Origin of the sequence: Actinomycetospora atypica, assembly GCF_042653685.1 — a bacterium.
Classification (GTDB): Bacteria; Actinomycetota; Actinomycetes; order Mycobacteriales; family Pseudonocardiaceae; genus Actinomycetospora; species Actinomycetospora atypica.
On record NZ_JBHSIV010000021.1, the window covers coordinates 1 to 57,184 of the forward strand.

General features: G+C 73.3%; 50 protein-coding genes and 1 pseudogene (1 of these 51 cut by a window edge). 41 read left to right on the plus strand and 10 right to left on the minus strand.

Annotation, left to right across the window (positions count from 1 at the left end):
* Positions 1-403: pseudogene (locus ACFPBZ_RS18425) on the plus strand (sacsin N-terminal ATP-binding-like domain-containing protein); the annotation flags it as partial.
* Here ACFPBZ_RS18425 and ACFPBZ_RS18430 read toward each other — a convergent pair.
* Complete coding sequence (locus ACFPBZ_RS18430) at positions 400-654, minus strand: DUF2530 domain-containing protein (RefSeq protein ID WP_378037555.1); 255 nt, start codon at positions 652-654, stop codon at positions 400-402. The pseudogene ACFPBZ_RS18425 and the gene ACFPBZ_RS18430 overlap by 4 nt on opposite strands.
* 32 nt (positions 655-686) lie before the next feature.
* Between ACFPBZ_RS18430 and ACFPBZ_RS18435 the strand changes: the two genes are divergently transcribed.
* Positions 687-2,120 (plus strand): NCS2 family permease, encoded by a 1,434-nt coding sequence (locus ACFPBZ_RS18435; protein WP_378037556.1) that lies wholly within the window; start codon positions 687-689, stop codon positions 2,118-2,120.
* A gap of 206 nt (positions 2,121-2,326) precedes the next feature.
* Complete coding sequence (gene sfnG / locus ACFPBZ_RS18440) at positions 2,327-3,445, plus strand: dimethylsulfone monooxygenase SfnG (protein WP_378037557.1); 1,119 nt, start codon at positions 2,327-2,329, stop codon at positions 3,443-3,445.
* A 23-nt stretch (positions 3,446-3,468) separates the two neighbouring features.
* On the opposite strand, the gene ACFPBZ_RS18445 is transcribed toward sfnG, so the two are convergent.
* A complete protein-coding gene (locus tag ACFPBZ_RS18445; RefSeq protein WP_378037558.1) occupies positions 3,469-3,969 on the minus strand; it encodes a hypothetical protein in 501 nt (166 codons plus the stop codon).
* Positions 3,969-5,348, minus strand: a complete 1,380-nt coding sequence (locus tag ACFPBZ_RS18450) for a molybdopterin-dependent oxidoreductase (protein ID WP_378037559.1) — start codon at positions 5,346-5,348, stop codon at positions 3,969-3,971. Before ACFPBZ_RS18450 ends, ACFPBZ_RS18445 begins: the two co-directional genes overlap by 1 nt.
* A 177-nt stretch (positions 5,349-5,525) precedes the next feature.
* On the opposite strand from ACFPBZ_RS18450, the gene ACFPBZ_RS18455 reads away from it, so the two are divergent.
* The 3 genes from ACFPBZ_RS18455 (at position 5,526) to ACFPBZ_RS18465 (ending at position 8,097) form a co-directional block, all read left to right on the plus strand.
* A complete protein-coding gene (locus tag ACFPBZ_RS18455) occupies positions 5,526-5,744 on the plus strand; it encodes a dodecin (protein ID WP_378037560.1) in 219 nt (72 codons plus the stop codon).
* A 42-nt stretch (positions 5,745-5,786) separates the two neighbouring features.
* Positions 5,787-7,040: an MFS transporter gene (locus tag ACFPBZ_RS18460; protein ID WP_378037561.1), complete on the plus strand. Its 1,254-nt coding sequence runs from the start codon at positions 5,787-5,789 to the stop codon at positions 7,038-7,040.
* Between the two features lie 193 nt (positions 7,041-7,233).
* Positions 7,234-8,097, plus strand: a complete 864-nt coding sequence (locus ACFPBZ_RS18465; protein WP_378037562.1) for a DUF559 domain-containing protein — start codon at positions 7,234-7,236, stop codon at positions 8,095-8,097.
* Here ACFPBZ_RS18465 and ACFPBZ_RS18470 read toward each other — a convergent pair.
* Both ACFPBZ_RS18470 and ACFPBZ_RS18475 read right to left on the minus strand, forming a co-directional pair.
* The gene (locus ACFPBZ_RS18470) at positions 8,094-9,572 is read right to left on the minus strand and encodes a glutamate-cysteine ligase family protein (RefSeq protein ID WP_378037563.1); all 1,479 of its coding nucleotides are present in this window, start codon (positions 9,570-9,572) and stop codon (positions 8,094-8,096) included. The genes ACFPBZ_RS18465 and ACFPBZ_RS18470 overlap by 4 nt on opposite strands.
* A 341-nt stretch (positions 9,573-9,913) precedes the next feature.
* Positions 9,914-10,450, minus strand: a complete 537-nt coding sequence (locus ACFPBZ_RS18475) for a bifunctional nuclease family protein (RefSeq protein ID WP_378037564.1) — start codon at positions 10,448-10,450, stop codon at positions 9,914-9,916.
* Positions 10,451-10,706: 256 nt separating this feature from the next.
* On the opposite strand from ACFPBZ_RS18475, the gene ACFPBZ_RS18480 reads away from it, so the two are divergent.
* Both ACFPBZ_RS18480 and ACFPBZ_RS18485 read left to right on the plus strand, forming a co-directional pair.
* Positions 10,707-11,513 carry a TrmH family RNA methyltransferase gene (locus tag ACFPBZ_RS18480; RefSeq protein ID WP_378037565.1) on the plus strand — a complete coding sequence of 269 codons (807 nt, stop codon included), beginning with the start codon at positions 10,707-10,709 and terminating at the stop codon, positions 11,511-11,513.
* Between the two features lie 43 nt (positions 11,514-11,556).
* Complete coding sequence (locus ACFPBZ_RS18485) at positions 11,557-12,246, plus strand: DUF2537 domain-containing protein (RefSeq protein ID WP_378037566.1); 690 nt, start codon at positions 11,557-11,559, stop codon at positions 12,244-12,246.
* Between the two features lie 14 nt (positions 12,247-12,260).
* Here the strand turns inward: ACFPBZ_RS18485 and sepH are convergent, their stop codons facing one another.
* Together sepH and serC are read right to left on the minus strand one after the other, a co-directional pair.
* Complete coding sequence (sepH, locus tag ACFPBZ_RS18490) at positions 12,261-13,199, minus strand: septation protein SepH (protein WP_378037567.1); 939 nt, start codon at positions 13,197-13,199, stop codon at positions 12,261-12,263.
* Positions 13,200-13,289: 90 nt separating this feature from the next.
* Positions 13,290-14,417, minus strand: coding sequence for a phosphoserine transaminase (gene serC, locus ACFPBZ_RS18495; protein ID WP_378037568.1), 1,128 nt, complete (start codon positions 14,415-14,417; stop codon positions 13,290-13,292).
* Positions 14,418-14,543: 126 nt separating this feature from the next.
* Here serC and pdxH point away from each other — a divergent pair, with 126 nt between their 5' ends.
* Both pdxH and ACFPBZ_RS18505 read left to right on the plus strand, forming a co-directional pair.
* The gene (gene pdxH / locus ACFPBZ_RS18500) at positions 14,544-15,194 is read left to right on the plus strand and encodes a pyridoxamine 5'-phosphate oxidase (protein ID WP_378037569.1); all 651 of its coding nucleotides are present in this window, start codon (positions 14,544-14,546) and stop codon (positions 15,192-15,194) included.
* Positions 15,195-15,213: 19 nt separating this feature from the next.
* Positions 15,214-16,518 (plus strand): MFS transporter, encoded by a 1,305-nt coding sequence (locus ACFPBZ_RS18505; RefSeq protein WP_378037570.1) that lies wholly within the window; start codon positions 15,214-15,216, stop codon positions 16,516-16,518.
* A 31-nt stretch (positions 16,519-16,549) separates the two neighbouring features.
* Here the strand turns inward: ACFPBZ_RS18505 and ACFPBZ_RS18510 are convergent, their stop codons facing one another.
* Complete coding sequence (locus ACFPBZ_RS18510; protein ID WP_378037571.1) at positions 16,550-17,407, minus strand: AfsR/SARP family transcriptional regulator; 858 nt, start codon at positions 17,405-17,407, stop codon at positions 16,550-16,552.
* Between the two features lie 232 nt (positions 17,408-17,639).
* Here ACFPBZ_RS18510 and ACFPBZ_RS18515 point away from each other — a divergent pair, with 232 nt between their 5' ends.
* From ACFPBZ_RS18515 to ACFPBZ_RS18530, 4 genes are read left to right on the plus strand one after another with little or no spacing between them, the layout of a single operon-like run.
* Entirely contained in the window at positions 17,640-17,777 is a 138-nt protein-coding gene (locus tag ACFPBZ_RS18515; RefSeq protein WP_378037572.1) for a hypothetical protein, read from the plus strand.
* The gene (locus ACFPBZ_RS18520) at positions 17,774-19,978 is read left to right on the plus strand and encodes a TOMM precursor leader peptide-binding protein (protein WP_378037573.1); all 2,205 of its coding nucleotides are present in this window, start codon (positions 17,774-17,776) and stop codon (positions 19,976-19,978) included. Before ACFPBZ_RS18515 ends, ACFPBZ_RS18520 begins: the two co-directional genes overlap by 4 nt.
* On the plus strand, positions 19,975-21,393 hold the full coding sequence (locus ACFPBZ_RS18525) for a hypothetical protein (RefSeq protein WP_378037574.1): 1,419 nt from the start codon (positions 19,975-19,977) through the stop codon (positions 21,391-21,393). Before ACFPBZ_RS18520 ends, ACFPBZ_RS18525 begins: the two co-directional genes overlap by 4 nt.
* A gap of 52 nt (positions 21,394-21,445) precedes the next feature.
* Positions 21,446-22,669 (plus strand): histidine kinase, encoded by a 1,224-nt coding sequence (locus tag ACFPBZ_RS18530; protein ID WP_378037575.1) that lies wholly within the window; start codon positions 21,446-21,448, stop codon positions 22,667-22,669.
* On the opposite strand, the gene ACFPBZ_RS18535 is transcribed toward ACFPBZ_RS18530, so the two are convergent.
* Positions 22,666-23,271 carry a response regulator transcription factor gene (locus tag ACFPBZ_RS18535; protein WP_378037576.1) on the minus strand — a complete coding sequence of 202 codons (606 nt, stop codon included), beginning with the start codon at positions 23,269-23,271 and terminating at the stop codon, positions 22,666-22,668. The genes ACFPBZ_RS18530 and ACFPBZ_RS18535 overlap by 4 nt on opposite strands.
* Positions 23,272-23,469: 198 nt before the next feature.
* Between ACFPBZ_RS18535 and ACFPBZ_RS18540 the strand changes: the two genes are divergently transcribed.
* The 25 genes from ACFPBZ_RS18540 to ACFPBZ_RS18660 all read left to right on the plus strand — a co-directional run bounded on the left by ACFPBZ_RS18540 (position 23,470) and on the right by ACFPBZ_RS18660 (position 53,725).
* A complete protein-coding gene (locus tag ACFPBZ_RS18540; RefSeq protein WP_378037577.1) occupies positions 23,470-24,279 on the plus strand; it encodes a helix-turn-helix transcriptional regulator in 810 nt (269 codons plus the stop codon).
* 8 nt (positions 24,280-24,287) lie between these two features.
* Positions 24,288-25,289: a DUF1702 family protein gene (locus ACFPBZ_RS18545; RefSeq protein ID WP_378037578.1), complete on the plus strand. Its 1,002-nt coding sequence runs from the start codon at positions 24,288-24,290 to the stop codon at positions 25,287-25,289.
* Between the two features lie 94 nt (positions 25,290-25,383).
* Positions 25,384-26,385: a DUF1702 family protein gene (locus tag ACFPBZ_RS18550; RefSeq protein WP_378037579.1), complete on the plus strand. Its 1,002-nt coding sequence runs from the start codon at positions 25,384-25,386 to the stop codon at positions 26,383-26,385.
* The gene (locus tag ACFPBZ_RS18555; protein ID WP_378037580.1) at positions 26,385-28,346 is read left to right on the plus strand and encodes a CRTAC1 family protein; all 1,962 of its coding nucleotides are present in this window, start codon (positions 26,385-26,387) and stop codon (positions 28,344-28,346) included. Before ACFPBZ_RS18550 ends, ACFPBZ_RS18555 begins: the two co-directional genes overlap by 1 nt.
* On the plus strand, positions 28,346-29,377 hold the full coding sequence (locus tag ACFPBZ_RS18560; protein WP_378037581.1) for an enediyne biosynthesis protein: 1,032 nt from the start codon (positions 28,346-28,348) through the stop codon (positions 29,375-29,377). The genes ACFPBZ_RS18555 and ACFPBZ_RS18560 overlap by 1 nt, the downstream gene beginning before the upstream one ends.
* Positions 29,374-30,675 (plus strand): cytochrome P450, encoded by a 1,302-nt coding sequence (locus tag ACFPBZ_RS18565; protein ID WP_378037582.1) that lies wholly within the window; start codon positions 29,374-29,376, stop codon positions 30,673-30,675. Before ACFPBZ_RS18560 ends, ACFPBZ_RS18565 begins: the two co-directional genes overlap by 4 nt.
* A 4-nt stretch (positions 30,676-30,679) precedes the next feature.
* Positions 30,680-31,237, plus strand: coding sequence for a DUF5987 family protein (locus ACFPBZ_RS18570; protein WP_378037583.1), 558 nt, complete (start codon positions 30,680-30,682; stop codon positions 31,235-31,237).
* The gene (locus ACFPBZ_RS18575; RefSeq protein ID WP_378037584.1) at positions 31,234-32,880 is read left to right on the plus strand and encodes a GMC family oxidoreductase N-terminal domain-containing protein; all 1,647 of its coding nucleotides are present in this window, start codon (positions 31,234-31,236) and stop codon (positions 32,878-32,880) included. The genes ACFPBZ_RS18570 and ACFPBZ_RS18575 overlap by 4 nt, the downstream gene beginning before the upstream one ends.
* Before the next feature lie 5 nt (positions 32,881-32,885).
* Positions 32,886-33,425, plus strand: coding sequence for a hypothetical protein (locus tag ACFPBZ_RS18580; RefSeq protein ID WP_378037585.1), 540 nt, complete (start codon positions 32,886-32,888; stop codon positions 33,423-33,425).
* Positions 33,426-33,438: 13 nt separating this feature from the next.
* The gene (locus ACFPBZ_RS18585) at positions 33,439-33,960 is read left to right on the plus strand and encodes a DUF6239 family natural product biosynthesis protein (protein WP_378037586.1); all 522 of its coding nucleotides are present in this window, start codon (positions 33,439-33,441) and stop codon (positions 33,958-33,960) included.
* A gap of 32 nt (positions 33,961-33,992) precedes the next feature.
* Positions 33,993-35,135: a glycosyltransferase gene (locus ACFPBZ_RS18590; RefSeq protein ID WP_378037587.1), complete on the plus strand. Its 1,143-nt coding sequence runs from the start codon at positions 33,993-33,995 to the stop codon at positions 35,133-35,135.
* Between the two features lie 136 nt (positions 35,136-35,271).
* On the plus strand, positions 35,272-36,456 hold the full coding sequence (locus ACFPBZ_RS18595; RefSeq protein ID WP_378037588.1) for an acyl-CoA dehydrogenase family protein: 1,185 nt from the start codon (positions 35,272-35,274) through the stop codon (positions 36,454-36,456).
* A 15-nt stretch (positions 36,457-36,471) separates the two neighbouring features.
* Complete coding sequence (locus ACFPBZ_RS18600) at positions 36,472-37,272, plus strand: SAM-dependent methyltransferase (RefSeq protein WP_378037589.1); 801 nt, start codon at positions 36,472-36,474, stop codon at positions 37,270-37,272.
* A 76-nt stretch (positions 37,273-37,348) separates the two neighbouring features.
* Positions 37,349-37,843, plus strand: coding sequence for an SgcJ/EcaC family oxidoreductase (locus ACFPBZ_RS18605; protein WP_378037590.1), 495 nt, complete (start codon positions 37,349-37,351; stop codon positions 37,841-37,843).
* 107 nt (positions 37,844-37,950) lie between these two features.
* Positions 37,951-38,415, plus strand: coding sequence for an SgcJ/EcaC family oxidoreductase (locus tag ACFPBZ_RS18610; RefSeq protein WP_378037591.1), 465 nt, complete (start codon positions 37,951-37,953; stop codon positions 38,413-38,415).
* A 30-nt stretch (positions 38,416-38,445) separates the two neighbouring features.
* Complete coding sequence (locus ACFPBZ_RS18615) at positions 38,446-38,898, plus strand: SgcJ/EcaC family oxidoreductase (protein WP_378037592.1); 453 nt, start codon at positions 38,446-38,448, stop codon at positions 38,896-38,898.
* A 129-nt stretch (positions 38,899-39,027) separates the two neighbouring features.
* Positions 39,028-44,877, plus strand: coding sequence for a type I polyketide synthase (locus tag ACFPBZ_RS18620; protein WP_378037593.1), 5,850 nt, complete (start codon positions 39,028-39,030; stop codon positions 44,875-44,877).
* The gene (locus ACFPBZ_RS18625; RefSeq protein ID WP_378037594.1) at positions 44,877-45,317 is read left to right on the plus strand and encodes an acyl-CoA thioesterase; all 441 of its coding nucleotides are present in this window, start codon (positions 44,877-44,879) and stop codon (positions 45,315-45,317) included. The genes ACFPBZ_RS18620 and ACFPBZ_RS18625 overlap by 1 nt, the downstream gene beginning before the upstream one ends.
* 67 nt (positions 45,318-45,384) lie before the next feature.
* Positions 45,385-46,497, plus strand: a complete 1,113-nt coding sequence (locus ACFPBZ_RS18630) for a TIGR03084 family metal-binding protein (protein WP_378037595.1) — start codon at positions 45,385-45,387, stop codon at positions 46,495-46,497.
* Between the two features lie 128 nt (positions 46,498-46,625).
* Positions 46,626-47,336, plus strand: a complete 711-nt coding sequence (locus tag ACFPBZ_RS18635; protein ID WP_378037596.1) for a DUF899 domain-containing protein — start codon at positions 46,626-46,628, stop codon at positions 47,334-47,336.
* A gap of 30 nt (positions 47,337-47,366) precedes the next feature.
* Positions 47,367-48,605, plus strand: coding sequence for a class I SAM-dependent methyltransferase (locus ACFPBZ_RS18640; RefSeq protein ID WP_378037597.1), 1,239 nt, complete (start codon positions 47,367-47,369; stop codon positions 48,603-48,605).
* A gap of 73 nt (positions 48,606-48,678) precedes the next feature.
* Complete coding sequence (locus tag ACFPBZ_RS18645) at positions 48,679-50,265, plus strand: MFS transporter (RefSeq protein WP_378037598.1); 1,587 nt, start codon at positions 48,679-48,681, stop codon at positions 50,263-50,265.
* Positions 50,266-50,384: 119 nt separating this feature from the next.
* A complete protein-coding gene (locus ACFPBZ_RS18650) occupies positions 50,385-51,743 on the plus strand; it encodes a nucleotide disphospho-sugar-binding domain-containing protein (protein ID WP_378037599.1) in 1,359 nt (452 codons plus the stop codon).
* A 60-nt stretch (positions 51,744-51,803) separates the two neighbouring features.
* Positions 51,804-52,967, plus strand: a complete 1,164-nt coding sequence (locus tag ACFPBZ_RS18655; RefSeq protein WP_378037600.1) for an epoxide hydrolase family protein — start codon at positions 51,804-51,806, stop codon at positions 52,965-52,967.
* Positions 52,964-53,725, plus strand: a complete 762-nt coding sequence (locus ACFPBZ_RS18660; RefSeq protein WP_378037601.1) for a DUF2306 domain-containing protein — start codon at positions 52,964-52,966, stop codon at positions 53,723-53,725. The genes ACFPBZ_RS18655 and ACFPBZ_RS18660 overlap by 4 nt, the downstream gene beginning before the upstream one ends.
* A 561-nt stretch (positions 53,726-54,286) precedes the next feature.
* Here the strand turns inward: ACFPBZ_RS18660 and ACFPBZ_RS18665 are convergent.
* On the minus strand, positions 54,287-55,402 hold the full coding sequence (locus tag ACFPBZ_RS18665) for an acyltransferase family protein (protein WP_378037602.1): 1,116 nt from the start codon (positions 55,400-55,402) through the stop codon (positions 54,287-54,289).
* A gap of 408 nt (positions 55,403-55,810) precedes the next feature.
* Here ACFPBZ_RS18665 and ACFPBZ_RS18670 point away from each other — a divergent pair, with 408 nt between their 5' ends.
* The gene (locus ACFPBZ_RS18670) at positions 55,811-57,109 is read left to right on the plus strand and encodes a cytochrome P450 (protein ID WP_378037603.1); all 1,299 of its coding nucleotides are present in this window, start codon (positions 55,811-55,813) and stop codon (positions 57,107-57,109) included.
* Positions 57,106-57,184 carry the beginning of an ABC transporter substrate-binding protein gene (locus ACFPBZ_RS18675; protein WP_378037604.1) on the plus strand. Its footprint extends 1,154 nt past the window's final position, so the window shows 79 of its 1,233 coding nt (coding positions 1-79); the start codon lies at positions 57,106-57,108; its stop codon lies off the right edge, out of view. The genes ACFPBZ_RS18670 and ACFPBZ_RS18675 overlap by 4 nt, the downstream gene beginning before the upstream one ends.

A 57,184-nucleotide genomic window follows, 5' to 3' on the forward strand; every position in this document is an offset into this window, starting at 1 on the left:
CGTCGTCGCGGCCGACCCCGACCGCGGGCCCGCCCCCGCGGTCCTCGACCGGCCCTGGCTCGTCGCCGCCCTCGACCCGGCGACGCTCGTGCCGGTCGCCCCCGGCGGGGCCGCCGTGCTGGCCGATCTGCTCGACCTGCCCCTGGCGAGCGAGCGGGTGCACGGCGAGGTGCGCTCGCCCGGCACGCCGACGCCGTGGGCCGCGCTCACGGCCGCCGTGACGTGGGCGGCCGCCGCGGGTCGCGAGCTGCCGGGCGGCGAGGTCGTGGTGCACGAGCGGCTGCGCGTGGCGGTCGCGGGCGACGGCGACACCCGGGAGGTCTTCCCCGGGGTGTGGGTGCAGGACGACGCCGTGCACACCGACGACCCGGTGCGGGCGCTGCTCGCGGCCTGGGCCCGCTAGAGCTTCTGGGCTCCCCGGGAGCCGCGCGCGTTGGCGCGACGCTGCAGCCAGAGGACCGACAGCCCGATCCCGCCGAGCCCGACCCCCACGACGGACGCCCACAGCCACGGGCCCGGACCACCGGTCAGCGCGAGCACGATCAGCGCGACCACCCACAGGGCCGCCCCGACGAGCACCGGGCGGACCGGGTCGGTCAGGCGCCGCGGCAGGGGTGGCGGTTGCCACTCGGGAGCGGTGTCGATCTCGGCCACACACGCAGCGTACGTGCGGCTATCCTCCCGCCGTGCTCCAGCGACTGTTCCACCTGGACGAGCGGCAGACCTCCGTCGGCGCCGAGGTCCGCGGCGGCCTCGTCACCTTCGTGACGATGGCCTACATCGTCGTGCTGAACCCGCTCATCCTCGGCAGCCTCGACCCGGCCGCCCCGTCGGCGAAGCGCGACGTGCTGGGCGCGACGCTCTCGGTCCCGCAAGTCGCGGCCGTCACCGCGCTCGTCGCCGGGGTCATGACGATCCTGTTCGGGCTCGTCGCGAACTTCCCGTTCGCGCTGGCCACGGGCCTGGGGATCAACACCCTCGTCGCGGTCACGATCGCCCCGCAGATGACGTGGCCCGAGGCGATGGGCCTCGTCGTGGTCGAGGGGATCATCATCGTGATCCTCGGGCTCACCGGCTTCCGGACCGCGGTGTTCGCGGCGATCCCCGACGCGCTCAAGATCGCCATCGCCGCCGGCATCGGCGCCTTCATCGCGCTGATCGGTCTCGTCGACGCCGGGTTCGTCCGCCGGCTCCCCGACGCCGCGAACACGACGGTGCCCGTCGGGCTCGGCATCGAGGGCTCCATCGCGAGCTGGCCGACGGCCGTGTTCTGCATCGGCCTGCTCCTGACGTCGGTCCTGGTCGCCCGCGGCACCCGCGCCGGGATCCTCATCGGCGTCGTCGTGACCACCCTCCTCGCGGTGGTCGTCGAGGCGATCGCGCAGGTCGGCCCCTCGAACGGCACCAACCCCAAGGGCTGGAACCTCGGCTACCCGGGCGTGCCCTCGTCGGTGGTCGGGCTGCCCGACCTCTCGCTCGTCGGCGACGTCTCCCTCGGCGCCTTCACGCGGCTGCCGATCATCGCCGTGACGCTGCTGGTGTTCACGCTGGTGCTCGCCAACTTCTTCGACGCCATGGGCACCATGACCGGCCTCGGCCGCCAGGCGGGCCTGCTCGACGACCGCGGCCAGCTCCCGAACGTCGGGCGGGCGCTCGTCGTCGAGGGCGCGGGCGCGGTGGCCGGCGGCGCGGCGTCGTCGAGCTCGAACACCGTCTTCGTCGAGTCGGCCTCCGGGATCGCCTCCGGGGCGCGGACGGGCCTCGCGAACGTCGTCACCGGCGTGCTCTTCCTCGCCGCGATGTTCTTCACCCCGCTCTACGAGGTGGTGCCGGTCGAGGCGGCCGCGCCCGCGCTCGTCGTGGTCGGCGCGCTGATGATGGCCGGGGTGCGTGAGATCGAGTGGGCCGAGTTCCGCGTCGCGCTGCCGGTGTTCCTGACGATCGTCGTCATGCCGTTCACGTACTCGATCGCCAACGGCATCGGGGTCGGGTTCATCAGCTGGGTGGTCCTGCACGCCGCCACCGGTCGGGCCCGGACGATCCACCCGCTGATGTGGGTCGTCGCGGTCGCCTTCGTCGCCTACTTCGCGGTGGGGCCGATCAGCGCCGCGCTCGCCTGAGGTGTGAGCAGGTCCCCGTCCGGTTGACACTGGTACGGACGCCGGGAACGGTTGTGTCCGATGGGTGACGCAGGAGTGCCGCTGACACGCCGCAGGCACGTCGACTTCGGTCTCCTCGCGACCCAGGCGTGTCGGCCCTGACCGGTCCGCGCCCCTTTCCCTCCGCCCCGCGTCCGGGGCACCCCCACGCCTCCAGGAGGCCACCCGTGTCCGTCGGCATCCCGTCCGACCCCCTGCAGTTCGCCTACTGGGTCCCCAACGTCTCCGGGGGCCTCGTCACCAGCGGCATCGAGCAGCGCACCGACTGGAACTGGGACTACAACCGCGAGACCGCCATCGCGGCCGAGAACAACGGCTTCGAGTACGCGCTCTCCCAGGTCCGCTACATGGCCAGCTACTCCGCGGAGTACCAGCACGAGTCGACCTCGCTGTCGCTCGCGATCATGATGGCCACCGAGCGCCTCAAGGTCATGGCGGCCGTGCACCCCGGCATGTGGCACCCCGGCGTGTTCGCCAACTTCGGCGCCACCGCCGACCACCTGACCAACGGCCGCTTCGCGACGAACGTCGTCTCCGGCTGGTTCAAGGGCGAGTTCACCTCGTTCGGCGAGCCGTGGCTCGAGCACGACGAGCGCTACCGGCGCACCGAGGAGTTCATCCGCTGCCTCAAGGGGATCTGGGAGGAGGACCACTTCGAGTTCCGGGGCGACTTCTACCGGTTCCACGACTACTCGCTGAAGCCCAAGCCCCTGAACACCCCGGAGCGCCCCCACCCGACGATCTTCCAGGGCGGCAACTCGACGGCCGCGCAGAAGATGGCCGGCCGGGTGTCGGACTACTACTTCTCCAACGGCAAGGACTTCGACGGCGTCACCGAGCAGCTCGAGGTCATCAACGCGACCGCGGCCGAGCACGACCGCACCGTCAAGTTCGGGCTCAACGGCTTCATGATCGTCCGGGACACCGAGAAGGAGGCCCGGGACACCCTGCGCGAGATCGTCGAGAAGGCGAACGTCGAGCAGGTCGAGGGCTTCCGGCAGGCCGTGCAGCAGGCCGGCGCGTCGGCGTCGGACAAGAAGGGCATGTGGGCGGACTCCTCGTTCGAGGACCTCGTCCAGTACAACGACGGCTTCAAGAGCCAGCTCATCGGCACCGCCGAGCAGGTCGCCGAGCGGCTGGTCGAGTACAAGAAGCTCGGCGTCGACCTCTCCCTGCTGTGCTTCCTGCACGTCAAGGAGGAGATCGAGCAGTTCGGCGAGAAGGTCCTCCCGCTCGTGCGCGAGATGGAGTCGGCGCTCCCCGAGCGCCAGCTCGCCCAGGCCTGACGGCACGTGCGCGGGACGTGGGGCTACGACCCCACGTTCCGCGCACGGGCGGCGATGCCGAGCCGGATCGCGTAGATCACCGCGCTGCCGAGGAACAGCACGCCGGTGATCAGCAGCCAGTTCCCGTAGATGGGCGCCGTGCTGATGCCGGCGGTGAAGCGCAGGGCGTCCTCGCCGCGCCCGGCGATCGTCGGGAAGTAGATCAGGCCGAGGACCGCGGAGCCGAGGACCGGCGCCCGGACGTGGTTGATGGCCGGGACCAGCGGCGGGCGCCGCGGGCCGTAGCGCCGCCGCGCCCACCGGCTGATCGTCAGCGGCTGGTCGGCGAGCGCGTAGAGCGGGTAGAGCACGAGGTCGTGCGCGAGGACGGCGCCGACGAACCAGATCGCCAGCGCGACGATGCTCGGGTCCTCGTAGACGAACGACACGGCGTAGCCGACCAGCGCGAAGCACCCGACCATCGCCAGCAGGTGCAGCGGGTTCGCGCCGTAGAGGTAGCGCCAGAAGCGCAGGACCGCCCGCATCAGGCCCTCCGGAAGTCGATGGACGCGACCCACTTGGTGTTGTGCACCCCGGGCAGCGCCGGGACGATCACGCGGGCCGGGAAGCCGTGGTCGGGCGCGAGGTCGGCCATCGGGCCCCCGTCGTCGTCGCCGACCCGCAGGGCGAGCAGGGCGTCGGGGTGCAGCACCTGGGTGCGCTGCAGGGTCGCGCGGGCGAAGGCGCCGGAGGTCTCGACCGACTGGACGAAGGCGTTCGCGGGCTCGGGCACCCCGGCGAGGGCGGCGAGGTCGCGCAGCCGCACCCCGGACCACGTCCGGGTCACCGACCAGCCCTCGACGCAGGCGATCGGCAGGGTCGCGGTGTGCTGCGGCATCCCGAGGAGGTCCTGGCGGCTCAGCGACACCTCGCCCGACCCGCCGGTCATCCGCAGCCGCCACCCGTCGCCGAGCGCGACCGGGTCGATCCCGGAGCCCCCGAGCGTGCGGTTGATCTGGAAGTCGTTCGGCCCGTCGCCGTAGGACTGCCCGCGCGGGGAGAGCATCGCGAGGGGGCGCAGCGGGTCCCAGGTCTGCCCGATGGAGAGCACCCCCACCAGCAGCGACCCGCCACCGACCATCCCGAGCAGCCCGCGCCGCGACAGCGTCGGCCGGTTCGGGGCCAGGGCCGCGAGGCCGTGGGAGTCCATCGGCTCGGGCTCGGTCGTCGCGGGGGAGTCGTGGAGCCAGCGGTCGAACGCGCCGGTGCCGTGCGGCCCGCGCCGCAGCGAGCGCAGCATCGTCGGGAACTTCAGGGCGACGTGGGAGACGAAGCCCGCGATGAAGACCCAGGCGCCGTAGTAGTGGGCGGTGTAGAAGCCGAAGCCCCAGGAGTAGTCGTACTGCGAGTTCATCAGGCCGGTGACGAACTCGAAGAGGATGCCGCCGACGAGGGCGAGCAGCGAGATCCGCTCGAGCAGCTGGGCGATGCTCGTGACCGGGGGCCAGGCGAAGAGCTTCGGCACCACCGACCACAGCTTCGCGAGCACGATCGGCGTGAGGACCATCCCGCCGACCACGTGCAGGCCCTGCGTGAGGCGGTAGAACCACGACGGGTTCGTGGGCCAGTCGAAGAACGGCAGGTGCAGGTAGCCGACGTCGCCGGGGATCGCCTGCCCGAACTGCGGGCCGTACGCGATGAACGACATCAGCCCGGTGAGGATGACGATCGGCAGCCCGACGAGCAGCACGGCGCCGAACACCGACGTGAGCCACGTGCCCCGCAGGGGGCTGCGCCACGTCCTCGGGTGCGCGGGCGGGGGCACGGGGATGCGGCCGATCCCGCGCCACAGGGCCCGGGGGAAGCCGTACTCGGGTTCGGGTGCGACGCGTGCCTCGTCGCGCGACTCCTGCGAGGTCGTCATGCCCGGTACCGCCGATCGTCCACGTGCGTCGGGTCCCCTCTCGTCGGAGCTCCTCGTGGTGAGGGTGCCCACCGACGAACCGTCCGTCCGTGGGTGTCCGCCCCAGAACGGGTACCGGTTCAGAAGTGCGGCACCGGACCACCCGCCGGTGCCGGAACCCCCGGACGAAGGAGCCCAGTGGCGGACAACATCTACTCGAAGAGCGAGATCGTCGGCACCTCGGAGATCGGCGTCGACGACGCCATCAAGGGTGCCATCAAGCGCGCCTCCCAGAGCGTGCGCGAGATCGGCTGGTTCGAGGTGGCCGAGATCCGCGGCCACGTCGAGAACGGCGAGGTCCAGCACTTCCAGGTGACCCTGAAGATCGGGTTCGCCCTGGAGGACACCAAGTCGTGACACCCCGGCCGGGGGCGAGATAGTTAGGTAGGCTCAACGGTTGTGACGGCCGAAGCGGCGACGGCGCCGACCATGTTCGCCTCGCTGCGGGTCCGCAACTACCGACTGTTCGCCTCCGGCCAGGTGGTCTCGCTGGTCGGGACCTGGATGCAGCGGGTCGCCCAGGACTGGCTGGTCCTCGACCTCTCCGGCGGCAGCCCCGTCGCCCTCGGTGTGGCGGCCGCCCTGCAGTTCGGCCCGACCCTCCTGCTCTCCCTCTCGGCGGGGGCGGTCGCCGACCGCTACGACAAGCGCCGGGTCCTCATGGCCCTGCAGGTCGGCATGGGTGCCTGCGCCCTCGCGCTCGGCCTCCTCGACGTCACCGGCGCCGCCACCCTCGGCCTCGTCTACGTGCTCTGCGCCCTGCTCGGCTGCTTCTCCGCGGTCGACGCGCCGATCCGGCAGTCGTTCGCCGGCGAGATGGTCGGCCCCGACACCCTGACGAACGCCGTCGCGCTCAACTCGATGACGTTCAACACCGCGCGGATCGTCGGGCCCGCGATCGCCGGGCTGATGATCGCGGCGGTCGGCACCGGGTGGGTGTTCCTGGTCAACACGGCGACCTTCGCGGCCGTGCTCACCGGGCTCGCGATGATGCGCCCGGCCGAGATGTTCGTCTACGAGCGCGCCTCCCGGGCCCGCGGCTCGGTGCTCCGGGGCCTGCAGGAGGTCCGGCGGCGCCCCGACCTCGTCGTGCTCCTGACCGTCGTCTTCTTCGTGTCGACGTTCGGCATCAACTTCTTCATGACCCTCGCCATCACCGCCCGGCTCGTCTTCGGGCGCGGCGCGGAGTCCTACGGCCTGCTCACCTCGGCGCTCGCGGTCGGCTGCCTGGTGGGCGCCTTCGTCGCGGCCCGGCGGGTCGGGCGCCCCCGCATCCGGACCGTGCTCCTGGCGGGGCTGTTCTTCGGCGTCGCCGAGCTCGTCACCGGGGTGATGCCGACCTACGCGCTCACCGCGCTCGTCCTGATCCCCACCGGCCTGGCGCAGCTCGTGTTCACCACGGCCGCCAACGCCGCGGTGCAGCTCGGCGTCTCGGAGTCGATGCGCGGCCGCGTGATGGGGCTCTACGTGCTGGTGCTCCTCGGCGGCACCCCGCTCGGCGGGCCCGTCCTGGGCTGGATGGCCGAGGTGTGGGGCGGCCGGGCGCCGCTGGTGGTGGGCGGGGTGCTCACCGTCGCCACGGTGGTGGTGGCCGCGGGGCTGCTGGCCCTGCAGGCGCGCCGGGCCCGCGCCGCCGTGGCCGCCCCGGCCTGACGCGGTCCCGTTCGGCGGTCTCCCGCCGGCATGATCCACTTCTTCGTGGCGACACGCCCAACGGGCATGAAGACACGCCCCACGCCATAAGATCTTGCCCAGGACCGGGAGCCGATCGAGGCCTGGCCACGTCCGAGCCCACATGAATGACGAGGCAGCTCGGTTCCGGGCGGAGATCCGTGGTCAGGACGGGATGTTCACCGTCGCCCAGGCCCGGACGGCGGGGTTCAGCCGTGCCCTCATCGCCGCGAAGGTGCGGCGCGGTGAGTGGATTCGGGTCCACGCGAGGGTGCTCCGGTCCGCGGAGCACCCGGAGACACCTCGCTCACGCATCCGCGCCGCCGTGCTCTCGGTGGGCCCCGACGCGACCCTCGTCGGCCGTTCGGCCGCCTACTGGTGGCGGATGATCGACGTGGCTCCGGCAGAGGTCGAGATCGCGGTCCCGCCAGAGAGCCAGCCGCGTCCCCGTCGCGGGGTGCGCATCCTCCGGCGTCCGGTCCTCCCGTCGGAGCGGGTCACGGTCGACGGCGTGGCGGTCACGAAGAAGGCGACGACCGTCCTCGCGGCCGCGGCGATGCTGGGTCTGGTGGCCGGAGCACGACTGATGGACCAGGTGCTGCAGAGGGGTGTGGTCGGGCTCGAGGCACTGCGCAGCGTCCACCTCCGGACGTCGGGCCGCCGGGGCGCCGGCCCGTGCGCCGAGCTCCTCCGGCTCGCCGGGGGCGGTGCGCGGTCGGAGGCCGAACGGGTCGCGCACCGGGCCCTCGGGGCGGCGGGGATCGTCGGATGGGTGGCCGACCACGAGGTCCGTCTCCCGGGGTACGGGAACGCGGTGCTCGATCTGGCGTTCCTCGGACCCCGGGTGCTGGTCGAGATCGACGGGTGGGCCTACCACCGCGATCTCCGGGAGTTCCTCCGGGACGCCGCCCGCCAGAACGCTCTCGTCCTGGGGGGCTGGGTCGTCATCCGGACCAACTGGTTCGAGCTGACCGAGCAGCCCGCGACCTTCGTCGGGAACGTCGCGGCCGCTCTCTCCGCCCGGTCGGTCGGGACCTAGGTGACCGGCCAGGAGTGGACCGGGATGTTGTCGCTCATGTGCGCCACGTAGCGCTCGAGCATCCGCCGCATCGCCTCCGGCCGCGTGCACCCGTCCTTCTCGAGCGCCGCCACCATCTGGGTCTGCCACGAGGCCCCCGTGCACCCGGTCCGGCAGCGCGCCTCGATCACCGCGAGGTAGCGCTGCGCGACCGCGGCGTCGACGCCCCAGGCGTCCAGGCCGGAGCGGGCGAGCGGCAGGAGCTTGTCGAGCACCAGCCGGTCGACCGGCACCGTCCCGAGGCCCGGCCAGAAGAGCTCGGCGTCGAGGCCGTGGCGGGCGCCCTCGGTGAAGTTCGCGTGCGCCGCGGAGAAGCTCATCGACGCCCACGGCGGGTGCTCGAGCACGACGAGCGCCCGGACGAGGCCGTAGAAGAACATCGCGTTGGCGACGGCGTCGATCGCGGTGGGCCCGGCCGGCAGCACCCGGTTCTCGAGGCGCAGGTGGGCCACGCCGTCGGCGACGTCGTAGACGGGGCGGTTCCAGCGCCAGACCGTGCCCGAGTGCAGGCGCAGCTCGTGGAGCTGCGGGGCGCCGCCGTCGTCGAGCACGGCGAGGGGGTCCTCGTCGTCGACGAGGGGGAGCAGGCCCGGGAAGTAGCGGACGTTCTCCTCGAACAGGTCGGTCACCGAGGACGCCCAGCGGTCGCCGAACCACACCCGCGGGCGCACGCCCTGGTTGCGCAGCTCGACGGTGCGCACGTCGACGGCCTGCTCGAACAGCGGCACCCGGGTCTCGGCCCAGAGCCGGTGGCCCAGCAGGAAGGGGGAGTTCGCGGCCAGGGCCACCTGGACCCCGGCGATGGCCTGCGCGGCGTTCCAGTGCGCGGGGAACGTCTGCGGGGTGAGCTGCAGGTGCAGCTGCAGCGAGGTGCAGGCGGCCTCGGGGGCGATCGAGTCGACGTCGAGGACGAGGTGCTCGGAGTCGCCCGGCGCGGCGATGTCGAGGTGGAACGGCTCCCCGCGGGCGCCGACCATCTGGCGGTTGAGCAGGTCGTAGCGCGGGTCGTCGGTGAGCTGGTCGGAGTCGAGGTGCTCCGCGGCGAGCGTGGGGAGGATGCCGATCGTCACGGGCGTGGCCCCGACGACGGCCGCCGAGCGCCGGGCCGCGCCGATGTGGGAGACGACGTCGTCCTCGAGCTCGCACGCGGAGGCGCCGGGCAGCGTGCGCGGCGGCAGGTTGATCTCGAGGTTCCAGCGGCCGAGCTCGGTGGTGAGCAGGTCGGAGGCCGACCGGTCGAGCACGGCGTGGTTGAGCATCGCCGGCTCCATGGCCTCGTCGACCAGGGCCAGCTCGAGCTCCACGCCCGTGCGCAGCTCGTCGGGGGCGAACCGGCCCTCGTGCACCATGCGGCGCAGCGCGTCGAGGCAGCGGTGGACCTTCACCCGGTACCGCTCGCGGTCGGACAGGACGGTGCGGGACACGACCCGGCCCATCAGGCGTCGACCCTGGCTCCCGTCACCGGGCGGCGGTGCGGTGGGCTGCCCACCACGACGCCGGACCCGGACCGGTCGTCGCCGGGAATGTGCGCCGGGATGGACGGTACGGCGGTCGGCCCCATCTTGTGACCCGGCTCCTTCTCTCGGCCCGGGCTCCCGGTGCGGCGGAACCGCGGGGAGCCGGGACCCGTTCGATCCCCGACGACCGGATTGACGGTGGCACACGTCCGGGACCCGCACCAGGCCCGGTGGCCGTTCGCCTCGTCATAGCGTCCGTTCAGCGGAGGCGGGAGTGGATCACCGACCGTTGGGCGCACATGCAGACGCGGTGGGCGTCCTCAGCCGCCGCGGCCGAAGTCCTCCGGCGACACATTGTCGAGGAAGGCCCGGAAGCGGTCGACCTCCTCCTCGTCGGGGACGCCGTCGGACCCCTCCGCGGCCTCCTCGCCCTCGTCGTCGTCGACCAGCACCCCGGCCTCGACCAGCACGGCCTCGGTCGCGTGGATCGGCACGTCGGCGTGCAGGGCGATCGCGATGGAGTCGCTGGGCCGGGCCGACACGCGCAGCCCACGGTCGAACACGAGGTCGGCGTAGAAGGTCCCGCCGCGCACCTCGGTGATCTCGATGCGCTCCAGCGTGCGCCCGAGCGCGGTCACCACGTCGGCGATCAGCACGTGCGTCAGCGGCCGCTCCGGGAGCCGGCCCTGCTGCTCGAGCGCGATGGCCTCGGCCTCGGCGAGCCCGATCCAGATCTGCAGGCAGCGCTTCCCCGCCGCCTCCTGCAGGAGCACCACCGGGTGCCGGTTGGACTCCGACGCCGCCTGCTGCGCCGCGTCGTCGACGGCCAGGACGCCGACCACCCGCATCTCGCTCACGACTCGCCTCCCGTGGCCCGGGGACCTGCGGCCCCGATGATCGGGTTCCGCTGTGCTTCGTCTCCGCCGGACACCGAGCCCCATCCTGTCAGCCGCGACCGGATGGCGTCAGGCTCGAGCGGTCCGGGCCCCCGCGACCGGCATGCCCCCTGCCCGGGCCCGGCACACCCCCGCGTGCCGGTCCGGCTCCCCGACCCCGGTCGGGGCGGGCGGAGCGACGGGGGGAAGCATCGATCACATCTGGAACGATGCCCGTGTGGCGCGGATCGTGGACCTGGCGGGCGGTGGGGCCCCGCCGGAGCTGGACGACTTCCGCGACCTCGCCCGCGCCGACCGCCGCCCCGACCGTCCCGGTGGGCGTGGCCTGGTGCTCGCCGAGGGCACCGTGGTGGTGCGCCGGCTGCTGGGGTCGCCCTACCCGCCGCGGGCGCTGCTGGGCGTGTCGCGCCGCATCGACGAGCTCGCCCCGGAGCTCGCGGGCCTCGACGTGCCCGCCCTGGTCGCCGACGCCGAGACCATGGCGGCCGTCGTCGGGTTCCACCTCAACCGCGGCGTGCTCGCGAGCGCCGACCGCGCGCCGGTCCCCGACCTCACCACGCTGCTCGCCACCGCCGGGCGTGTCGCGGTGCTCGAGGGCGTCAACGACCACGAGAACCTCGGGTCCCTCTTCCGCAACGCCGCCGCGCTCGGCGTCGACGCGGTGCTGCTGGCGCCCGGGTGCGCCGACCCGCTCTACCGGCGCAGCGTCCGCGTCTCGATGGGCCACGTGCTCCGGGTGCCCTTCGTGGCGGGGACCTGGGACGAGCTGGCGGGGGCCCTGCGGGCCGCCGGCTTCGTCCTGGGCGCCCTCACGCCCTCCGGCGACACCCCGCCCGCCGCTCTCGCGGCAGCCGACCGGGTGGCGCTGCTGCTGGGCGCGGAGGGTCCGGGCCTGTCCGACGAGGCCCTCGACCTCGCCGACCACCGGGTGCGGATCCCGATGGCCGCCGGCGTCGACTCGCTCAACGTCGCGACGGCGGGCGCGGTCGCCTTCGCCGCGGTCGGTGCGGCGGGGGTCCGGTGAGCCCGGTCCTCCCGACGACGGCCTTCCCGACGACGGGCCGCGCGTGACCGTTCTCGAGGTGGCGGCCCGGCGCGGGCGCGCCCTGGTCGGCGGCCACCCGGTCGGCGCCCACGGCGGTCCCGACGACGAGGGCTGGGGGCTCTACGCGCCCGGGACCGACCTGTCCGGGCCCCTCGTGGAGCTGCTGGACGAGTGGGCGCGGGCGGCGGACTCGCTCTCCCGGTCGGCGGAGCCGCCCGGGTCGCCGGCGGCGGTGCGGGTGAGCCGCACCGGGCGGCACCTCGCCGCCCGGGTGTCGGTGGCCCTGGGCCGCCCGGTCGACTACTGCGACCCCGTCACCGGGCTGCGCATCCCGCTGCGCGCCGTGACCACCCGGCCGCGCGTGCCCGCGGTGCCGCTACCGACCCCCTATCGGCGTGCTCTCCGGTCTGGGCGGCGCCAGTCCGGCGGGACGGTCTCGACGGTGTTCACCGAACCCACGCCGTGGGCGACCGGGCTGACGCTGAGCGCGCTCGTGGCGGGCCTCGTGCTGCTGGTGAACCTGTCGCTGGCGCTGCCGATGGTGGCCGGGCTCGGCTGGGTCGGCGTGCTCATCGACCTCGTCGTGGTGGCGGGCCTCGTGCCGGCGCTGTGGCTCAACCGCACCGCCCTCACCTGGCGCTGGGCGGTGTGGGGGGCCTTCGTCGGGATGGGGCTCGCGGTGCTGCCGCTGATGGTGGCCGCGGCGGGCTGAGCGGCCCGGGAGGGTCAGCTGCCGTCGCGGGGGGAGCGGACCCCGAGCAGGACGTCCTCCCAGGACGGGACGATCGGGTGCGAGCGCTGGCGCCGCCTGCCCTCGTCCCCGCCGCCGTCGTCGCGCGCCGGGTCGGTGCGCGGCTCGCTCCGGCGCCCGCCCGAGCGGGGCGCCCGGCGCTGCTCCGGGGCCCGCTGGTCGGGCACCGCACGGGAGGACCGTCCCCGGCCCTTGGTGGGGGCGACGGGGGCGACCCCGCCACCGACCGCCAGCGCCCCCTGGGCGGGCTCCTCGGCCCGGGCGGGCTCCTCCGGGGCGGCCTCGGCCGGCGGCCGGGCCGAGGTCCCGTCGGCGCGCCGCGGCCCGTCGACCGGGGCGAGGCCCATGACGTCGCGGGCGGGCTCGTCGCGGGGCGCGACGACCCCGCCGTTGGCGCCCGGGGCGTAGGTCCAGTGCGCGACGTGGTCGGAGTGCCCGGCGCGCCACGACATCGCGACGACCCACACGTTGTCCTCGCCCTTCCAGGCGTCCCACGTCGCCTCGGACGGGTCCTGCCCGCGCCCGCCGAGCGTCGTCGTGATGATCTCGGACAGGCTGCGCGGGTCGGGCGTGCCCGCCGCGGTGCTCGGGTGCCCGCGCCCGGCGATCTCGGCGACCCGCGAGCGCTCGAGCAGCACCGGGTAGGCGAACCGCTCGACGCTCGCGGCCGGGACGCCCGCGCCGGCCGCGACCTCGGCGACCGACTCGCCGGCGCGGATCCGCGCCTGGATGTCGCGGGGCCGTAGCGGTGAGGTGGTCTCGATCTCCATCTGCCCGAGCCTCCGGATGTCGCCGCGGGCCGCCGCGCGCAGCCGTTCGTCGGACGGGATCGTGAAGCGCTCGTGCCGGATGGGGTCCTCGAGGATCACGGTCGACGTGTCGTCGCCGAGGCCGACGACCCGGAGTTCTCGCATGTCAGGGCCTCCCCGTCGGCGGTGTGCATGCTCCGCACGACGCTAGGCGAGCGTCCACCCCGTCCGAGGGAGGCGCGCCGGGCCCGCGATTCACGCGCCCGTGAGCGCGCCCACCACGTGATCGATGCACTGGGTCAGCTTCGTGACGTCGTCCGGGTCCACCGCCGGGAACATGCCGACCCGCAGCTGGTTGCGGCCGAGCTTGCGGTACGGCTCGGTGTCGACCACCCCGTGCGCCCGGAGGATCTTCGCGACGGCCGCCGCGTCGACGTCGTCGGCGAAGTCGATCGTGCCCACGACCTGCGAGCGGTGCGCGGGCTCGGCGACGAACGGCGTCGTGTACGAGGTCTTCTCCGCCCAGGCGTAGAGCCGGTCGCTCGAGTCCTTCGTCCGCCCCGTGGTGAACGACATGCCGCCGTTCGAGTTCATCCAGTCGATCTGGTCGGCCAGCATGATCAGCGTCGCGACCGCCGGCGTGTTGTAGGTCTGGTCCTTGCGCGAGTTCTCGACGGCCGTCGTCAGCGCCAGGAACTCGGGGATCCAGCGGTCGGTCGCGGCGATCTCCTCGACGCGCTGCAGCGCGTCGGGAGACATCAGCGCGATCCAGAGCCCGCCGTCGGAGGCGAACCCCTTCTGCGGGGCGAAGTAGTAGACGTCGCTCTGCGAGACGTCGACCGGGAGCCCGCCGGCGCCCGAGGTCGCGTCGATCGCGACGAGCTTGCCCTCGCTGCCCGCCGGCCGGGCCACCGGCACGGCGACGCCCGTCGAGGTCTCGTTGTGCGCCCAGCCGATGAGGTCGACCGAGGGGTCGGAGACCGGCTCGGGCGCGGACCCCGGATCGCTCGGGACGATGATCGGGTCGGCGAGGAACGGCGCGCCCGTGGCCACCCCGGCGAACTTCGAGGAGAACTCGCCGTAGGTCAGGTGCAGCGAGCGCTCGCGGATCAGCCCGACGGCCGCCGCGTCCCAGAACGCCGTCGACCCGCCGTTGCCGAGCACCACCTCGTAGCCCGCGGGCAGGGTGAACAGCTCCGAGAGGCCGTTGCGCACCCGCGCGACGAGGTCCTTGACCGGCTTCTGCCGGTGCGAGGTGCCCATCAGGTCGGCCGCGTCGGCCACCGCGCGCAGCTGCTCGGGCCGCACCTTGGAGGGGCCGCAGCCGAAGCGTCCGTCGGCGGGCAGCAGGTCGGCCGGGATCGTCACTGATTCAGCGGTCACGGCCGCATCCTCCCAAGCCCGCGGTGCCCGTGCTGTGTCCTGTGCCACGTCGCCGGTTGGCGTCGGCGATTTGTCCCATCTCTCACCGCCTTCCCGACGAGGGGTCGGGCTGCCTACCGTGGCCGGGTGAACGCACCGATCGCTGACCTGCGTGTCGACTATCGAGCCGGTGAACTCGACGTGAACGACCTGGCGTCGACCTGGCACGAGCAGCTCGTGGGCTGGCTGGAGGAGGCGCGCGAGGCCGGCGTGCCCGACCCGAACGCGATGGTGCTCGCCACCTCCGACGAGGATCACCGGGTCACCACCCGCACCGTGCTCGCGAAGGACGTCGACGCCGCCGGGGTCACGTTCTTCACCAACTACACCTCGGAGAAGTCCCACCAGCTGCGCCAGACGCGGCAGGCCTCGGTGACCTTCCCCTGGTACGCCCAGCAGCGGCAGGCCACCGTGATCGGCACCGTCGAGCTGCTGGGCAAGGAGGAGACCGCCGAGTACTGGCGTGGCCGTCCCCGCACCTCGCAGCTCGGGGCGTGGGCCTCGCCCCAGTCGGCCGTCGTCCGCGACCGCACGGCCCTCGAGGGCCTGTTCGCCAACGTCGAGGCCCGCTTCCCCGAGGGCGAGGAGATCCCGCCGCCGCCGCACTGGGGCGGGTGGCGGCTGATGCCCACCCACGTCGAGTTCTGGCAGGGCCGCACCTCCCGGCTGCACGACCGGCTGCGCTTCCGGTTCGACGAGCGCAGCGGCGGCTGGGTGGTCGAGCGCCTGGCCCCCTAGGGGCGCTTAGGATCGTTCGGTGAGCGAACGACCACGGCGGGGCCTCCTCGCCGACACGACGCCGCTGAGGACCCCGGCCTTCCGCCGGCTCTGGACGGCCGGGATCGTCACCGTGGTCGGCGCGCAGCTGACCGTCGTCGCCGTGCCCTTCCAGCTCTACGAGATGACGGGCTCGTCGTCGTGGGTCGGGCTCACCGGGCTGTTCGGGCTGGTCCCGCTCGTGGTGTTCGGGCTCTGGGGCGGCGCGATCGCGGACGCGGTCGACCGCCGGATGCTGCTCGTGGTCTCCGGCGTCGGGATCGCGATCTCCTCCGCGCTCCTCGGGGTGAGCGCGCTGACGCACATCGGCGGGCCGTGGACGGTCCTCGGGATCTTCGCGGTGCAGACCGCGTGCCTCGCGGTGAACCAGCCGACCCGCTCGGCGGTGCTGCCGCGCATCCTGCCGCTCGACCAGCTGCCGGCGGCCAACACGCTGTGGTTCACCGTCCAGCAGCTCGGGGCCTTCGCGGGCCCGCTGGTCGGCGGCGTGGCGCTGGCGTTCATCGACGTCGGGGTCCTCTACCTCGTCGACACCGTCTGCCTCACCGTGTCGATCTACGCGGCCTACCGGCTGCCGCGCCTCCCGGTCGCCGACGGCGCCGAGACCGGGGTCCGCGGCGTCCTGCACGCGATCCGGACGAGCGCCGGGCTCCGCTCGGTGATCGACGGCTTCCGCTACGCCGCGATGTCGAAGGTGCTGCTGGTCAGCTTCCTCGCCGACCTCGTCGCGATGGCCTTCGGCATGCCCCGCGCGGTGTTCCCCGAGGCGGCCGTGGAGGTCTACGGCGGCGGGCCGGCCTACGGGCTGCTCTCCGCGTCGATCGCGGGCGGTGCCGCGCTCGGCGGCCTGCTCTCCGGGCGACTGCAGGGCGTCGCCCGCCAGGGCGTCGCGGTGACGATCGCGGTGTGCCTCTGGGGCGTCGGGGTCGCGCTGGCCGGGCTCACCTCGATCCTGTGGCTCGCCGTCCTGCTGCTCGCGGCGGCCGGCGCGGCCGACCTGGTCAGCTCGGTGTTCCGCTCGACGATGCTGCAGACCGTCGCCACCGACGAGATGCGCGGGCGGATGCAGGGCGTGTTCGTGGTGGTCGTCGCGGGTGGCCCGCGGGTGGCCGACCTCTGGCACGGCTGGGTGGCCGACAGCATCGGCACCGGCGCGGCGACGACGATCGGCGGCGTGGCGGTCGTCGTCGGGATGCTCGCCGTGGTGCTCGCCTTCCCGGCGTTCTGGCGCTACCGGGCACCGACCGCGGGCTCGACGGAGGACGTCCCGGCGAGCCAGGCCTAGCGAGCGGGCCCGTCGTCGCCCCGGAGCGGGTTCAACCCGCCTGCCGGACCCTGATGAGTTCCGCGTAGGCCTCCTCGACCTCCGCGCTCGGCGACACGCCGAGGTCGGCGTCGAGGGCGTCCCGCAGCCGGCGGTAGACCGTCATCGCGTCCGCCCGGCGCCCGCAGCGTCCGAGGACCCGGACCAGCTGCGCGTGGACGACCTCGTCGAGCGGGTGGGCCAGACAGAGCGACTGCAGCTCACCCACGAGGTCGCGGTCCCGGCCGCACATCATGTCGGCGTCGATCCGGGCGCTCCGGACGGCCCGTCGGCGTTCCAGCAGCTCGACCGCCTCGCCGGAGAGCACCGGCCCGCGCGCGACGTTGGCGAGCGGCGGTCCGGCCCAGAGCGCCTCGGCCTCGCGGAAGCAGCGTGCCGCCTCGGCGGGGCGCTTCTCGTCCAGGGCGTGCAGACCGTCCCGCCGGCGGAGGACGAACTCGTGCAGATCGGTGCGGCGCGGGTCGACCTCGAGCCGGTACCCGGGTGCCCGGGTGACCAGGACGCGGTCGGGGTCTGTGGTCAGACCGAGTCGGACGAGACACTGACGCAGTTGGTGGACGTGGGTCTGTACCGACGAGCGCGCCCGCCGCGGCGGGCGGTCCCCCCACAGCTCCTGGGCGATCGCGTCGGCCGGGACCACGTGCCGCCACCCCAACAGCAGGAGTGCGAGCAGCTGCAACGTCCGGGGAGCGGTCGGGGCGACGTCCCGGCCGTCGACGACCACCTCGAGCCGTCCGAGCAGCCGGAAGCGCACGTGCGGGTCGAGGTGGTCCTCGAAGGACCCGGCGTCGAGGGGGTGGGTGAGCCGCCGGCGCTCCGGGGCGGGGGGATCGAGTGGGTGCGGGGCCACGGGTGGTCTCCTGTCGACGGGCGGTCCACCTGCTGCCGTGAACGGTGTCGACGGTGCCCCGACCAGGACGATCGCGGTCAGTGCACGAGGCACGGGGGTGCGATGGAGGCGTCATCCACGGGTGTGAAGACCTCACACCCGCCTCGGTGAGCGGTCCACTGCCTCGGGCCGCCGCCCGTGGGCAGAGTGATCCGGGTCGCCATCGACCTCCGAAACCCGCTTGGGAGCCGACATGAACCAGAGCGTCACGACCCCCTTCCCCGAGGCCGTGCACGGCGTCGTCGAGCTCGAGTCCTTCGACGGCTGGACTCCGGCCGCCGACCAGGTCCTCACCTGCTGGTGCATGGCCGTCGACCCGTCCTCCTCGTGACCGTCGACGTCGCCCGGGCCGGGGGCCTGCGGCTGCGGGGTCATCTGCGGCTGGAGCGCGACGGCGACGCGGTACTGGTCGTCGGGGAGGACGGGATCACCGTCCTCCGCGGTCGCGCGGCTGCCGTCGTCGGCGCGCTGGTCGACGGCGACCGGACCGTCCCGGCTCTCGACGCCGACCCCGAGGAGGTCGCCGTCCTCGAACGGCTGCGCTCCTGCGGCCTCGTCGAGGTCCGGTCCGACGCCCCGGCGGAGCGCCCCCGTGCCGAGCTGAGCACGTTCCACGGCGCCACGTCGGGAGCCCGGGTCGACGCGGCTCCGTCCCCCGTCGTCGAGGTCCTGGATCTCGGCGACCCGGAGACGGCGCCGGCGGTCTCGGCCGCTCTCGACGGGATCGGCGCGCGACCGGCGACGGCGTCGGAACGGGTCGACGTCACCGTCGTCACCGTCTCCGATCTCCTCGATCCCGGGCTGGCCGAGCTCGACGCGCAGTTCCGTGCCGAGGGCCGCCCGTGGCTCCCGGTGCGGGCACGGGGTGTCCGGCAGTGGATCGGGCCGTTCTTCGGGACGACCCCCGACGGGCCGTGCTGGACCTGCCTGGCGGACCGGCTGCGGATGCACCGGCGCGCCGAGCAGGCCGTGCTCGACCGGCGCGGCGAGTCGAGGCCGTTGGCGCGGGCCCTGCCCGCCCACCCGGCGACGCTGGGCTACACGGCCCACGCGGTGGCCTTCGAGGTCGACGCCTGGGCCCACGGGCTCGACCGGCCGGTCCGTCGCGCGGTGGTCGTGCACGACAGCCGGACGATGACCTCCGAGCGCCACGAGCTGCGTCGCCGACCCCAGTGCCCGACCTGCGGCGACACCGGGATCGTCACGCGGCGGGCGAACCGTCAGGTCCGGCTCGGCCCGACGCCCGGCGACGCCCCGCCCGGGCGGGGTCTCCCCGCGGCGCTCGGGCACCTCGTCAGCCCCGTCACGGGCGTCGTACCCGCTCTCGAGGTCACTCCCGGTCCGGTCGCGGAGACCTTCATCGCCAGGACCGGTCCGCTGCCCTCTCCCCGTCGGATCTCGATGGACGCGGTCCGCCGCCGTGCGCGGCTGGGGTGCGGCGGCGCCGGCTCCTCGCCGGAGGCGGCCCGTACCTCCGGGCTCGGCGAGGCGCTCGAGCGGTGGTGCGGGCAGTGGTTCGGCGACGAGCAGCACGTCCGCGCCCGACGGAACGACCTCGGTGACGCTGCGGTCGACCCCCGCGACTGCCTCCTCCTCGACCCGCGCCAGATCGGCGACCGGGACCGCTGGAACGCCGAGCACGGGGTGTTCAACCAGGTCGCGCCGGCGGTGGACGACGAGGAGGTGACCTCCTGGACCCCGATGTGGTCGCTGCGCGACGGTCGTCGGCGCCTGCTCCCGACCGGCATGCTCCACCACGGCGCCCCCGGACCGCTCTGGGCGCCCGCCGACTCCAACGGCTGCGCCGCGGGGCCCACCCGGGACGAGGCGATCCGACGCGGCCTGCTGGAGCTCGTCGAACGGGACGCGGTGGCCCTCTGGTGGTACAACCGCACGCCGATGCGTGGCCTCGACCTCGACGGGGACGCCGGGACGCGCGCCGTCCGCGAGCGGCACCGGTCCCTGGGCCGGGACCTCTGGGCGCTCGACCTGACCTCCGACCTCGGGATCCCGGTCGTGGTCGCGCTCTCGGGTCGACGCCGCCCCGACGGCGCCGCCGATCGCGTGATGCTCGGGTTCGGGGCCGATCCCGACCCGGCCGTCGCCCTGCGTCGGGCGCTCGGCGAGCTGGCCTCCTCGATCCCGTTGGTCCTCGACGGGGCCGTGGTGTCACAGGACCTCGACGTCCGCCGCTGGATCGACGAGGTCGACACGGCCGGTGAACCCTGGTTGCGCCCGTCGCCCGGGCCGGCCGTCCCGGTCACCGACCTCCTCGGGGGCGGGACCGTCGACCCCGCCGGGGGCGTGTCGGCCGTCGTCGCCCGGCTGTGCGCCCACGGTCTCGACCCGCTGGTGCTCGACCAGACCCGACCGGACGTCGGACTGCCGGTGGTGCGCACCGTGGTCCCAACCCTGCGGCCGATGTGGGCGCGTTTCGCGCCCGGACGGCTCTTCGACGTCCCGGTTGAGCTCGGCCGTCGTGCGGAACCCCTCCCGTACGAGTCGCTCAACCCCCGGGTGGTGTTCCTGTGAGAGCGCTGGAGGTGCGCACCCTGCGGCGGCTGTGGTCGCTGCGGGAGACGGTCGCGCTCGAGTCCGGGGACGACCGACTGACGATGATCGCCCCGTGGGGCGAGATCGACCTCGGCCGGAGGGCGACCCGGGTGGAACCCGACCTACGTCGGCTCGCCCTCGGTCCGGTCGATCTCGACAACGCGGAGCCGGACCGGCGCGCCGAGCTCGCCGAGGTCCTCGACGGGGTCACGGGCGCGGTCGCCCACTCCCTCGAGCAGGCCGGGCTCGGGCAGGCCCGCCTGTCCGTGGTCCCGATCGCGGCGGAGGCCCCGTTCCGCCCCGTCCCGGCCGATCCCCGCTCCGTCGTCCGGCTCTCGCGGCTGACCGTCATCCGGCCGTCGGCCGGGAGCCTCGTCGTGAGCGCTCCCGGAGCGCGCCACGAGGTCGTGTGCGAGGGGCCGGTGCTCGGGGCCCTGCTGTCGAAGATCGCGTCGAGCGTCCGGGTGGCCGCCCTGAGCGGCCGGGCGACGGACGGCGGCCCGGACGGCGATCCGTGTCTCGACGGTGCGACCTGCCAGGACGTCGAGGACGTCCTCGGATGGTTGATCGCGACCGGGGTCGTCCAGGTGGGTCGCGAGGACGGGACCTACGACGAGGACGTCGACCCCGACCTCGTCGGGTGGACCCCGCTCGAGCTCGAGTTCGAGGCGCGGACCCGCCGGCCCGGCCAGGTCGCCACGGAACGCCTCCAGCTCCGGGACCGGGTCGCGACGATGGGGGCGGTGCGCGAGCCGTATCCCGGCACGTCGGTGCCGCTCCCGACCGTCGGCGGACGGAACTCCCGGATGGACCAGGTGCTCGCCCCGGCGTACGAGCTCCCGACCTTCACCGGCGGGGTCCTGACGGCCGCCCGGCTCGGTGCCCTGCTCTCCCGCGGGCTCCGTATGCGGGCCCCCGACGACCGGCGCGCCCCGGAGGTCGGCCCTCCCCAGCGCCCCTACCTGAGCGTCGGGCGGCTCTGCGAGCTCGAGATCTACGTCGCACTCGACCGTGCCGAGCTCGACACCGACGTCTACCACTACGACCCGGCGGAGCACGCCCTGACGTCCCTCGGGCTGCCGCGGCCGACGGTCACCGACATCGTGGCCGCGTGCTCCTCCGAGATCGGGGAGCAGGAGTTCGCCCCCGCGGCCGTCCTGCTGGCGACGTCCCGGCGAGCGGGGAGCGCCGGGACGCCGGGGACGGCCACCCATGCCACGGCTCTCGTCCAGGCGGGAGCGCTCCAGCAGATCCTCCTCCTCGTCGGCCGGGAGAACGAGGTGACCGTGTACCCGGCACCCCTCGTCGCCACGGAGGGTTGGCAGGCCGTGATCGATCGGGTGTGGCCGGCGGAGGTCCCGGTGGCCGTGTGCGCCCTAGATCCGGCAAGGTGAACTCTCCGTGACGAGGGTTCGGGGTGATCTTCGCTTCGGTTACGTTTACCCCATGGACGCGGTGGGTGGCCGTCAGCCGTCGGACCAGGACGAAGCGGACGGTCGGCCCGGGAACGCCGCGGATGCCCGGGCGTCGTCACTGTCGGTCAGCCGGGAGGCCGACCGGTTCTCCACGGCGCTGGTCGCGATCGTCAGCCTCGGGTACGCGGCGATCACCTACGTCGGGATCCTCCAGAACGTCGGCGGGACGGAGGCGGTCCTCAGCACCGTCTACGCCGTGGCACTCGTGGCGCTCCAGCTCGGCTACTTCAGCCGTCCCGGTGCCCGGCTCACGCCGGTGCGCTCGGCCGTCGCGCTCACGGCCTTCGCCGCGCTGACCTACCTGCCCCTGGTGCAGCTCGGGTCGTACTGGAGCGCGTTCAACGGCTTCCTCGCCGGGTGCCTGCTGATCGCGCTGCCGCTGCGGTGGGGGCTCGGCGGCTACCTGCTGGTGGTCCTGGGCAGCAGTCTCGTCGAACGCCGGTTCGGCGCGGACGACCTGGAGCCGACCTTCGCGGTCACCTACGCCGTGATCGCGACCGCCGTGACCGGGCTCGTCATCTTCGGGCTCACCCGGCTCGCCAGGGTCGTCCGTGAGCTGCACGAGGCACGGGAGGAACTGACGCGCATGGCGGTGGCGGAGGAGCGGGTGCGCTTCTCCCGGGACGCCCACGACCTGTTGGGGATGAGCCTGTCCACGATCACGCTGAAGGCCGAGCTGGCCAACGGCCTGGTCCTCTCCGAACCGCACCGGGCGCACGCCGAGATCGCCGAGGTGATCACGACGGCCCGCCGCGCACTCGGCGAGGTGCGGATGGTCGCGGCCGGGTACACGACGCTCTCCCTGCCCGAGGAGCTCTGGGGCGCACAGTCGGTCCTGCAGGCCGCGGAGATCGACACGTCGGTGCACGGTGCCGACGTCGTCCTCCCCGCGGAGGTCGGGTCCCTCTTCGGGACACTCGTCCGCGAGGCCGCGACGAACGTGCTCCGGCACTCCAAGGCCGAGGTCTGCCACATGGCCGTCACGCGGGAGGGGCCGTCGGTGCGCATGGCCATCAGCAACGATCGGGCGGGGGAGGGGGACGAGTCGTCGGCGGAGCGGCCGCCGTGCACCCGGCGGGGCATCGCCAACCTGCGGCAGCGCTTCGCGGAGCAGGGCGGGACCCTGACCGTGCGCCACGAGGACGACGAGTTCATCGTCGTCGGGGTCCTCCCGAACAGCGGCGGGGCGGACTAGAGCCAGCCGGCCTCGACCGCGATCCGGATCGCGTCGACCCGGTTGCGGGCGTTCAGCTTCGAGACGATCGACGTGAGGTAGTTCCGCACCGTCCCGGGGGAGAGGAACAGGGACGTGGCGACGTCGTTCACGGTGTGGCCGTTCGAGGTGAGCCGGAGGACCTCGATCTCCCGTCCCGCGAGCGGACAGTCCTCCGTGTCCCACGCCGCGAGAGCCAGGTCGCCGTCGACGACACGCCGTCCCACCGCCACCTGTCGGATCGCATTGGCGAGCCGCTCGGAGGGCGCGTCCTTGAGCATGTACCCGTTCACCCGCGCGTCCAGGGCGCGGCGGACGGTCCCCGGACGGCCGAGACTGGTGAGGATCAGGGTCCGACAGCTCGGCAGCGCCTCGTGCAGCTCGCCGGCCGCGGTGATCCCGTCCCTGCCGGGGAGGTCGATGTCGATCACGGCGACGTCCGGGCCGGACGACATCGCCAGGGGGACGATCTCGTCCCCCGACGCGGTCTCGGCGACGACCTCGATGTCGAGCTCCTGGGTGAGGAGCGCGACGAGTGCGCCCCGGACGAGGTGCTGATCCTCCGCCAGGAGCACTCTGATCACCCGAACAGCCCCCTGGTCTCCGCCCCGCGCCGGGATCGATCCGTCCTCGTGTCACTGTGCCACTCGCCCCGGCTCGCACCCTCCACTTCCGTGTGAATTTCTCCCACCCGCCGCTGCTCCGCTCGTGACCGGGAGCGAAGGGCTCCGGCGGAGCGTGGTCCTCGTCGAATTCCGAGGGCCACGAGCCGGAGGCACCCCATGAAGGCCGCTGTCGAGCACGCCGTCTCGTCCATGCGTCACCGCTACGACGAGCCCATCACTCTGCACGACCTCGCCGCCGAGGTCTTCGTGAGTCCGTTCCACTTCTCCCGGGTCTTCGCGAGCACCGTCGGGATCACGCCCGGCCGGTTCCTCACGGCGGTACGGCTCTTCGAGGCCAAACGCCGACTGCTCGATACCGACGACACGGTCGCGGACATCGTCTGTTCGGTGGGGTACTCCAGCGTGGGGACCTTCACCAGCCGCTTCACCCGCGCGGTCGGCCTCACCCCGGGGCAGTACCGCGACCCGATCATCGCCGAGGGGCTCCTCGCGATCTCCTCGGAGTACTCCCGGATCCCGTCGGTCGAGGTGCTCGAGCACGCCGCCGGTCCGGGTCCGGGAGCGGCGTCGCTGTCCGTCGGGGTGGTCGGGGCCGGAGACGCCGGTCGCGTCGCCGTCGGGGTCTTCGGCGGCCCCGTCCCCCAGGGCGCCCCGGTCGCCCTGGCGCCGGTCCCCGCCGGGGGGACCGGCGCCGTCCTGGAGGGCCTCCCGCCCGGACGATGGGTCGTGCTCGCCGTGGCGGGGGACGGCACCGACGGTGCCGTGACGTCCTTCGCGTCCTGCCGGGTCGAGGTGCGGGCGCACGAGGACGTCGTCCCGCCGGTCGAGCTGCACCTCGGGATGCCGCAGCCGATCCACGCGCCGCTGGCGGTGTCCCTCCTCGATCCGGCCCGCGGCATGCCCGGCCCGGTGCCGATGGGGTCGCTCGCGGTCGCCGGTCGCCGCCACCTGCGCGCCGTCGCCTGACGCCCGCCGTGACCACCGTCATCGGTCGCCTCCGCCGGAGGCTGCTCGCGCCCACCGAGGCCGACGTCCGGTTCGCCTCCCGGGGCTTCCCCGTCGTCGGGACGCCCGCGGTCCGTGCCCTCGAACGTGTCCCGGCGGCCGTCGTCCGCGGGTTCCGCAGCGGGATCGACGGGTCGCCGCTCGAGGAGGTCGCCACCCGTGCGACCGCCGAGGCCCCGGACCTGCGCGGCTTCCACCACGAGGGAGCCGTCATGGCGGCCTGCGTGGTCGACGCGATGGACCCGAGGGGTCGCGGGCGGGCGCGGGCCCTGCTCACGGGTCCGGCCCGGGCCCACGTCCTGCTCGGCTGGATCGGGGTGGGGTTCGCCCTCGCCAAGCTCCCGCGCCCGGTGTGGTCCCGGGCGGTCCCCGACCTCGACGACCTCGACCACCAGGCCGTCATGAGCTGGCTCGCCGTCGACGGGTACGCCTTCGACCTGGCGTTCTTCGACCACCGGCGATGGCTCGACCGGGCCGGGCGGGTGCCGGCGTTCGCCTGGCGCGGTGACTCCGCGGGCGTTCCGCACGTGATCGACCAGGGGTTCGGGCGCGCCCTGTGGTTCGTGCACGGCGCCGACGTCGACGCGGTCGGGATCGCCGTGAACCGCTTCGGGGCCCACCGCCGGGCCGACCTGTGGGCGGGGGTCGGGCTCGCGGCGACCCTCGCCGGCGGCGCCGGGGCCGAGGACCTCCGACGCCTGGCCCGTACCGGCGACGCCGGCGAGCTCGGGCTCGGTGCGGTGTTCGCAGCGACGGCGGCGACCGCGGCCGCCACCGACACCGGCATGGTCCCCGATCACGTCGCGACCGGCGTGCACGCCCTCAGCGGCCTTCCGGTGGCCGACGCCGTGGCGGTCGGCGAGGCCACGGCACCGCGTCCGGACGAGACCGACCCGGGCGAGTACCTGCGCTGGCGGGCCCGCATCCGTCGACGTCTCGCGGTGACTTCTCCGGTCCTGCGCAGCGCCTGACGTACCCCTGCCGGCCGCAAGGAGCGAGACGTCCCCCGACCCGCGCCGACCGCACGCTCGACCCCGACCAGAACGACGACCGGAGGACAGCACCGTGTCCGTCTCCCATGCCCTCGGCGCCCTGCGGCGTCGCGTCATGACCCCGAACATCTCCGAGACCCGCGTCGCGACCCGCGGCTTCCACGTCAAGAGCCCGGAGGCGGTGTCGACCCTCGAGACCGTCGGCGCGAGCTTCCTCGACGGCTTCGGTGAGGCCGTCGGCTCGATGTCGGTCCCCGACGTCGAGGTCTTCCTCGAGACCGTGCCGCCACGGTTCCGGGGCTTCGCGGCCGAGGGCGCCGGCATGGGCCTCGCCGTGCTCGACGCCCTCCCGATGACGCGTCCGGACCGGGTCGACGAGTTCCTCGCCCGGCGCGGCGGCGACCACGTCTACATGGTGCTCGTCGGGGTCGGCTGGGCCATGGCGCGCCTGCCGCGGATGCTGTGGCCGAGGGCCGACCGCTTCGACCCGATGCTGCGCTGGCTGGTGCTCGACGGGTACGGCTTCCACCAGGCCTACTTCCACACCGACTCCTACGTGCACGGCGCCCGCCCCGAGGTCCACCTGGGCTGGGAGCCGGTCGATCCGCACGGCTACGAGCGCCGGGCGGCCGACCAGGGCATCGGGCGGGCCCTGTGGTTCGTCGCCGGCACCGACCCGGCCCGGGCGGTCGAGCTGCTCCGCGCCTACCCCGGGCACCGGCACGCCGACCTCTGGGCCGGGATCGGGCTCGCCGCCACCTACGCCGGCGGGTCGGACGCCTCCGAGCTCGGGGTCCTCGTCGAGGCCGCCGGCCCCTACCGGACCGACCTCGCCCAGGGCTCGGCCTTCGCGGCGGAGGCCCGGCTGCGCGCCGGCCTGCTCGTGCCGCACGTGTCGACCGCCACCGAGGTCCTCGCCGGGACCGACCCCCGGTCGGCGTCGGAGGTCTGCCTCCGGACACGCCCGTCCACGGCCGCGGCAGGCGCCGACGGCGAGCCCGCCTACGAGACCTGGCGCCGCGCGATCGGCGCGGCCCTGCCGACCGCCACGTCCCGCGCCGCCGGAGGGTTCTGATGAGGTATCTCCGTCCCAGTGCCGTCGGGGGCTTCCTCCGGCGCAACGTCGCCGGGGTGATCGCCCTGGCGCTGATCGCGGCGCTGTTCTTCGCAGCGCGCATCCCCCAGGTGTCCGACGCCGAGAAGGTCGACGTGGCCGGGAGCTACGGCTTCGAGTCCCGGTCGATCGGCCTGCCGCAGGGGTACCCCGAGAAGCAGATCCGTCCGGTCAACCAGGCCTACTCGAACATCGACGCCTGGATCTCGTCCGTCGGGGCGGCCATCGCGATGAACGACCTCGACGGGGACGGACTGCCCAACGACCTGTGCGTGGTCGACCCACGGACCGACCAGGTCTCGGTCACCCCGGCTCCCGTCCCCGGGTCGGAGCGTCGCTATGCGCCATACGCCCTCACCTCCGGCGCCCTCCCGATGGGCACCGCCATGGCGCCGATGGGGTGCACCCCCGCCGACGTCGACGGCAATGGGCGCATGGACCTCGTCGTCTACTACTGGGGCCGGACCCCGATCGTGCACCTCGCCCGGCCGGGGGTGCCGCAGGGACCGGACGCCTGGACGGCCACCGAGCTGGTGCCCAACACCGGCGGCGCGACGTACACCGGTCCGCAGTGGAACAGCAACGCCATGGCCGTGGCCGACTTCGACGGCGACGGCACGCTGGACCTCTACGTCGGCAACTACTTCCCCGACGGTCCCGTGCTCGACCCGACCCGTTCGGACGGGGTCGCGATGAACGCCTCGCTCTCCGCGGCCACCAACGGCGGTAAGGACGCGATCTTCCGCGGCCTCCCGGAGCGCCCGGGCACCTTCGCCGAGGTCCCCGGGGTGCTGGCCGACGACGTGTCGGGGGGCTGGGTCCTCGGCTCGGCCGCCTCGGACATCGACGGCGACCTGCGTCCGGAGCTGTACATCGCGCAGGACCACGGCAAGGACGCGATGCTGCACAACGTCTCGGCCCCGGGACGGATCGCGTTCGAGCCCGTGTACGGCGACCGCGACCCGATGGTCCCGAAGTCCAAGCGGATCGGCGCCGACTCCTTCAAGGGGATGTCCGCCGACTTCGCGGACCTCGACCGCGACGGGGTGAAGGACCTCTTCGTCTCGAACATCACGCAGCCGTACGGCATCCAGGAGTCCAACTTCCAGTGGATGGCCACGGAGGCCACGCCGCAGGCCATGGGCGCGGCGATGGCCCAGGGCCGCGCGCCCTGGGTGGACGAGTCGACCGGCAACGGGATCGCCTGGTCGGGCTGGGGCTGGGACGTGAAGTCCGGGGACTTCGACAACTCCGGGAACCTCGCGGTCGTCCAGGCGACGGGCTTCGTGAAGGGGGAGACCAACCGCTGGCCGCAGCTCCAGGAGCTCGCGACCGCGAACGACACCCTCGTGTCGGACCCGGCCATGTGGCCCCGGGTCTCGCGCGGCGACGACCTCTCGGGCAACCAGGCCGTCCGGTTCTGGGCACCCCGGCCCGGCGGCGGCTACGCCGACCTCTCCCACGTCCTGGGACTCGACGCCGCCATCCCCACCCGCGGCATCGCGACCGGCGACGCCGACGGGGACGGTCGCCTCGACGTCGCGGTGGCCCGGCAGTGGGACGTGCCGGCGTTCTACCGCAACGTCGCGCCGGACGCCGGCAACGCGATGACCCTCGACCTCGTCCACGCCGGCTCGCGGACGTTCGGCCCCGGATCGCCCGTGGTCGGCGCGGAGGCCCGCCTCGCGAGGCCCGACGGCCGGACGCTCGTCGAGACCGTCGACGGCGGCGGTGGGCACTCCGGCAAGCGCTCGAGCGAGCTCCACCTCGGGCTCGGCGCGGCCGACGGCCCGGTGCCCGTGGCGCTCACGTGGCGCGACGCCACCGGTGTCCCGCACTCGGAGACCGTGACCCTCACCCCCGGCCGGCACACCGTCGAGCTGGGTCAGTCCGCGACCGTCATCGATCAGGTGGTGCAGTGATGAGCACGACGACACCGGTCCCGCCGCCCCCGGGCGCGCCCGCGGCCGACGATCGCCAGGCGAGGACCGACGCGCTGAAGAAGGAACCGAAGCACATCACGGCGCTGCGCCGGTTCGCGATGTCCATCACGGCCCTGAACATCGTCGGCTACGCGTTCCTGGGCTTCGAGCAGCCGTGGACCTGGCCGATCATCGCGGTGCTCACGGCCTACGTGATCGAGATCGGCCTGGAGCGCGTCGGGGCGTGGCAGGAGGGCCGCGATCCTCGATACGCGGGCGGCGGGGCCAAGGGCCTGATGGAGTTCCTCTTCCCGGCACACATCACCGCCCTCGCGATCAACATGCTCTCCTACCCGCTCGACCACCTCGGGACGATGATCTTCGCGGTCGCCATCGGCGTGGGCGCGAAGTGGGTCCTCCGGGCGCCGGTGAAGGGCCGGCTGCGGCACTTCATGAATCCGTCGAACCTCGGGATCGCGACGATCCTGGTGCTCTTCCCCTGGGCCTCGATCGCGCCGCCCTACCAGTTCACCGAGGCGCTCTCCGGGTGGGCCGACTGGATCCTGCCGGTCGCGATCCTGACCCTGGGCACGATGCTGAACGCCAAGCTGACCGGCCGGACCTGGCTCATCGTCGGGTGGCTGTCGTTCTTCGTGATCCAGTCCGTCGCCCGGTGGCTCATCGTCGGCAACGCGCTGCCGGGCGCTCTGGCCACCATGACCGGGACGGCGTTCATCCTCTTCACCAACTACATGATCTCCGACCCCGGGACGACGCCGTCGAAGCCGTTCCCGCAGTTCGCGTTCGGGGCGGGCGTGGCCGTGGTCTACGGCTTCTACACCGGGTCGAACCTCCCCTACGGCCTGTTCTTCGCCACCGCCACGGTGTGCGCCATCCGCGGGGCGTTCCTGTGGGGCCTGTACCTGCGTGACAAGTACGGGGCCGGTTTGCACGCGGAGCCCCTGTCGACCGTCACGAGCCTGCCGACGCCCGGGCCGGACCGGACGGAGCGGGCGGCGAGGGCAGCATGACCGCGCCTCCCGCGCCGGGCCCGTCGCTGCTCGCCACCCCGGTGCTCCTGCGCGAGCTGTTCGTCGACCGGCTGGGCCTGCTCACGCGGGCCCGCCGCCACGGCGACGTCGCGCGGCTGCGGATCGGCCCGAAGACGATGGTCGTGGCCAACCATCCGGACGCGGTGGCCCACGTCCTCGTCGGGAACGCGGGGAACTACACGAAGGGGATCGGTCTCGCTCAGGCCCGTCGGGTCCTCGGCGACGGTGTGCTCACCAGCGACGGGCCGGGATGGCGGGACCAGCGGAAGGCCGTGGGTCCGACGTTCACCCCCGCGCGCCTGGCCGAGCAGCTCCCGGTCGTCGCCGAGGAGGCCGGCGCGCTGGTCGACCGGCTCGCGGCCCGGATCGACGAGGGCCCGACCGACGTCACCGCGGAGATGACGACCCTGACCCTCGGCGTGCTCGGCCGGGCCGTGCTCGGCGCCGACCTCTCGCCGTACCCGGACCTCGGCGAGATCTTCGAGACGGTGCAGGACCAGGCGATGCTCGAGGCGGTCACGCTGGGCGCGGCCGCGTCGTGGCGGCCGACCCCGGGTGGCGTCCGCTTCCGGGCGGCCCGGCGACGCCTCGCCGCGGTCGTCGACGACCTCCTGGACGGCCGTCCGGCGTCGGACGGTCTCGTCGACCGTCTCGGCGAGGGGGTCGACCGGGCGACGGTACGGGGCCGGATCACGACGCTCCTGCTCGCGGGCCACGAGACCACCGCGTCGACGCTCTCCTGGGCGCTCCACCGGCTCTCGCGCCACCCGGAGATCCGCCGCCGGGTGCGGACGGAGGCCCGGGAGGTGCTCGGCGACCGACCCGGCGACGTCGACGACCTGCGCCGGCTCACCTACACGGGCCAGGTCGTCTCCGAGACGGTGCGCCTGCACCCGCCGGTGTGGTTGCTGCCGCGGGTCGCGGTCGACGACGACGTCGTCGCCGGGTACCGGGTGCCGGCCGGGACCGACGTGGTCGTCTGCCCGTACGCGATCCACCGCGACCCGGCCTGGTGGCCCGAGCCCGAGGTGTTCGACCCCGACCGCTTCGCGCCCGGGCGGTCGTGGTCGCGGGACGCCTACCTGCCCTTCGGCGCGGGCCGGCACTTCTGCGTCGGATCCAACCTCGGCACGGCCGAGGCGGTCCTCGTCCTCGCCCGCCTGTGCCGGGACCTGGACCTCCGTGCCGTCCCGGGTCGCGGACCGGCACCCGAGCCGATGCTCTCGCTGCGGGTGCGCGGCGGGCTGCCCCTGACCGTCCACAAGCCGGAGGAATGAGCCGATGGACATCCCACGCGATCCCGTGACGATGACGCTGGAGGCGTTCGCCGACACCGTCCTGCCCGGGCGGAAGCGCGGCCCCGAGGACCCGGCCGTCGTCGGGGTCAGCGACACGCCGGGCGCCGTCGAGGCGGGTGCCCTGACGCTCATGTACGACGAGGCCACCGGACTCGCCGAGGGGCTCCCCTTCCTCGCCCCCATGCTGGACGGTCACGCCGCGAAGTACGCGGGGGAGCGGGACATCGTGCTCGACGGGACGCTCCCGGCCTTCGTCGCGCTCGCCTACGACGACCGCGCGGCCCTGCTCGAGTCGTTGACGCGGCCCGGCCACCCGGAGCGCGAGGTCTGGGTCGGGCTGTTCATGTTCGCGAACATGGCGTTCGACTCCGCGGCCCACCTGCCGACCCTGCAGGCCCTGGCCGAGGGGCATCCCGGGCTGCGCGCCATGGGGATCGCGACACCTGACGCCGACGGTCTCTGGCGGTTCCCCGCCTACTCCTACCGCCGGGTGCTGGCCGACCTGCACCCGGACACCACACCCTCGGGGAGTCCCGCATGAGTATCGAGAAGACCGATGTGGTCGTCGTCGGGTCCGGCTTCGGCGGCGCCATCGAGGCCTACCACCTGGCCGCCGGCGGCGCGAAGGTCACCGTCCTCGAGCGCGGGCCCTGGCTCGCTGCCGACGACTTCCAGCACGACTTCGAGCTGGGCTCGTCCTACACCCGGATCTTCGACTTCACGGTCGGCGACGGGATGAGCATCCTGGGCGGCAACTGCGTCGGCGGCGGCTCCGTCGTGTACTTCGCCGCCCACCCCCGTGCCCCCGGCTTCGTCTTCGACCGGCACGGGTCGATCGGGCGCCGGATGTGGCCCGCCGAGATCAGCCGCGACACGCTCGACCCCTGGTACGACCGGGTCGAGGAGTCGCTGCCGGTGACCCGCCAGACCTGGGACGACGTCACCTACTCCGGCGGCCTCTGGGCCGCGGCCTGCCACCACTCCGGCCGCACCGCCAACCCGACGCCGGTCGCCATCGACAACGCGAGCTGCACCAACTGCAACTGGATGATGGCCGGCTGCCGGTTCGACGCCAAGCGCTCCCTGCTGACCAACTACCTGCCCGCGGCCCTCTCCCACGGCGCGGAGATCCGCCCCCTGCACGAGGTCCAGCACCTCGAGCGCACCGACGACGGCTCCTACCGGGTCCACTACCGGATCGTCGACGGCGAGGACTACCGCGTCCTGCACGACGACGGCGTCATCGAGGCGAAGATCGTCGTCCTCGGGGCCGGGGCGGGGGCGACGCCGGTGATCCTGCAGCGCTCCGAGGAGCACCTCGGGGCGATGCCCCACGGCGTGGGCCGGTACTTCTCGGGGAACGGGGAGCGCCTCAACACCGCGATCCTCGACGACGAGGCCGTGCAGCGGGTCCTCGGCCTCGCCCGGGAGGAGGGGATCGGGTACCGGGCCCACCAGATCGGGAAGGGCCCGACGGTCGCGAACTGGGACCGGCTCACGGCCGACCTGCCCGAGTACGAGCGGTACTCCCTCGAGCAGCTCTACTTCCCGCCCGGCCTGGGGACGATCCTCGCGCAGGTCCCGGAGCTCGTCGCCGGCGACGGGCCGCGGTGGTTCGGGAAGCACAAGAAGGAGCTGCTCGAGCGCTGGCAGGACTGGCTGACGATCTTCCAGATGGTCGAGGACGACAACGAGGGCGTCTTCGGTCCGCCGCCGCCCACGGGCAACGCGCAGCGCATCTCCCAGCAGATGCTCGGTCGCGGCGCGCTCTCCTACCGCCCGACGGCGAACACCCGCCACGGCTGGGAGCTCGCCGACGCCGAGTGCAAGGAGATCATCGAGAAGCCGGGACTCGGCGTCGTCGAGCCCTGGACCAACGACGTCGTCGGGGCGTACACCGTCCACCCGCTGTCCTCGTGCCGCATCGGGGACGACCCGGCGACCTCCGCGCTCACCCCGGACCACCAGCTCCGGGGGCACCCGGGCATCTTCGTGACCGACGGGTCCTCCGTGCCCGCCGCGCTCACGGTGAACCCGGCCATGACCATCGCCGCGCTCGCCGAGCGGGCCGCCCCCGGCATCGTCGCCGCGGCCCGCGAGCGCGGCATCGACGTCTCGTACGGCGCCCCGACCCCCGACGGCGGGATCAGTTCGCGGCGCACGCTCGAGCTCAGTGTGAGGTGAGGACCGTGCTGAGGGCCCTGAACACGAGGTACCACGCGACCGCGCTCGCCGTGTTCGCCGTGATCGTCGTCGGACACTGGGCGGAGCACATCGCCCAGGCCTTCCAGATCTACGTGCTGGGCTGGCCGACGAAGCAGGCGAACGGCGTGCTCGGACTGGCGTGGCCGTGGCTGGTCACGTCGGAGTGGATGCACTACGGCTACGCGGTGATCATGATGATCGCGTTCCTCGCGCTGCGACCGGGCTTCACGGGCCGGTCGCGGACCTGGTGGAACGCCGCGACCGGCATCCAGATCTGGCACCACTTCGAGCACCTGCTGCTCCTGCTGCAGGCGCTCACCGGCTCCTTCCTGCTGGGGGCGGCGCAGCCGACCTCGGTCGCCCAGCTGGTGTTCCCCCGGGTGGAGCTGCATCTGTTCTACAACACGATCGTGACGATCCCGATGATCGTCGCGATGGTGCTCCACCGGCACCCCCGTCCCGACGACGAGCCGGCCGGGTGCACGTGCAGCGCGGTGCGCCACCGCGAGTCCGTGCCGGCCTGATGGGGCCGACCTGATGGTGCCGGCCCAGGGCCACGACCACGGGATCGACCTGCCCGTGGTCGTGGGCCCCCTGCTGCTCGAGAACATGTTGACCCTCGGTCTCCTGACCGCGGTCGTGGCGGTCGCGCTGCGGCCGTTCCTGGACGGTCGCGACGAGGCGTTGCACGCGAAGGCGGCCACGCTCGGGGCGGCGGCCGCTGGCGTGTCCCTGCTGCTCACGAGGGGACCGCTCGACGGGATGCCGACCGGCGGGCTCGCCGCGCTCGCGATCGCGGGGCTCGCGGTCCCGTTCGCCGCCGTGCGGGGTGACCGTCCCCGTCTGCGCGCGGTCGTGGCCCGCGCCGCTCCCGCCGTCGTGCTGGTGTCCGCCTCGTCGGCGATCACGGCGACGGCGACCGGCGCGATGTTCGCCGCGGCCGTCGGGCTCGCGTGGTCGTCCCTCGCGCGGATGGCTGCGTGGCGGTCGCATCCGGATCGGTCCGCCGGGCGGCCGCACCGGGCGCGACCCCCGACACCCCAGCTGCCCGGCCCCTGAGGACCGGGTCACCACTCCCGAAGGGTTGCCCGATGCGCATCCTGTTCTCCGCGGTCGGGCTCAGCGGTCACCTCCGCTCGCTCGTCCCGCTCGCCTGGGCGTGCCGCATCGCGGGACACGAGGTCCTGCTGTGCACGTCCCCCGATTCCGTCGAGGCCGCGGTGGTGAGTGGCCTGCCCGTTCTCGGGGTCGGGGCGGACGCCCCGGCGGCGGGGGTGGTGGGAGCCCGCGAGCTCGCCGACGCGCCGTCGTCCTGGGAGCGCGGGCGGCTCTTCGGCCGGTCCGCCCGGGAACGCCTCGACGGGACACGCCGGACTGTCCGCGCGTGGCGCCCGGATCTGGTCGTCGTGGAGCGGGCCGACCTGGCGGGGCGGGTCGTGGCCGCCGAGAACGACCTCCCCTGGATGGAACTGCGGTGGAGCGTGGAGGCACCGCGGGAGTACGAGGTCGCCGCCCACCGGGAGCTCAGGACCGCCGCTGACGACGACTCGCTGCGGTCCCGGCCACGCGAGATCGTGACGCCCTGGCCGGACGCCCTCCGCCGCGACCATCGGTCCGTGCGGGAGTACCGGCACGTGCCCTACGAGGGGCCCGGGGACCTCACGGGGCGATTCGTGCCGCCCTCGGACGGGAGACGGGTCTGTATCACCCTCGGCACGGTCGTCTCGCGCTCCGGCCGAGCTCCGGACGTCCCGGACCTGGTGCGGGCCCTGGCGCAGCGGGGTTGCGAGGTCGTCATCGCCGCCCCCACCGACGCGGTCGCCCAGTGGGGTTCGTTGCCCGCGGCGGTGCGGGTCGCCGGACACGTCCCCGTGTCCCACCTGCTCGAGTCGAGCGACGTCGTCGTGCACCACGGCGGGCACGGGACCGCACTCGCCGCGGTGCTCGCGGGCCGGCCGTCGGTGATGACACCTTCGTTCGACGATCAGCACGGCAATGCCGCGGCGTTGGCACGGGCGGGTGCGGGCGTGGTCCTCGGTGGGGACACCGACGACGCGATCAGCATCGCCGACCACTGCCTGCACGTGCTGGAGGACCCGGCGATGCTCGGCGCGGCGACCGATCTGGCCGCTCTCGCGCGCAGCCGACCCGGCCTCGACTCGGTGGTGGAGCGGGTGCTCGCCCCCCTGCGGACGTGTGCCGGCGAGCACGTGCCGCGGCGCGCGAGCGCATGACGACCCCGGCGCCGGGACGCGGCCGCGGGGTCCTCCCAGCCGCAAGGCAGGAGGCGTCCCGGGACGGTCGGAAGCCCGATGGTGGTGTCCGAACCGACCGCGAGGACCGAACTCACCGGACCGGCCTGGAGGCGACATGGACAGCGTGATCACCGTCCCACCCGAGGAGGGGCTGCTCGAGCGCACGGCGGCGCTCGGTGAGCAGCTCGCCGCCCTGAGTGCCTGGAACGAGCAGAACCGGCGGCCTCACGACGAGGCCGTGGAGGCCCTCACGGGTGCGGGAATCCTGCACATGCGGCGCCCCGCCCGACTCGGCGGATACGAGTCCTCCACCCGCACGATGATCGAGGTGCTGTCGACCCTCGCGGGGGCCGACGGGGCGATCGCCTGGAACGCCTCGGCGTGGACCATCGGAGCCTGGATGGTCGGCATGTTCCCCGACCATGTCCAGGACGAGGTGTTCGCCGACGACCACGCGCGGGTGTGCGTCGTGCTCAGCCCGACCGCGACCGCCACGGAGACCGACGACGGGCTCGTCGTCGACGGTCGGTGGGAGTTCCTGAGCGGTGCTCTGCACAGCAGCTGGCAGGTCGTGCTGACGATGGCTCCGGCGCCGGACGGTACCCAGTGGCCGGTCGCAGGCCTCGTCCCGATGTCGGACCTGGAGATCGTCGACGACTGGCACACCTCCGGGTTGGTCGGCACCGGGAGCGTCGCCTCGGTCGCCCACGGGGTCCACGTGCCGTGGGAGCGCACCCTGCCCATGGCGGCGATCATGGGGAACCAGTACCGGTCGGACGCCAACCGTGACTCGCCCCTGTTCAACCAGCCCATGCTCCCCACGGGGGCGTCCGGGTTCATCGGGGTGGTCCTCGGACTCGCACGGGCCGCGCAGGTGGACTTCTTCGCCCGGCTCCCGCACCGGAAGATCACCTTCACCGACTACGCCGCCCAGGCGGAGGCGCCCATCACGCACTTCCAGGTCGCCGAGGCGATGCTGAAGCTCGACGAGGCCGAGTACCACGCCTACAAGATGGCCGACATGCTCGAGAGCAAGGGCGCGGCGGGTGAGCCGTGGAAGCTCGAGGACCGCGTGCGCTACCGCGGCTCGTTCGGGCGGATGGCCCAGCTGGCCAAGGAATCGGTGGATGTCCTCGCCTCGGCGAGCGGCGGGTCCTCGATCTACTCGAACGTCGCGATGCAGCGGATCCAGCGCGACGTGAACGCCCTGAACAAGCACGCGCTCATGCACCCCAACACCAACTACGAGCTGTTCGGACGGGTCATGTGCGGCCTGGAACCGAACACGATGTATCTCTGAACCGGAGGACACCAGATGACCCCGAACGACTCCGTCGTCCTCGGTCGGCCGTCGCCGGCGCGGATGTACGACTACTTCCTGCACGGTTCCAGCAACTATCCCCAGGACCGCGCGGCGGGCGACGCCGTGATGGCCAAGGTCGGCTCCGAGCTGACGGGCCAGGTGGTCTGGGAGAACCGTGCCTTCCTCGGCCGAGCGGTCCGGCACCTCGCCGAGAACGGCGTCCGCCAGTTCATCGACCTCGGTGCCGGGCTGCCCAGCATGGAGAACACCCACCAGGTCGCGGCCCGCCACTGCAGCCGGCCCCGGGTGCTCTACGTCGACAACGACCCGGCGGTCGAGGTCCACGGCGGAGAGATGCTGCTCGGCGACGACACCGCCGACACCCGCATCGTGATCGCGGACGTGTCCGATCCCGATGAGGTCCTGTCGCACCCCAGAACGCGCGAGCTCATCGACTTCACCGAGCCGGTCGGCCTGTTGATGGTGGCCGTCCTGCACTTCGTGCCGGACGCCGGCGACCCGTGGGGCCTGGTCGACCGCTACCTGGGAGCGCTGCCCGGTGGCTCCTACCTCGCCCTGTCCCACCTGACGGTGGATCCCGCGCGAAGCCGCGAGCAGGCGGACATGGAGGACAGCTACGACCAGGCCACGGCTCCGATGATCTTCCGTGAGCCGGAGGCGATCACGAAGTTGTTCTCGGGGCTGCAGGTCCTCCCGCCCGGGATCGTCCCGGTGGGGCGCTGGCATGCCGACGGCGAGCACGGCGAGACGGTCGGTCGCATGCTCGGCGGGGTCGCCGAGAAGACCGTCTGAACCACGTCCCCGCCCCTCGTCCGCTGCTGCGGGCGGGGGGCGGTGTCGTGCCCGCCCCGGAACCCGAGGAGAGATCATGCCCGTCGACCCGTCCACCGTTCCCGACACCGACTGGGGTGTCGCGCGGGACATGCTCGCCGCCCACGACGTGGTGGAGGACCCCCTCTACTACCGGGAGTTCACGTCCCCGGAGCAGAAGGCGGTCCTGACCGTCGCCCAGCGGATCCAGGACGCGTGGGCCCGCAACGACGCCGACGCCTTCGCCGACGTCTTCGCCGAGGAAGGCAGCCTCGCGCTGGGCGAGAACGAGCTCTTCGGCCGGGAGGCGATCCGGCAGTTCATGAGAACCGGGTTCGCCGGACCCCTGGCCGGCGCGTCGGTCGCAGGCGGCCCGCTGACCTGCGACGTGATAGCCGAGGACGTCGCCGTGAGCGTCACCGAGGGCGGCATCGTCATGCCCGAGGAGACCGAGGTCGCGCCGGAACGGCGAATCCGGGCCACGTGGGTCGTCCGGCGCCGCGCACCCGCCGTTCTCGAGCTGCTGTCCCACCACAGCTGCCCGGCGGTCTGAGACCCGGGCGGGCGCCCGCAGTCGAGGAGACGATCCGCGACCCCCCTCCCCCCGACGATGAACAGGGTTCCGGTCCACGGACCGTCCCGGGCAACGAAGGAGGACGCATGTCGACACCGACTGCCGAGCGCCAGGACCTGGCGGACTACTACGGCGAGTTCACCGGCGAGAAGGAGAAGGAGGTCCTCGGCATCCCGCTCCGTCTCGTCGAGGCGTGGTCGCGCAACGACGGCTACGGCGTGGCCGAGGTCTTCACCGAGGACGGTGTCCTCGTTCTGCCGGGCAACGTGCTCAAGCGCAGCCGCAGCGAGATCGGCGCTTTCATGGCCGCCGCCTACGCCGGCCCCTTCAAGGGCACGGGCGTCACCGGCCAGCCGGTCGACGTGCGCTTCGCGAGCGACGACTGCGCCCTGATCCGCACGCACGGCGGAATCCTCGCCGAGGGGCAGGCCGAGATCGCTCCCGAGCTCGCGGTGCGTTCCACGTGGGTGGTCGTGAAGCGGGACGGCCGGTGGCAGCTCGCGGCCTACCAGAACAGCCCTCGCGGTTCCGGCGCCACGCTGCGCTGGTGACCGGCCCACCCCGAACCCAGGAGGACTCTGATGACCACATCGGCCACCGCACTCGTCGACCAGGCCAAGAACTGGGCCGACCTCTACGGCAACTACACCACCGGTGAGGAGGGCGCCTCGCTGACGGTGCCCCTGCGGGCCCGCGCGGCCTGGGAGGCGGGGGACGCCGACGCGTTCGCCGAACTCTTCGCCGACGAGGGCAGCATGCTCGTCTCCGACGACCAGCTGCAGGGCAGGGACGCCATCCGGACCTACATGGCGGCGCAGTTCGCCGGGGACCTCGCGGGCACCGTCCTCGTCGAGGAACCCACGGAGATCAAGACCGTCTCGCCGGGGGTCACGGTCGCCATCACCACCGGTGGCGTGACCCGCCCGGGCGTCGAGCTCACCGAGGCCGAGAAGGTGCGTGCGTCGTACGTGCTGGTCCTGCGCGACGGCGTCTGGCAGCTGCTGTCCCACCAGACCAGCCCCATCCAGAGCTGACGACCTGTCCGACACCGAGCGCCGGTGTCCGGGGTCGTCCCGGCACCGGCCTCGGCCGGTCGCCCACCCGCCTGCCGACATGCGGCGGCGTCGTGCCCACCTGCCCCCGTCGATCACGGAGCGAGAACCATGTCAGTAGGACGGATCGCGATCGTCGGGATCGGACTGCGGTACCCCGACGCGGCGAGCACCGAGGAGTACTGGGAGAACGTGCTCGCGGGCCGGCGCGCCTTCCGACGGCTGCCCGACGAGCGGATGAACTCGGAGGACTACTACTCCGACGACCCGTCCGCCCCGGACCGCTTCTACGCCTCGAAGGCCGCGGTCCTGCGCGACTACGAGTTCGACCGGGTCGGCCACAAGGTCGCCGGGTCGACGTTCCGCACCACCGACATGACCCACTGGCTCGCGCTGGACGTCGCCGGCCGTGCCCTGGCCGATGCCGGGTTCGCCGCCGGCGAGGGGCTGCCGCACCAGCGCACCGGCGTCGTCCTCGGCAACACCCTGACCGGCGAGTTCACCCGCGCCAATGTGATGCGCCTGCGCTGGCCCTACGTCCGGCGCACGGTCGCCGCAGCGCTCAGCGACAAGGGCTGGGAGACCGAGGAGACCGCCGAGTTCCTCGCCGACCTCGAGCGCCAGTACAAGTCGCCGTTCCCCGAGATCGACGAGGACACGCTCGCCGGCGGTCTCGCGAACACCATCGCCGGCCGCATCTGCAACGTGTTCGACCTCGGCGGCGGCGGCTTCACCGTCGACGGCGCCTGCTCGTCCTCGCTGCTCTCCGTCTCGTCGGCCGCCACCCAGCTGAGCGAGGGCGACCTCGACGTGGCCCTTGCCGGCGGTGTCGACCTCTCGATCGACCCGTTCGAGGTGATCGGGTTCGCGAAGACCGGCGCGCTGGCGACCGGGGAGATGAAGGTCTACGACAAGGACTCGAACGGCTTCTGGCCGGGCGAGGGCTGCGGGGTCCTCGTGCTCATGCGCGAGACCGACGCCGTCGCGGCCGGAAAGCGGATCTACGCCTCGATCGCCGGGTGGGGCGTGTCGTCGGACGGCAAGGGCGGCATCACCCGCCCGGAGGCCCACGGGCACGTCGCGGCCATCGAACGCGCCTACGCCCGCACGGGGTGGACGCCGGCGGACGTCGCGTACTTCGAGGGACACGGCACGGGCACCGAGCTGGGCGACGCCACCGAGATCGAGGCCCTCTCCACCGCCCGTCGCGATGCCGCCGCAACGAGCACGGCCGCGCTCGGCACCGTCAAGGGCAACATCGGTCACACCAAGGCCGCGGCGGGGGTCGCCGGACTGATCAAGGCGGCCCTCGCCGTTCACCACCAGGTGATCCCGCCGGCGACGGGACACCGCGAGCCCCACGCCCTGCTCACCGCCCCCGACGCGATGATGCAGGTGCCGGCCGTCGCGACCCCCTGGCCCGCGGGCGCCCCCCGCCGGGCCGGTGTCTCCGCGATGGGCTTCGGCGGAGTCAACAGCCACATCGCGCTGTGCGAGGCCCCCGGGGACCCGAACCGCCTCGACGGTCTCGACGACCGCACCCGGGCGGCCGTCGCCGGTCGCCAGGACGCCGAGCTGCTGCTGCTCGACGCCGCCGACGCCGCAGAACTCGCGGCACGGGTCGAGCAGCTGACCCCGGTCGTCGCGAAGCTCTCGTTCGCCGAACTCGCCGACCTCGCCGGCGCTCTCGCGGCCGAGCTCGGAGAGGGCCGGGCACGGCTCTCGATCGTCGCCCGCTCCCCGGAGGAGGCGGTCCGCAAGCTCGGTCGCGCCGCGGAGCTGCTGGCCGAGGGCGCCGTCGGGGGCGTCGTGGACGCCGACGGGATCTCTCTCGGAGCGGCGGACACCGCACCGCGGATCGCCTTCCTGTTCCCCGGGCAGGGCTCGGGCTCGGGCTCGGGCGCGGCAGCCCTGCCCCGCCGGTTCCCGGTCGTCGACGAGCTGCTGGCGGGTCTGCCGAGCGGCGGCGACCCGAGGGCGACCGAGGTCGCCCAGCCCCGCATCGTGGCCGGGTCGCTCGCCGCCCTCCGGGTGCTGGGGACGTTCGGGATCACCGCCGAGGCGGCCGCGGGCCACAGCCTGGGGGAGATCTCCGCCCTGCACTGGGCCGGGTCGCTCGGTGAGGCCGAGGTCGTCCGGCTCGCGACCGCCCGGGGACGGATCATGGCGGATGCGAGCGAGGGCGGCGGCTCCATGCTCGGCCTCGAGGCGGGTCCGGAGACCGCGACGGCCCTGTGCGCGGGGACCGACGCCGTGATCGCGGGCCTCAACGCCCCGGACCAGACCGTGGTGTCGGGCCCGCAGGCCGCGCTCGACACGGTCGCGGCCGCGGCGGCCCGCCGTGGGGTGACCGCCACCCCGATCGCCGTGTCGCACGCGTTCCACTCGCCGCTGGTCGCCCCGGCGGCCGAGGCAATGGCCGCGGAGCTCGCCGCCACCTCGTTCGCGGCCCCGCAGCGACGCGTGGTCTCCACCGTGACGGGAACCGGTCTCGCCGCGGACGTGGAGCCGGCCGAGCTCCTGACCGAGCAGATCGTCGCGCCGGTGCGCTTCACCGACGCCGTGACCGAGCTCGCGGCCGATGCCGACCTCCTGATCGAGGTGGGGCCCGGGCGCGTGCTCTCCGGGCTGGCGGCGCAGACCGTGCCGGCGACCCCGGTGCTGCCCGTCGATTCGGACAACCCGTCGCTGGTGGGTCTGCTGCGGGTCCTCGGGGCCGCGTTCGCCCTGGGCGCTCCCCTCGACGTGGCGGCCCTGTTCGAGGGCCGGGTGATCCGGCCGCTGCCGCTGGACGGCTCGATGACCTTCCTGGCCAACCCGTGCGAATCCGCGCCCGCGCTGGGCGAGGGCATGGACGTCGGGCCGGCCGTCGAGGACGTCGTGACCGGCGGGACGGCCGGGACCGGGGAGGACACCCTCGAGGTCCTGACCCGCCTGGCCGCCGAACGCGTCGAACTCCCCCCGGAGGCCGTGACCGCCGACACCCACCCCCTCGACGACCTGCACCTGTCGTCGATCACCGTGGGGCAGCTCGTCAACGAGGCCTGCCGGGCCTGCGGACGGCCGCCGCTCGAGGGCATGCCGAACCTCGGGACCGCCCGCCTCGGCGAGGTGGCCGAGATGATCGACGAGCTGGCCGCGACCGAGCACGACGCCGTCGTCGCCGGCGAGCCGTCGGGCATCGGCGACTGGGTGCGCGCCTTCGCCGTCACCGACGTCGAGACCGCCCGTCCGGTCCACGTGCAGTGGGGCGGGTCCACGGAGCCGGCCGCCTGGACCACCCATGCGCCCGAGGACCACCTGCTGGCCGGGCCGCTCACCGAGGCGCTGGTGGGAGCGGGGGTCGGCGACGGCGTGCTGCTGTGCCTGCCGGCCGACGGCGGTCCCCGGCTCCCCGAGCTGGCACTGGCGGCGGCCCGCGAGGTGATCGCCCGCAGCGGCACCGACACCGCTCCGGTGGAGCTGCACGGTGTCCCGGCGGCCCCGCCCCGGTTCGTGGTCGTGCAGAAGGGCCTCGGGGTCGGGGGGCTCGCCCGGACGCTGCGGCTGGAGCACCCGTCCATCCCGGTGACGGTGCTCGACCTCGCCGACGTCGAGCCCCGCACGACCGACGGGATCGAGAGGACCGTGGCCGCCGTCGTCGCGGAGGTCGCGGCGACGTCCGGATACGTCGAGGTCCGGCACGCCGTCGACGGCACCCGGACCGTGCCCCGGCTGCGCCCGGTCCACCCGGAGCCCGGCGGCTCACCGCTGACGGCGGGCGACGTCCTCCTCGTCACCGGGGGCGGCAAGGGCATCACCGCGGAGAGCGCGCTCGCGCTCGCCTCGGACTCCGGTGCCGCGCTCGGACTCCTGGGGCGCAGCGACCCCGCCGAGGACGCCGAGCTGGCGGAGAACCTCGAGCGGATGCGGGCGGCGGGAATCCGGGTGACCTACGCCCGCGCCGACGTCGGGGACGCCACGTCGGTGGTGGCGGCGGTCGGCGCGGTCGAGGCCGAGCACGGCCCGGTCAGCGCCGTGCTGCACGGGGCGGGCCGGAACGAGCCCGCCGCTCTCACCGCGCTCTCCGAGGACGCCTTCCACGCCACCCTGGCCCCCAAGGTCGACGGGCTGCGCACCGTGCTCGCGGCGGTGGACCCCGAGCGGATCAAGCTGCTGATCACCTTCGGCAGCATCATCGGCCGCGCGGGCCTGCGCGGCGAGGCGCACTACGCGACCGCCAACGACCAGATGACGGAGCTGACGCGCCGCTTCACCGAGGACCACCCGTGGGCCCGCGCGATCGCATGCGAGTGGTCGGTGTGGTCGGGGGCCGGCATGGGGGAGAAGCTCGGCGTCGTCGAGGCGCTGCAGCGCGACGGGATCACCCCGATCCCCACCGACGTGGGCATCGACCTGCTGCTGCGGATCGTCGCGGACCCCTCCGTCCCGGGCACCCTGGTGATCTCCGGACGGACCGGGAACCTCGAGACCCTCGTCCTGGAGCGGCCCGAGCTCCCGTTGCGCCGCTTCGTCGACCGGACGGTGGTCCACTACCCGGGGATCGAGCTGATCACCGAGGCCGAGCTCTCGGAGGGCAACGACCCGTACCTCTCCGACCACGCCCTCGACGGAGATCTGCTCCTCCCCGCGGTCCTGGGGATGGAGGCCATGACCCAGGTCGCGGCCGCCCTCCTCGACCGCACCGACGTCCCGACGATGGCAGGGATGGAGTTCCTCCGCCCGGTGGTCGTCGCGCCCGGTGGGACGACGACGGTGCGGATCGCGGCACTCGCCCGGGACGCCCGCACCGTGGACGTCGCGGTGCGCTGCGCCGACACCGACTTCGCCGCCGACCACTTCCTGGCCCGCCTGGAGTTCGGGGCTCCGGCCCCGGTCGACGACGGGGCGCCGGTCCTCGACCTGCCCCCCGTGCCCCTCGACCCCGGGACGGAGCTGTACGGCGAGGTCCTCTTCCAGGGCAAGCGTTTCCAGCGGCTCACCGCCTACCGGCGCGCCGCCGCGCGGCACGCCGTCGCGGAGGTCGGGGTCGGCGCCGACCCGATCTGGTTCGCACCGTTCCTGCCCCAGACGCGCCTGCTCGCCGACCCGGGAGCGCGGGACACGGCGATGCACGCCCTGCAGGCGTGCGTCCCGGACGCGACCCTGCTGCCGGAGTCCGTCGAGCGGCTGCACCTGGCCGATCCGGCCGTCGATGCCTTCGACCACCTCGTGCTCGATGCCCGCGAGCGCTCCCAGGACGGCGACCGCTACGTCTACGACGTCGACGTCCGGGACCCCGACGGCGTGCTCGTCGAGCGGTGGGAGGGCCTGGCCCTGCGCGCGGTCCGGCACCGCGACGGCGCGGGTCCGTGGCCCGCGCCGCTGCTGGGTTCACTGCTGGAGCGGGGCATGGAGCGCACGCTCGGTGGCGAGCGCGCCGTGGCCGTCGAGCCCGACCCCGACGACGCCGACGGGTCGGTCCAGGCGCGCCGGGAGGGCACCGAGACCGCCGTGTCCCGGGCGGTCGGCGAGCCGATCACGGTGCTGCACCGGCCCGACGGCCGCCCGGAGATCCCGGGTGCCGACGAGACGGTCACGGCCGCGCACGGCGCCGGCTTCACGCTGGCCATGGTCGGCGGCGAGCTCGTCACCTGCGACGTCGAGGCCGGCGTCGGGGGACCGGGTGCCGGGTGGGCCGACCTCCTCGGCCCGGAGCTGGTGATCCTGGCCGACCTCGTGGTGCGCGAGAGCGGCGACACCGACGACATCGCCCGGACGCGGGTGTGGACCGCGTTGGAGTGCGTCCGGAAGACCGGCTCCTCCTCGAGTGCGATCAGCCTCGAGCTGTGCACCGACGAGTGGGTCACGTTCACCGCCGGCGAGCACCGCGTGGCGACCTGGGTCACGCACACCACGACACACGACGGACCGGTCGTCCTGGCCGGCCTCGCCCCGAAGACCACCGAGGAGGCCGCCTGATGAGCGACTACTACGAGATCCGGCACGTCGTCGGCTTCGAGGAGACCAACCTCGTCGGGAACGTCTACTACGTCAACTACCTGCGCTGGCAGGGCCGTTGCCGCGAGATGTTCCTCAAGGAGAAGGCCCCCGCCGTCCTCGCCGAGGTCCGGGAGGACCTCAAGCTGTTCACCCTGAAGGTCGACTGCGAGTTCTTCGCCGAGATCACCGCCTTCGACGAACTGTCGGTCCGGATGCGTCTCGAGGAGCTCACCCAGACCCAGGTGCAGTTCGCCTTCGACTACGTGCGTGTGACCGACGGCGACGCGACCCTCGTCGCCCGCGGCCGGCAACGGGTCGCGTGCATGCGCGGTCCCAACACGGCGACCGAGCCGACCCGCGTCCCGGAGGCGCTCCGCGTGGCCCTGGCGCCCTACTCCGAGGTGGCGGTGGGCGTCTGAGGACCCGGTGGTCGGAGACACCGACCCCGTCCGCCCCACCCGTCATCCCCATCGAGAGGACTTCCCCATGACCGACAACCCCGAGCCGCAGCGGGCCGTGGCCGTGCTGCAGGCCCAGACCGAGGCCGTCGACGCGATGGTCGCCGGACTGACCGACGAGCAGTGGGCCCTGGAGACGCCCGCATCCGGATGGTCGATCGCCGACCAGATCGCCCATCTCGCGTTCGTCTTCTCCCTGGCCGGGACGGCGGCGAGCCGACCCGAGGAGTTCCGTGCCCTCGCCGCGCAGGTGTCGGGTTTCGGCGAGTTCGACGCCGCGGTCAACCAGGCGCTCGAGCCCTACCGGGCGCTCGCACCGGCCGAGATCCTCGAGCGGTTCCGGGCCGAGCGCGACGCGAGCCTCGCGGCGCTGGCGTCGATCCCGGCGGACGAGACCGTCCCGTGGTTCGTCAACCCGCTCCCGCCCGTCGTGCTGGCCAGCGCCGGGATGCTGGAGTGCTTCGCCCATGGCCAGGACATCGCCGACACGCTCGGCGTCCGGCGGACCCACGACGACCGGATCGAGTACCTCACGACGTTCGTCGCGCACACCCGGGACTTCGGGTTCATCGCGCACGACGAGTCGCCGCCGGCGGCGCCCTTCCGCTTCGAGCTCGTCCTGCCGAGCGGGCGGACCTGGACCTTCGGCCCCGAGGACGCGACGGACCGGGTCACCGGGGACGCCGTCGACGTCTGCCTGCTCGCGGCCCGCCGTCGGCACCCCGACGACCTCGACGTCGTCGCGACCGGCGGAGGCGCCCGTCGCTGGCTGTCGGTCGCACAGGCCTACCGCGGGCCGGCGGGCGCCGGGCGGGAGGCGCGCGCCACGTCGGGGCCGACGACGACGATCGTGCGCTACGAGGTCACGCCGCAGGCCGCCGAGGAGAACCAGCAGGCCATCGAGAAGGTGATGGCGGAGCTCGCCGAGACCGCCCCCGGCGGGCTGGAGTACACCGCGTACCGGCTCGACGACGGCGTCACGTTCGTCCACGTCGCCACCACGGCGGGCGGGGCCGACCCGCTCGGGGAATGCGCGGCGTTCGACGAGTTCCGGCGAGGGCTCCCCGACCGACTGGTCGGGCCGCCGGCGGCGGACCCGGGGACGACGATCGGTGTGTACCGCTCCCGGACGAAGACGTGAGGACCTCACTACCGGGACGGGCGGCGGGACGGCACCGTGATCTCCCGCACCTCGCACCGACTCCCGGGCCCGTCCGGCGGTCCGGGTGATCCAGCGACCCCCGTTTCCGGGACGAGAGGACCTCTCAGATGGCTGAGAACACGAAGCACAGGACCGGTACGCGCGAGCAGTGGCGCGCCGAGCGGATCGAGCTGCTCGAGCAGGAGAAGGAGCTGACGCGCCGGGCCGACGAGCTCACGGCGAAGCGGACGGCGCTGCCGTGGGTCCCGGTGGAGAAGGACTACGCCTTCGAGACCCCGGACGGTCAGGCGACCCTGCCCGATCTGTTCGCAGGTCGCAGCCAGCTCATCACCTACCACATGATGAACCCGGGCTGCCCGTCGTGCGGGTCGCTCGTCGACTCGCTCGACGGTGTCACGGCACACCTGCAGGGCCACGACGTCGCGGTCGCCGTGGTGTGCCGGTACCCGCTGGAGGACATCGTCGCCTTCGGCAAGCGCCAGGGTTGGACGCTGCCCCTGGTCTCCTCGCAGGGCAGCGACTTCAACGCCGACTTCCAGGTGTTCTACGACGAGGAGGCGCTCGCCGCCGGGGCCGAGCACAACTTCACCGCGCTTCCCCTCGGGCCGGAGTACGCCCCGGTCGACGCTCCCGGCATGAGCGCGTTCGTTCGCGAGGGCGACTCGGTGTTGCACACCTACTCGGCCTACACCCGTGGGCTGGACGTGCTGAACGGCGCGCTGCAGTGGCTCGACCGCGCTCCGCTGGGCCGTAACGAGCCCGACGGACCGGGCTGGATGAAGCTCCGTACCGAGTACGAAACCGTCGACGGCGGCTGAGACCGCCTGACCAAGGAAGGGAGTCCGGACATGTCCACCAGTACCGGTCGACTCACGTTCTGCCAGACCTGCGAGGACGTCGAGGTCACCGAGTTCCTGTCCCTCGGCATGCAACCGGCCTTCCGCTTCCCGGTGGATGCACAGGAGGCCGAGACCGAGAAGCTGTGGCCTCTCGACCTCGGCGTCTGCACGCGGTGCGGTCTCGTCCAGGCCATGGAGCCGGTCAGTGAGCGCATCCTGTTCGCCGACGATTACCACCACCTCGCGGGACTGACCGCGGGCTACCGGGGTCACCTCCGCGAGCTGGCGGACGAGCTGGCGGCGTTGCACACGGGGGAGCCGCGACGCGGGTCCGTCGTCGAGATCGGGAGCAACGACGGCAGCCTGCTCGACGAGCTCGGCGAGCGCGGGTTCGACGTCCTCGGGGTCGACCCCTGCGGTTCGGAGTCACCCGGCGGATCGCCCGTGGTGAAGGACTACTTCAGCTCGCAGGTGGCGAAGGAGGTGCTCGTGACCGAGGGGCCGGCGGACGTCGTCGTGACCCTCAACGCGTTCGCGCACGTCACGGACCTCCACGACGTCCTCGACGGGGTGTGCACGATCCTGGACGACCGCGGGATGTTCGTCTCGGAGTCCCACTACCTGGTGGACCTCCTGCAGGGTCTGCAGTACGACTTCGCCTATCACGAGCACTCGCGGTACTACTCGGTGACCGCCATGCAGGCCGCCTTCGAGCTGCACGGGCTCGAGGTGTTCCGCGTCGACCACATCGACACCCACGGCGGGTCGATCCGCGTCTTCGCGGGCCACGCGGGCGTGCACGAGATCGAGCGCTCCGTGACCGATCTGCGCAGCCTCGAGGACTCCCTGCACCTCACCGACCGGGCCGTCTACGACGCCTTCGCGCGCCGGGTCGAGGACCACCGGGACGAGCTGCGCCGGGTGATCGCACAGATCACCGCGGACGGTTCGCGCATCGCCGCGGCGTCCGCGCCCGGCCGTGGGATCACGGTGCTGAACTACTGCTCGCTCGGCCCGGACGATCTCGAGTACGTGGCCGAGATCAGCCCGCTCAAGATCGGCAGGCTGCTTCCCGGCACGCACGTCCCGGTCGTCGACCAGGAGGAGGTCCTGTGCGGGCCGGATCAGCCGGAGTACGCCCTGCTGCTCTCCTGGCACATCGCGGACGAGGTGATCTCGCGACTCCGCACGGAGGGGTTCCGGGGCAGGTTCGTCGTCCCGCTGCCGGAGGTCCGGATCGTCGACTAGGCGGGTCGTCGGACGCAGGGCGCCCCGCGGGGGCGTGACTCCATCGCCACGGCGACCTTCCACGAGGTGTCCTGTGTCCACACCACACCGTCATCCGTCCGAGGGCAGGGCCGACCGACGTGCCTGGGCGGGGCTCGCCGTCCTGGCCCTCGTGCCGGCACTGCTCTCGCTCGACCTCACCGTGCTGTTCCTCGCGCTGCCGAGCCTCAGCACCGACCTCGCCCCGAGCAGCGTCGAGCTGCTCTGGATCGGTGACGTCTACCCGTTCATGCTGGCGGGCTTCCTCGTCACCACGGGCTCGCTGGGTGATCGGTTCGGCCGAAGACGGCTGCTGCTGGTCGGCGCGGCCGTCTTCGGCCTCGCATCGATCGCGGCCGCGTACTCGGCCGGGCCCGGCATGCTCATCGTCGCGCGCGCCGCCCTCGGCGTCGCCGGGGCGATGATGCTGCCCAACACGCTCGCGCTGGTCTCGACCATGTTCACCGACCCCGACCAGCGCGGGCTCGCGATCGGCGTCTGGATCAGCTGCTTCATGGGTGGAACGGCGGTGGGGCCGGTCGTCGGAGGTCTGCTGCTGAGCCGGTTCTGGTGGGGAGCGGTCTTCCTCGTCGGGGTGCCCCTCATGCTGGTCCTGCTGGTCGTCGGGCCGTTCACGGTCCCCGAGCACCGCAACGTGCGGGCGCCGACGGTCGACCTGCCGAGCATCGCGCTCTCCCTGGTGGCGATCCTGTCCCTGGCGCACGGACTGAAGGACCTCGCCCGCATCGGTCCCACGACGGTGAACGTCCTGATCCTGTCCGCGGGCCTCGTCCTCGGTCTGGTCTTCGTCCGCCGCCAGCTCGGGTCGCCCGCCCCCCTGCTCGACCTGCGCCTGTTCGGGAACCGGACCTTCACCGTCGGCGTCCTGTTCATGGTGTTCGGCTCGGTCGTCATGGCCGGCACCCTGCTGCTGTCGAGCCAGTACCTCCAACTGGTCCTGGGACTGCCGCCGGCACAGGCCGGGCTGTGGTCGGTCCCCTCCGCCGGTGGTCTCGCGCTCGCCTCCCTGCTCGCGCCGGTGATCGCGCGTCGCTTCCGGGCAGGCCACGTGATGGCCGTCGGGGTCGGCGTCGCGATGGTCGGGTTCGTCGTGCTCGCCCAGGTCGCCGACGGAGGCGACCTGGTGCGGCTCGTGGTCGGTCTGATCCTGGTCCAGACGGGCATCGGTGCCTGCGGTCCGCTCGGCACCGATCTCGTCCTGGGCGCCGTGCCGTCCGAGAACGCCGGCGCGGCGACCGCCCTCAGCCAGACCGGCCTGGAGCTCGGCGGCGCGCTCGGGATCGCCGGCCTCGGCACCGTCGCCTCGGTCGTCTACCGGGCCGCGATGGAGAGCTCCCCGTTCCCGGCGGCCCGTGACACGCTGCCCGGTGCGCTCGGCTCGGCGGCAGGGCTGGATCCCCGCCCGGCCGGGGAGCTCGTGGCCCAGGCCCGCGCCGCCTTCACCGCGGGCCTGCACGTCGTGGCGTCGGTCGGCACGGGGATCACGGCCCTCCTCGTCGTCGGAGCGGTCGTGCTGTCGCGCCGCCCGCCGCGGCCGGGGACGGAGTCCGTCGGCGCGGATCGACCGCCGGCCGACACCTCCGCGCGCCACGACCGGGCCGGTGTCCACCCGCGATCCTGAGCGGATCCCGGCCCGACCCGGACCGGCAATCGAGAGGACGGAGCGTCGGGAAACCGGGTGCACCATCGGAGCGGTCCGAGAATCCGTGTCCGCTGGCGGGCATTCCGAGGGAGCAGTCGATGCGCGTAGCTTTCGTGATCTGGCCGGCACCGGCACACCTGTACCCACTGGTCCCGCTGGCGTGGGCGCTCCGGGCGGCGGGGCACGAGGTGTGCGTCGCCTCCCACCCGGCGGTCGCCGCCGAGACCGCGGCGATGGGACTCACCCCGGTGTCGATCTGCGCCGCGGACAGCATGTCGGGGCTCGTGGGACCCGGAGGGGCGTACGAGGCGGAGCGTGCGGACCTCGCCCGTATCACCGAGGGCCTCGGGTTCGCCCCCGACGATCCGGACCGCGAGCACTGGGACGTGCTGACGCAGTACTACGTGCCGTCGATGTGGGACTTCGTCCCGTACCGGGGGGACGCGACCGACCCGATGCCGGCCATGGACGGGCTCGTCTCGTTCGTGCGCACGTGGCGACCCGACCTCGTCCTGTGGGATCCGACGGTCCCCGGAGCCGCGGTCGCGGCGCGCGTCGGTGGGGCCGCGCACGCGAGGTGGTGGACGGCCCCGGACGTCTTCTGCCGGGGTTCGGACCGGATCGACCGGCGCAACGAGGAGAACGAGGCGACCGGCTCCCCGCTCGTCGACAATCCGTTGGCGGAGACCGTCCGTCCCCTCGCTGACCGCTACGGGGTCACGGTCGACCGCGAGCTCCTGCTGGGGCAGTGGACCGTCAACCCCCAGCCGCCGGCCGTCGGACCCGACGTCTCGGCCCCCACGCTGGCGATGCGGTGGATCCCCGTCACCCGCCAGGAGGTGGTGCCGGACTGGCTGTACCCGGTGCCCGAGGTCCCCCGGGTGGCCATCTCGCTGGGGCTGTCCGAGCGGAGCTTCATGGAGGGCGGCTGGGACCACATCCCGGCGCTGTTCGACGCCCTGGCGGGCCTCGAGGTGGAGGTCGTCGCCACGCTGAACGAGCTCCAGCTCTCGGCGGTCGACAAGGTCCCGGACAACGTGCGGGTGGTCGAGTTCATCGCTCTCGACCAGCTCCTGCCCACCTGCGACCTGCTCATCCACCACGGTGGGATGGGCACGGTCATGCCGGCCGTGGCGAACGGTCTCCGGCAGATCGTGGTCGACTTCGCGGACCACAAGATCACGACGACCGAACTCGTCGGAGAGCGGACGGACCGTTCTCGATACAGCCTCGGCCCGGCGCTCGCCCGGTACGCGACCGGATCCGGTGCGGGCCTCGTCATGAACGTCAGTCGCCCCGACGCCTTCGAGATGCGCGACATGATCCGGCGCGTCCTGGAGGAACCGTCGTTCGGGGAGGGGACGGACCGGCTGCGCCGCGACCTGCTGGCCACTCCCAGCCCCGCCGAGATCGTGCCCGTCCTGGAGCGGCTGGCCGCCGAACACCGGGGGCGGTAGCGGCCCCCGGTCGGCAAGCGAGGAGACGGCGGGGAGCGGGGGCCGCAGCAGGATCGATGCATGGAGACCTTCCGCATCGACATCCCGGATCACGACCTCGACGAGCTCCGCCGTCGCCTCGACACCACCCGGTGGCCTGCGGAGGGCCCCGGCAGGGACTGGGAGCGGGGGGTCCCCGTCCGCTACCTGCGTGAGCTGGCCGAGTACTGGCGGACGCGCTTCGACTGGCGCGCCGCGGAGCGCGAACTCAACGCCTGGCCCCAGTTCCTGACCGAGATCGACGGTACGGCGATCCACTTCCTGCACGTCCGGTCGCCCGAGCCGGACGCGCGTCCCCTGCTCCTGACCCACGGCTGGCCCGGGTCGGTCGTGGAGTTCCTGGACGTCCTCGGCCCGCTGACCGATCCCCGGGCCCATGGCGGGGACCCGGCCGACGCCTTCCACGTCGTCGCGCCCTCGCTGCCCGGTCACGGGTTCTCCGGGGCGGGCGCCCGACCCGGCTGGGGTGTCGAGAAGGTGGCCGCGGCCTGGGCCGAGCTCATGGCAGGGCTCGGCTACGGGGCCTACCTCACGGGCGGGGGCGACTGGGGGTCACTGATCTCGCTCGAACTCGCCCGCACCGACCCGGAGCACGTCCGGGGTGCCCACGTGTCGATGATCCTCGCGACCCCGAGCGGGGAGCCGGAGGAGCTCGCGGCGCTCGACGACCTCGACGGCGCGCGCCTGGCCGCGTTCGGCCGGTTCGACGCGGAGGGCTCGGGCTACATGAAGATCCAGTCGACGCGCCCCGACACGGTCTCGTACGGGATGGTCGACTCCCCGGTGGGCCAGCTCGCCTGGATCGTCGAGAAGTTCCAGGAGTGGAACGTCTCGGCGAAGGTGCCGGAGGACGTCGTCAGCCGTGACCGGCTGCTCGCGAACGCATCGATCTACTGGTTGACGGCCACCGGCGGGTCCGCCGCGCAGATGTACTACGAATCGGCGGCACACCTCGGTGCGCTCTTCACCCCGGGACTCTCGCTCGCCCCGGTTCAGGTACCGATCGCGGTGGCGGCCTTCGGGGACGACCCCGCCGCGCCGATCCGCGCCCTCGCCGAGCGCGACCACCCGTCGATCGTGCGGTGGACCGAACTCGAGGACGGCGGACACTTCGGGGCGATGGAGCGGCCCGACGAGTACGTCGCCGACGTCCGCGCGTTCGCACGGCAGCTCGCCGAGACGTGAGCATCGGGGCGCCGCGCGCGCGGCTGATGTCGCCCGGCCGACGCGCCGGCGCCTCGTGGTGGCGACGTGCGTGGATCGCGCCGCTGGCCGCACTGGTGGTCGCGGCCCTCGTCTACATCTGGGCGTACTACATCACCTTCGATCCGCGGACGGCGACGGTCGATCTGCCGGCGGACCAGCCACTGAAGTATCCGGTCGTCCTCGCCCACATCGTCTTCGGCACCGTGGCGATGACCACGGTCGTGCTCCAGGTGTGGCCATGGTTCCGCCGACGCCATCCGCAGGCCCATCGGTGGGCGGGTTGGCTCTACGTCGTCGGCGGGGTGGCACCGAGCGCGGCGCTCGCCGCGGTGCTGCTGCCGACGCTCGCCGCGCCGACCTGGTTCGCCCTGGCCTCCCGCGTCACCCTCGAGGTGCTGTGGGTGGCGACGACAGCGCTCGGGGTGGTGGCCGGCCGACGCCGGAACTACATCGCTCACCGATGGTTCATGCTGTCGAGCTTCGCCCTCACGATGGACGCGGTCTCCTCGCGGTTGGTGAAGGTCGTCCTGACGCCCCTGTACCCCGACGTGATCGGCGCGACGACGTTCCTGCTGATCGTGGGCTGGGGTGGCTGGCTCCTCAATCTCGTGGGGGTCCAGCTGTGGCTGCTCCGGGGCGCGTGGCGGCTCCGGCGCGCCGACCGGCGGTCGGCTGCCGCCACCGCGCCGGGTCCGGCCCCCACCCCGGCGGCGCGGACCACCGCGGGCTCCGCCTGACCATCAGCGCCGGTCGAGGTCGACCGCACCGCCAGGATGAGCCCCCGCGGCGGCTCGTCAGGTCCGCGCCCGAGCACCCGCTCGGGCGCGGACTTCGTCGTGCCCGTGGCAGGCGGGTCGTGCCCCGCCCGCTGTCGTGTTCCGGTCGAGACCATCGTGCTGCGTCTCGAGGGAACCCCCGAGGGCCGGTCGGATCGTCGACGTACCCGCGGCTCAGCAGGCCGCCGAGGAACTGGGTGGGCCGCCGGACCGGCACCGCCCGGCGACCCGTCGGCGAGGACCGGTTCCCGAGCGCCGCCGGTCGCGCGACGACCGCTCGTCGGACTCCGGCAGGGCCTCGGTGGGTGATCCACCGGCGGTGCACGACCGCGCCGCCGGCGGGACCGGACCGTGGGACGACCCGGTCGCGGACGACCGACGGTCCACCAGCGGCAGGGCGGGCCTCGGGCGGCTCCGCGGAAGGGACACCCCGGCGCGGGGACGACGAGAACCCCGGTCGCCGGGATCGGCGCCGGGGTGGTCCCGCGGGGTCGGGGCCGGAACATGTCCGGCCCCGACCGCTCAGGCGGAGTGTTCGCGAGCGGGATCGACGTCGGTCCGGGGGCGCCGGGCCGACGCCCACCTCCGCATCATCGGCATCTCCACGAAGCGGTGCAGGCACCAGCCACCGAGGATGCTCGTGGCGAACAGCCCGATCAGCACCAGGACGGCCACGGGTGTGGAGTACTGCGGTCCGCCCGTCGCGGCCCGGAGGTAGAAGATCGTCACGCTCTGGCACAGGTAGAAACCGAAGGAGATCTTCCCGAACCAGACGAACACAGGGCCCTGCAGCCCCGTCCGCGCTCCTCGCACGTCCGCATCCGCGAGCGAGGCCACCAGCAGGCCGATCGGGATGACGGTCACCAGGTTGAGCGCGAACTGGGCCGGCGTGAACAGGGTCGCGACATAACCCAGGACCATCAGGACGGCGGCGGGCACCGGGGTGATCCGGACCCATCTACCGGATCGCACGATGGAGGCCAGGATCGCGCCGAGCCCGAACTCGAACATGCGGCCCACGGGGAAGATGTAGCCGAACCAGTAGCGGAGGTCAGGTTCGATCGCCACTCCCGTTCCGCCGCCGTCCGGCACGACGGTGACCGCGAGGATCTTGTAGACCGCGAGTCCGGCGACCATCGCAGCGGCCCAGAGCCACAGCCTGTTCGACGCGATCCGGGAGATCGGTCCGACGAGCAGCGGGAAGCACAGGTAGAAGAGCAGTTCGCTGCCGAGCGACCAGGCCGGCATGTTCACACCGAGACTGATGTCGAGGTCGGGGATCAGGGGGTGCACCAGGAACAGGTTGGGCAGCCACACCGTCCAGTCGGCCCGGGGGGTGGCGAACAACAGCATCACGAGTGCCCACATCACCAGGTGATTGGGGAAGATCTTCACCAGACGACGGCGGATGAAGGCCGTCGCCCGCATGCCGGGTCGGGCCGACCAGGCGATGACGAAGCCACTCAGGACGAAGAAGACGGAGACCCCGACGAAGCCTGAGTTGCTGAAGAGCGACTCGTACCAGGAAGCCACCGTGTCGTCGGCGAACGGGCTGATCGGTGGTCCCGTCAGTTCCATCGGATTCATGCTCAGTCCGGTGTGGAAGAGGAACACCGCGAAGGCTGCGACGAATCGCAAGCCCGTCAACGATCGCAACGTCGACGGCGGGTCCGTGCTCCGGGAGTCGACGTGGGCCTGCGCTGTCGCGGTCATGTCATGCTCCTCCTCTCGCTGGGATCAGGTGTCTCGGCCGGACGAGCCGGCCTCCTGGGAGCTGTCGCGTACTGCCGGTCCCTGGGGGTGACGGCGGCCCGCGCGCTCCGGGAGCGACCCTCTCCGTGTGTGGCGCGGAGGCGCGTCTTCCCGCGTGCTCGCAGCCCGCGTCCGGTGCCGCCCGCCTCGAGGCACCCGGCGCGCAAAGGAGGAGACGGCCGCGTGCCCCGCGCCCTGCGAGCGTGACGGACCGGCGCCATCGGATGACGAGGTGTCGGGTCTCCGATGTCCGGGGGCGTGGTCCGCAGTCCCTGCCACGAGGAGAGCGACCAGATGACGGCCATCGAACGGAACGCGATCGATCTCAACGACACGGACGGTTTCTGGTCCGCGTCGATCGAGCACCGGCAGGCGGCGTTCGAGGCGTTGCGCGAGCAGCCCGGCCTGCCGTTCTTCCCCGAGCCGGTGCTCGGGTTGGCTCCACGGGGACCCGGCTACTACGCCCTGACCCGGATGGACGACATCCTCCGCGCCAGCCGCGACCCGGCCCGGTTCATCTCCGGCAGGGGCAGTGGAAGTGCGGTGGACCTCCCGCCCGAACTGGCCGATCTCGGCCAGTCGATGATCACGATGGACGGACCCAGGCACGGCCGGCTCCGGCGCATCGTGTCGCGCGCGTTCACACCGAGGATGCTCGACGCGGTCGTCGAGAACGTGGCGCACGTGGCGGCGGGCATCGTCGACGAGGTGATCGGGCGCGGTGAGTTCGACGCGGTCGCCGATGTCGCCGCCGAGCTGCCACTGCGTGTCATCTGCGACATGACGGGTGTCCCGGCGAGCCAGCAGGGGTTCGTGTCCGAGCAGACCAACCGGATGCTCGGCATCGCGGACCCGGACTACGTCGTCGACCAGGACGACCCGATGCAGGTCATGTCCGACGCCAGCCGCCGGCTGTCGGAGCTCATGCTGGACCTGGCCGCCCACCGCTCGGCGCGTCCCGGCGACGACCTGATCTCCACGCTGGTGAGCGCGCAGATCGACGGCGAGGCGCTCAGTCCCTCGGAGCTCGCCAGCTTCTTCATCCTCCTCGTCGGGGCCGGGAACGAGACCACCCGCAACGCCATCAGCTGGGGGATCGAGCTGCTCTCCCGGTTCCCGGAGCAGCGTGCGATCTGGCTCTCCGATCTCGACGCGGTGACCCCGACGGCCGTGGAGGAGATCGTCCGCTGGTCCACGCCGGTGATGTTCCAGCGACGGACGGTGGCCGAGCAGGCCGAGCCGGCCGAACTGGGCGGGCAGCTCCTGGGACCGGGAGACAAGATCCTGATGTTCTACTGGGCGGCCAACCGGGACCCGCGCCACTTCAGCGACCCCGACCGCTTCGACGTGCTGCGCTCGCCGAACCCGCACATCGGCTTCGGTGGACCGGGACCGCACTTCTGCCTCGGGGCACACCTGGCACGTCGCGAGATCAGCGTGATCTTCCGGGAGCTGCTGACCCGGATGCCGGACCTCCGGGTGACGGGCGAGCCGGTGCGGCTCAGGTCGGCCCTCGTCAACGGGATCAAGAGCCTGCCGGTGACCTCCACCCCCGGTGGTTCGACGTCCGAGGTCCACCGAGGAGCGGCATGACCCCCGAACGGCCGGCCCGTGGCCGCGTGGAGCTCCTCGCCTGGGCGACGGCGGGGGACGAGAAGGCGGCCGTCG

Excerpts from the sequence above, each read along its gene's own strand:
- ACFPBZ_RS18445 (WP_378037558.1), bottom strand. The coding sequence starts at position 3,969 with ATGCGGGCGGTCCTGCGCTTCTGGCGCTACCTCTACGGCGCGAACCCG.
- ACFPBZ_RS18450 (WP_378037559.1), bottom strand. The coding sequence starts at position 5,348 with ATGACGACCTCGCAGGAGTCGCGCGACGAGGCACGCGTCGCACCCGAA.
- ACFPBZ_RS18465 (WP_378037562.1), top strand. The coding sequence starts at position 7,234 with ATGTTCACCGTCGCCCAGGCCCGGACGGCGGGGTTCAGCCGTGCCCTC.
- ACFPBZ_RS18470 (WP_378037563.1), bottom strand. The coding sequence starts at position 9,572 with ATGGGCCGGGTCGTGTCCCGCACCGTCCTGTCCGACCGCGAGCGGTAC.
- sepH (WP_378037567.1), bottom strand. The coding sequence starts at position 13,199 with ATGCGAGAACTCCGGGTCGTCGGCCTCGGCGACGACACGTCGACCGTG.
- ACFPBZ_RS18515 (WP_378037572.1), top strand. The coding sequence starts at position 17,640 with ATGAACCAGAGCGTCACGACCCCCTTCCCCGAGGCCGTGCACGGCGTC.
- ACFPBZ_RS18530 (WP_378037575.1), top strand. The coding sequence starts at position 21,446 with ATGGACGCGGTGGGTGGCCGTCAGCCGTCGGACCAGGACGAAGCGGAC.
- ACFPBZ_RS18540 (WP_378037577.1), top strand. The coding sequence starts at position 23,470 with ATGAAGGCCGCTGTCGAGCACGCCGTCTCGTCCATGCGTCACCGCTAC.
- ACFPBZ_RS18555 (WP_378037580.1), top strand. The coding sequence starts at position 26,385 with ATGAGGTATCTCCGTCCCAGTGCCGTCGGGGGCTTCCTCCGGCGCAAC.
- ACFPBZ_RS18560 (WP_378037581.1), top strand. The coding sequence starts at position 28,346 with ATGAGCACGACGACACCGGTCCCGCCGCCCCCGGGCGCGCCCGCGGCC.
- ACFPBZ_RS18565 (WP_378037582.1), top strand. The coding sequence starts at position 29,374 with ATGACCGCGCCTCCCGCGCCGGGCCCGTCGCTGCTCGCCACCCCGGTG.
- ACFPBZ_RS18570 (WP_378037583.1), top strand. The coding sequence starts at position 30,680 with ATGGACATCCCACGCGATCCCGTGACGATGACGCTGGAGGCGTTCGCC.
- ACFPBZ_RS18575 (WP_378037584.1), top strand. The coding sequence starts at position 31,234 with ATGAGTATCGAGAAGACCGATGTGGTCGTCGTCGGGTCCGGCTTCGGC.
- ACFPBZ_RS18585 (WP_378037586.1), top strand. The coding sequence starts at position 33,439 with ATGGTGCCGGCCCAGGGCCACGACCACGGGATCGACCTGCCCGTGGTC.
- ACFPBZ_RS18590 (WP_378037587.1), top strand. The coding sequence starts at position 33,993 with ATGCGCATCCTGTTCTCCGCGGTCGGGCTCAGCGGTCACCTCCGCTCG.
- ACFPBZ_RS18595 (WP_378037588.1), top strand. The coding sequence starts at position 35,272 with ATGGACAGCGTGATCACCGTCCCACCCGAGGAGGGGCTGCTCGAGCGC.
- ACFPBZ_RS18600 (WP_378037589.1), top strand. The coding sequence starts at position 36,472 with ATGACCCCGAACGACTCCGTCGTCCTCGGTCGGCCGTCGCCGGCGCGG.
- ACFPBZ_RS18605 (WP_378037590.1), top strand. The coding sequence starts at position 37,349 with ATGCCCGTCGACCCGTCCACCGTTCCCGACACCGACTGGGGTGTCGCG.
- ACFPBZ_RS18610 (WP_378037591.1), top strand. The coding sequence starts at position 37,951 with ATGTCGACACCGACTGCCGAGCGCCAGGACCTGGCGGACTACTACGGC.
- ACFPBZ_RS18615 (WP_378037592.1), top strand. The coding sequence starts at position 38,446 with ATGACCACATCGGCCACCGCACTCGTCGACCAGGCCAAGAACTGGGCC.
- ACFPBZ_RS18620 (WP_378037593.1), top strand. The coding sequence starts at position 39,028 with ATGTCAGTAGGACGGATCGCGATCGTCGGGATCGGACTGCGGTACCCC.
- ACFPBZ_RS18625 (WP_378037594.1), top strand. The coding sequence starts at position 44,877 with ATGAGCGACTACTACGAGATCCGGCACGTCGTCGGCTTCGAGGAGACC.
- ACFPBZ_RS18630 (WP_378037595.1), top strand. The coding sequence starts at position 45,385 with ATGACCGACAACCCCGAGCCGCAGCGGGCCGTGGCCGTGCTGCAGGCC.
- ACFPBZ_RS18635 (WP_378037596.1), top strand. The coding sequence starts at position 46,626 with ATGGCTGAGAACACGAAGCACAGGACCGGTACGCGCGAGCAGTGGCGC.
- ACFPBZ_RS18640 (WP_378037597.1), top strand. The coding sequence starts at position 47,367 with ATGTCCACCAGTACCGGTCGACTCACGTTCTGCCAGACCTGCGAGGAC.
- ACFPBZ_RS18650 (WP_378037599.1), top strand. The coding sequence starts at position 50,385 with ATGCGCGTAGCTTTCGTGATCTGGCCGGCACCGGCACACCTGTACCCA.
- ACFPBZ_RS18655 (WP_378037600.1), top strand. The coding sequence starts at position 51,804 with ATGGAGACCTTCCGCATCGACATCCCGGATCACGACCTCGACGAGCTC.
- ACFPBZ_RS18670 (WP_378037603.1), top strand. The coding sequence starts at position 55,811 with ATGACGGCCATCGAACGGAACGCGATCGATCTCAACGACACGGACGGT.